Consider the following 47,459-nt stretch of genomic DNA (forward strand, 5'->3'; position numbering starts at 1 on the left):
ACGGGGGATGCGGCCATGCGCCGGCTCAATCGCGAGTGGCGCGGCGTCGACCACGCCACCGACGTCCTCTCCTTCCCGGCCGACGACGATGGCCCGCGCGTGCGGGGCCAGGTGCGTCATCTCGGTGACATCGTGATCGCCACCGGCGTGGCGCGCCGGCAGGCCGTTGCCGCGCGTCACGCGTATGGCACCGAGCTGAAGGTGCTGGCGCTGCATGGCCTGTTGCACCTGCTCGGGTACGACCACGAGACCGACACGGGGCAGATGCGGCGGGCGGAAGCCCGCCTGCGGCGCAAGGGCGGCCTGACGTCGGGACTGATCGAGCGGGAGACCCGCGCGTGATTCCGTTGGTCGTCTTCCTGCTGGCGTGCGTGGCCGTGTATCTCGGTACGATCCTGGCGGCGTTCAGCGCGCTCATGCGCTTCTCGTTGCGCATGATGGCCGAGAGCGCCGCGGGATCGCGCGACCTGCTCGGCACGTTCCTCGAGGACCCGCCGGCCCTGTTCTTTCCGGCCCGCGTGCTGCTCGGCGTCGTCACGGTGATCGTCGCGGTATTGCTGGCGCACGTCGAGGGGGTCGGGCGCTCCGAGCACGGCATCTGGCTGTTCCTGGTCTCGATGCTCGCGTTCGTCTTCGTCTGCTTCCTGCTGCTGCCGCAACTGCTGGTGCGCAGCAACCCGCAGCAGGTGCTGGCGCTCCTGCTGCCGTCGTTTGCCGTGATCGCCCGGGCCTTCGCGCCGTTCACGCACCTCATGGCCGGCGTCAACGGCAGCGACCGCCGCGCCGACGACGACCCGCAGACCGAGGAGGTCGTGGCCACGGCACAGGCCGAGGACGAGGCCGACGCGGAAGAAGACGAGGAAGAAGCGCGCGAGCTGTTCCGATCGCTGGTCGCCTTCCAGGATCGCCTCGTCCGCGAGGTCATGACGCCCCGCCCCGACATCGTCGCCATCCGGGCTGATGCGTCGCTCGGCGACCTGCGGGCCCGCCTCCGCGAGTCCGAGTACTCCCGCCTGCTCGTCTATCGCGAGAGCCTCGACGACGTCGTCGGGTTCGTGCACATGAAGGACGTCTTCCTGAAGGGCGCGACGCATCCCGACGAGGGGGCCTTCACGGCGCTGGTGCGGGCGGCGCACGTCGTCCCGGCGACCAAGCGCGCCCCGGAACTGCTCAAGGAACTGCAGCGCACGCGTACGCAGACCGCGCTCGTCGTCGACGAGTACGGCGGGACGGCGGGCCTGGTCACCGTCGAGGACCTCGTCGAGGAACTGGTCGGCGAGATTCGCGACGAGTACGACGTCGAGGCCGAGCCGATCGTCGAGGAACCGGACGACACCTGGGTGTTCAGCGCCAAGGTGGGCATCGACGAACTGACCGAGCGGCTGGGCGTCGAGATCGAGCGCGAAGGCTTCGAGACCATCGGGGGCTACCTCATGAGCCGCCTCGGTCGGGTGCCCGCCGTGGGCGAGCACATCATCGAGGACGGGCTCGACATCGAGGTGCTCGAGGCCGAGCGCCGCCGCGTGCTGAAGGTGCGCGTTCGCCGGCTGCCGGCGGAAGGGGAGGAGTAGGCATGCGGTCGGGCTTCGTCTCGCTGCTCGGACGTCCCAACGCGGGCAAGTCCACGCTGCTGAACCGGCTGGTCGGCGCGCACCTGGCCATCGTGTCGGACAAACCGCAGACCACCCGGACGCGGATTCTCGGGGCCAAGAGCCTGCCGGACGGGCAGATCCTGTTCCTCGACACGCCGGGCGTCCACCGGCCGATGCACCGCATGAACGTCCGCATGGTCGACGCCGCCATCGGGGCGGCCCGCGAGGCCGATGTCGTGGCGCTGGTGGTGGACGCGTCCGAGGACGTCGGCCGCGGCACCGACTTCATGCTGGGCCTGCTGCCGCAGCTGTCCAAGCCGGTCGTGCTGGTGCTGAACAAGATCGATCGGCTGAAGAAGCACAAGCTCCTGCCCCTCATCGAGTGGTTCAGCGCCCGGTATGCCTTCATCGACGTGGTGCCGGTGTCGGCTGCCACCGGTGACAACGTCGAGGCCCTCGAGCAGGTGCTGCTGTCGCATCTGCCGGAGGGGCCACCGCTGTATCCGGACGACTACCTGACGGACCAGTCGGCGCGGTCGCTGGCCGCCGAGATGGTGCGCGAGCAGGTCCTGGTGCACACCCGCGCCGAACTGCCGTTCACCACCGCGGTGGTCGTCGATCGCTACGAGGAACCGGAGGACGAGGAGGCGCCCCTCGCCATCTACTGCAGCATCCTGGTCGAGGAGCCGTCCCAGAAGCCGATCATCATCGGCCGGGCTGGCGAGATGATCAAGACGATCGGGACGGCGGCCCGCAAGCAGATCGAGGAGTTCTTCGAGCGGCGGGTCTACCTCGATCTGCACGTGAAAGTGCGCGAGGACTGGCGCGAGAACGAGCGGACGCTCGACGACCTGGGTCTGCCGAAGCATCGTCGTTGATGCTCGACGGCCGACGGCCGACCAGCGAAGTCGTCCTGACCAAGGCCGTCCGCATGGTACTTTGACCCGATCTGTGTGTCGCGTGACGTCGTGGTGACGTCGCGGGGCGCGCCCGACCCCCATGGCACAGCGCAAAATCGACGTCATCCTGGCCTCGGTGAAGCGGCTGATCCGCGTCGGGGCGACGGCCAATCTGCTCAACCTGCTGCAGAAGCAGCATCCCGCCGACCTGGCGGCGGTGCTCGGCGAACTGCACGAGCGCGAGCGCCAGACCGCGTTCGACGTGCTGCTGGATCGCAGTCCGCGGCACGCGATGGAGGCCCTCAGCGAGCTCGGGCCCGAGGTCGGGGCGCACCTGCTCGAGGGGCGGTCGGCCGAGGAAATCGCGCGCTACGTCCAGGAACTGGAGTCCGACGACGCGGCGGCCATCGTCGAGGCCCTGCCGGAGGAGCTGTCGCGCAGCGTCCTCGACCTGATGCGCGGCAAGCAGGACACCGAGGTCGAGGAGCTCCTCGAGTACCCGGAGTACACCGCCGGGCGCATCATGAACCCCAACGTCTTCGCCCTGTCCGAGGAGCTGACGGTGGGGGAGGCGATCACCGAGCTGCAGTCGGCGCGGGACGTCGAGATGGTGTTCTACCTGTACACCATCGACGAGCGGAACCACCTGGTGGGCGTCACCTCGCTGCGCCGTCTGCTCCTGGTGGCCCCGGAGACGCCGCTCAAGCGCATCGCCGGCGGCGACCTGCTCAGCGTGCGGGTGGACACCGATCAGGAGGAAGTGGCGCGCCAGGTGGCGTCGTACAACCTGCTGGCGATCCCGGTCGTGGACCTCGAGAACAAGCTGGTCGGCGTCATCACGGTCGACGACGTGATCGACGTCATCAAGGACGAGGCGACCGAGGACATCTATCGCCTGGCCGGCGTGTCGACCGACGACAGCGTGTTCTCGCCGGCCGGCAGTTCGCTGCGCAAGCGCCTGCCGTGGCTCTACGTCAATCTGGTGACGGCGTTCGGGTCGGCTGCGGTCGTGAAGATGTTCGAAGGGACGATCTCGCAGGTCACCGCGCTGGCGGTGTTCATGCCGATCGTGGCCGGTCTGGGCGGCAATGCCGGTACGCAGACGCTGACGGTGATCGTTCGTGGCATCGCCCTGGGCGAGCTGAACCCGGCCAACTCCCGGCGCGCGCTGTTCAAGGAGATCCTGGTGGGCCTGGGCAACGGCCTGGGGCTCGGCGTGGTCGCGGCGCTGGCGGCGTGGCTGGTGCAGGGCAACCCGTGGCTGGGCCTGATTCTGGGCCTGGCGATGATCATGAACATGTTCGTGGCGGCGACCGCGGGGACGCTGGTGCCCCTCGGCTTGCGGGCCCTGAAGGTCGACCCTGCCCTGGCCTCGTCGGCCTTCATCACCCCGCTCACCGACATGTTCGGCTTCTTCGCGTTCCTCGGTCTGGCGACGGTGCTGCTGAGGCATCTCGGCGGGGCGGGGTAGAATACGGGACTGTCCGCATGCCGCTGCACTCCAGCGAGGCGCTCGTGCTGCGGACGTACCGGCTCGGGGAGAGCGATCTGATCGTCGTGATGCTCACCCGCGACCGTGGCAAGAAACGCGGCGTGGCCAGGGGGGGCGCCCGGTCGCGCAAGCGGTTCGGCGGCGCGCTGGAACCGCTCACGCACGTGCGGATGGCGTACCAGGAACGCGAGCAGCGCGAGCTGGTGCGGCTGCAGGACGCCGACGTGCTCGGGTCGCCGCTGACCGCTGGCGGCGAGGCCTGCACCTACGCGAGCTACTTCGCGGAGTTGCTGGATGAATGGGCGCCGGACAACGACCCGCAGGAACGGCTGTACCGGCTGGGGGTCGCGGTGCTGGAGGCGATGCGGGTGGGGGTTGGGGCCGAGCGGCTGGCGCGGTACTTCGAGTACTGGCTGCTGCGGCTGCAGGGGGTGTACCCCTCGACGCACGCCTGCCCGCAGTGTGGGGCGTCGTTGCAGGGCGGGGCGGTGCTCGAGCCCCGGTCGCACTGGTTCCTGTGTCGACAGTGTGCGTCGCATGGGCAGGGCGTCTCGGTGCCCGCGGCGGCGCTGCAGTTCCTGGCCGAGGCCGCGCACGTGGCGCCGGCGGCCCTTGGTGGTGTGAACGTATCGAGCGAGGCGCTCGGGCAGTTGGCGGCGGCCCATCGGCTGCTGCTCGTCTGGCACCTCGATCGCGAGCCGCGGGCGGCTCGTGTGCTGCGAGAGATCAATCCGTGACCTTTCAGGACCTCATCTTCAAGCTCTCGCAGTACTGGGCCGCGCAGGGCTGCCTGCTGCAGCAACCCCTCGACCTCGAGGTCGGCGCCGGGACGATGAACCCGGAGACCTTCCTGCGGGTGCTCGGCCCCCAGCACTGGAACGTGGCCTACGTGCAGCCGTCGCGGCGGCCCGCCGACGGCCGCTTCGGCGAGAACCCGAACCGCCTGTACAAGCACCATCAGTTCCAGGTGATCCTCAAGCCGGCGCCCGACGAGGTGCAGTACCTGTACCTCCAGAGCCTCGAGGCCTGCGGCATCGACACGCGGGCCCACGACATCCGGTTCGAGGAAGACAACTGGGAGTCGCCGACGCTCGGGGCATGGGGCATCGGCTGGCAGGTGCTGTTCGACGGCCTGGAGATCACGCAGTTCACCTACTTCCAGCAGGCGGGCGGCATCGAGCTGTCGCCGATCGCGGCCGAACTGACCTACGGGCTGGAGCGACTGGCGATGGTGCTGCAGAAGGTCACCAACGTCTACGACCTCGAGTGGGCGCCGGGCGTCAAGTACGGTGACGTGCGTCACCGCGACGAGGTCGAGCAGTCCCGGTATGCGTTCGGCCAGGTGGGCATGGGCGGCGAGGCGTTTGCCGCCTTCAACCGCGACCTGTTCGACCGGCATTACGCGATGGCGCAGGGCCTGATTGGCGACGGCCTCGTGCTGCCGGCGCTCGAGCACTGCCTGAAGTGCTCGCACCTGTTCAACACCCTCGATGCCAGTGGCGGCATCGGGGTCACCGAGCGGACGGCGTACATCCTGCGCGTCCGCCAACTGGCCGTGGCCATCGCCCGGGCGTACGCCGGGGCGGATGTCGACGCCCCCGTGCCCAGCGCCTAGGCCGGCCAGGAGAGGATTCGACCAACGGATGGACCGCGAACTACTGCTCGAGATCGGCTGCGAGGAACTTCCTGCGTCGTGGTTGCCGGCGCTGACCGAGCAACTCGCTCAGCGCCTCGGGCAGCGGCTGAAGGATTTCCGCCTCAGCACCGACGGGCCCGTCGAGAGCAGCGCCACCCCGCGCCGGCTGACGGCCCATGTGACCCGCGTCGCCGAACGGCAGACGGACCTCGAGGAGCCCGTCAGTGGCCCGGCCGTCTCCGCCGCCTTCGGGCCTGATGGCACGCCGACGCCGGCCGCCGTCGGCTTCGCGCGCAAGTACGGCGCGATCGTCTCCGAGCTGACCCGCGTGACGACCCCGAAGGGCGAGTACCTCTCGGTGCTCAAGCGCGACCGCGGCCGCGCCGCCGTCGACGTGCTGCCAGACGTGCTCGGCGCCACCCTGCGGGATCTGACGTTCCCCAAGCAGATGCGCTGGGACGCGTGGCTCGACGACGGCAAGGGTGAGTTCACCTTCGGGCGGCCGATTCGCTGGATGCTGTTCCTGTTCGGCGGGCGCGTGGTGCCGTTCGTCATCCGGCGCAATCCCGGGGCGCAATCGAGCCTCGTGCAGGACGTCCGGACCGGCGCGCTGACCTACGGGCATCGCTTCCTCGCGATGAGCGGGCGTCCGGGGCGCTCCGTCAAGGTGCGCAGCGTCAGCGACTACAAGCAACGGCTCGGCGAGCACTTCGTGCTGCTCGAGCACTCCGAGCGGCACGACCGCCTGGTGCGCGAACTCGACGCCCATGCCCGGCGACTAGGGGGCCGCGTGTCGTCGCAGGGCGGCCTGCTTCACGAGGTGGCGGATCTGGTCGAGTACCCGTCGGTGGTGGCCGGGGTGTTCCCACCCGAGTTCCTCGCGCTGCCCGACGAGGTCCTCACCACCACGATGATTCATCACCAGCACTATTTCCCCGTGCTGGACGAACAGCAGAAGCTGCTGCCGGCCTTCCTCGCCGTCACCAACATCGAAGTCGAGCAGCCGCAGAAGATTGCGATCAATGCCGAGCGGGTGCTGACCGCCCGTCTGCGCGACGCCCGCTTCTTCTGGGACGCCGACCGTCGGGCCCCGCTCGAGGCCAAGCTGGCGCGGCTGGACACGCTGCTGTTCCACAAGGCCCTCGGCAGCTACGCCGCCAAGGCGCAGCGGCTCGATCGGCTGGCGCGCTGGATCGTCACCGAGGCGTTCGGTGGCACGCCGGCCCAGGCCGAGGACGCCGGCACCGCCGGCCGCCTCGCCAAGGCCGATCTGACCACCGACATGGTGCGCGAGTTCACCGAGTTGCAGGGCCAGATGGGTGGCATCTACGCCCGCGAGGACGGCCTCGGCGAGGGGGTCTGGAAATCGATCTATTACCAGTACCAGCCGCTGGGCGTCGAGGCGCAGCAGGTGCCGACGGCGGCGCAGCTGGGCGAGGTCGCCCTGACCTGGGCGGCCGTCTCGGTCGCCGATCGCGTCGATGCGTTGGTCGGGCTCTTCGCGGCTGGTGAGCAGCCGACGGGCACCCGCGACCCGTTCGCCCTGCGCCGTGCCGCGCAGGGCCTGGTCAAGGTGCTGGTCGATCTCCCCGAGGTCGGCGGTGTCACCCGCCACGTGGCCCTGGACGCCATCGTGGCCGAGGCGCAGCGGGCCTATGCCGAGCAGGGGCGCGTGCCGGACATCGACGCCAAGATGCCGGCGCTCGGGGCCTTCATCGTCGACCGCCTGCGGTTCCTGTTCGAGAAGCGGGGCTACCGCGCCGACGAGATCGCCGCCGTCCTGCCCGAGGGGCTGGGGCTGGCGGGGTTGTCGCCGCTGTCGGTGCGGCAGCGCCTCGAGGCCCTGCGTGCGGTGCGTCCGTCGGCCGACTTCGAGCCGCTGGCAGTGCTCTTCAAGCGCGCCACCAACATCGTCAAGGACGTGCCCGCCGCGGATCCCGGCAGCCGGGATCTCGTGGCCGTCCGGGCCGCCCTCGTCGAACCCGCCGAGCTGGCCCTGGCCGACGCGCTCGAAGCGCGCCGGACCAGCATTGCGGCGGCAGTGGGACACGCCGACTACACCCGTGCCCTGCTGGAGGTCGCCGCGTTGCGGCCGGCCGTGGACCGGTTCTTCACCGAAGTGTTCGTCATGGTCGACGATGCCGCCCTGCGCCAGGCCCGCCTGTCGCTGCTGGCTGCCCTGCGCGATACGGTGCGCGACATCGCCGATCTCTCTGCCATCGCGGGGCCACAGGCCTGAGTCCCGCCTTCACCCACGTTCATCCAGGAGTCATCCCGTTCATGGCCAAGAAAGCAGCACGCGCCGCCAAGCGTTCCGCGACGCCCGCGCGTCCCGCCGCCCGCAAGTCGACCCCCGCCCGCAAGGCCGCCCGCAAGGCCGTCCCGCGCAAGGCCGCAGCGCCCGCCCGCACGAGCGCGGCCCGCGCCACGTCGTCGGGCAAGGCGGACAAGTACGTCTACAGCTGGGGCGCCGGCAAGGCCGACGGCAACGGCTCGATGAAGCCGCTGCTCGGTGGCAAGGGCGCCAACCTCGCCGAGATGGCGCGCATCGGCCTGCCGGTGCCGGCCGGCTTCACGATCTCGACCGAGGTCTGCACGTACTACTACGCCAACAAGCGCACCTATCCGGCGGCGCTCGACGCGCAGATCCGCAACGGCATCGCGAAGATCGAGAAGGTGATGGGCGTCAAGTTCGGTGACGCGAAGAAGTTCCCGCTGCTGGTGGCCGTGCGATCGGGTGCACGCGACTCGATGCCGGGCATGATGGACACGATTCTCAACCTCGGTCTCAACGACGAGACGGTGATCGCGCTCGAGCGCGCCACCAACAACCCGCGCTTCGCGTGGGACTGCTATCGCCGCTTCATCCAGATGTACGGCGACGTGGTGCTCGGGGTGCAGAAGCGCGCCGGTGAGGATCACGAGCCGTTCGAGACCGTGCTCGAGCACTACAAGCACGAGACCTACGGCAACGGCGAGCTCGAGGACAACAAGCTCACGGCCGACGACCTGAAGAACATCATCGCCCGCTTCAAGGCGCTGGTGAAGGAGCGCACGGGCAAGGCGTTCCCGACCGATCCGTGGAAGCAGCTCGACGGCGCCGTGAGCGCCGTGTTCGGCTCGTGGATGAACGACCGCGCCATCGTGTACCGGCGCAAGTACAACATCCCGGCCGAGTGGGGCACCGCCGTCAACGTGCAGGCGATGGTGTTCGGCAACACCGGCGAGGAGTCGGGGTCGGGCGTGGCGTTCACGCGTGATCCGGCGACGGGCGAGAAGGTGTTCTACGGCGAGTTCCTGCTCAACGCGCAGGGCGAGGACGTGGTCGCCGGCGTGCGCACGCCGGAGGCGGTGGTCGAGCTCTCCAAGCAGATGCCGAAGGCGTACAAGGAGCTCGATCGCATCCGCAAGACGCTCGAGACGCACTTCAAGGACATGCAGGACTTCGAGTTCACCATCCAGGATGGCACCGTCTACATGCTCCAGACGCGCAACGGCAAGCGCACGGGCGTGGCCGCGGTGCGCATCGCCACCGAGATGGTGAAGGAAGGGCTCATCGACTGGAAGACGGCGGTCATGCGCGTCCCGGCCGACCAGCTCGATCAGGTGCTGGCGCCGATCTTCGACCGCGTCGCGGTGAAGAAGGCGGAGGTCATCGCGCGCGGCCTGCCCGCGGGTCCGGGTGCGGCCTCCGGTGAGGTGTACTTCAACGCCGATCGCGCCGTCGAAGCGGCCGCGAAGGGCAAGAAGGTGCTGCTCGTCCGCGTCGAGACGTCCCCCGAGGACCTGCGCGGCATGATCGCGGCCGAGGGCATCCTCACGGCCCGCGGCGGTGTGTCGTCGCACGCCGCCCTGGTGGCGCGCCAGATGGGCAAGGTCTGCGTGTGCGGCGCCGCGGCGCTGCAGGTGGACTACCACAAGCGCACGCTGACGGTGAACGGCGTGACGTACAAGGAAGGCGACTGGCTGTCGATCGACGGCACGGCGGGTGAGGTCTACGCCGGCCACATCGAGACGGGCGCGTCGGAAGTCATCCAGGGGCTGGTCGAGAACGACGCGGAGTCGAAGAAGGGGCGCACGTTCAAGAACTTCGTCCAGCTGATGAAGTGGTGTGGCGAGGCGACGCGCATGAGCGTGCGCACCAACGCCGACACGCCGGAGCAGGTCCGCAACGCCCTGGCGTTCGGCGCGGTGGGCATCGGCCTGACCCGCACCGAGCACATGTTCTTCGAAGGGGACCGCATCGACGCGATGCGCGAGATGATTCTCGCCGACACGCTCGCGGCCCGCGAGGAGGCCCTCGCCAAGCTGCTGCCGTACCAGCGCGAGGACTTCTTCGGCATCTTCAAGGAGCTGAAGGGCTACCCGGCCACCATCCGCTTCCTCGATCCGCCGCTGCACGAGTTCCTGCCCAACACCGACGACCAGCAGAAGGACCTGGCGCGGAAGCTCGGCATCTCGGTGGAGAAGATCAAGCAGCGCGTGCACGACCTGCACGAGTTCAACCCGATGCTCGGCTTCCGCGGCTGCCGTCTCGGCATCAGCTACCCCGAGATCACGGCGATGCAGGCCCGCGCCGTGTTCGAGGCGGCTGCCGACGCCAACAAGAAGGGCTACAAGGCCCACCCCGAGATCATGATCCCGCTGGTCGGCTTCAAGAAGGAGCTCGACCTGCAGGTGGAGATCGTCCACGAGGTCGCGCGCAAGGTGCAGGCCGAGCGCAAGACCACGATCAAGTACAGCGTCGGCACCATGATCGAGGTGCCGCGTGGCGCCGTGACCGCCGACGAGATCGCGCAGACCGCCGAGTTCTTCTCGTTCGGCACCAACGACCTCACGCAGACCACGCTCGGCATGTCGCGTGACGACTCGGGCTCGTTCCTCCCGCACTACGAGGAGACCGAGATCGTCAAGAAGAACCCCTTTGCCACCATCGACCAGTCGGGCGTCGGCGCCCTGATGCGGATCGCCGTGGAGAAGGGCCGTCAGGCGCGCCCGGGCATCAAGCTCGGCATCTGCGGCGAGCACGGCGGCGAGCCGGACTCGGTGAAGTTCTGCGACGCCCTCGGGCTCGACTACGTCAGCTGCTCGCCCTTCCGCGTCCCCGTGGCGCGGCTGGCGGCGGCCCAGGCGGCGCTGGCCGCAGCGAAGAAGTAGTGGGGGAGGGCCGGCTCTCCGAGCCGGCCGTCTGTCAGTCCCATGGGTAGGGTGGTGGTCTCCGACGCGTTCGGAGAACTCGCCCTACCCACTTTTTTGTTGCCTGCCCCCGGCAGTCCTGCTTTGCTGAGGGCGCGATGGAACTCGGCCCCCTGACTCAGTCCGGCACGTCGGACGTGCTGACCGTGTTCGTCCACGTGGACGGGCACACTCGTCTGGCCGAGGCGGTCGATCCGGCCTGGCTGGCCCCCGACTCCGGTGTCATCCTCTGGGCCGACCTCGGCAACGTCGACCCCGCCGAGACGCGCCGCATCCTGTCGGGCGTGTTCGGCTTCCACGAGCTGTCGGTCGAGGACGCCGTCGGGTCGTCGCACCATCCCAAGATCGAGCCGTACGACGGCTACCTGTACGTCATCCTGCACGGCATCGACTGGAACGCCACGCAGCAGGGCGGCTTCTCGACCCACGACATCGACTTCTTCGTCGGGCCCAACTACCTCGTGACGGTGCACAACGGCACGTCGCGCTCCATCGCGTCGATTCAGGGTATCTGTCCCCGCAACGGCTTCGTGCTCGGCGGCGGACCGATGGCGCTCGTGCACCGCATCGTCGACACGATGGTCGACAACTACCGGCCCGAGGTCAGCGAACTCGAGCAGCGGCTCGACGATGTCGAGGACGCCGTGTTCAGCGCCAGCAACGAGGAAGTCGTGCGGCAGATCCTCGCCATCAAGCGCGACGTCGGGTCACTGCGGCGCGTCGTCATGCCCCAGCGCGACGTCATCGCCCGACTGGCGCGTCGCGAGTTCGCCATCGTCGACGAGTCGCTGAGCTACAAGTTCCGCGACGTGCACGACCATCTCGTGCGCCTGGCCGACGAGGCCAACACCTTCCACGATCGGGTGACCGGCGTGCTCGACGCCCACCTGTCGTTCGTGTCCAACCGCATGAACGAAGTCATGAAGATGCTGACGCTGTTTGCGACGATCTTCATGCCGCTCACGGTGCTGACCAGCCTGTACGGGATGAACGTCAAGATCCCGATGATGCCTGGCGGCGACGGCGCCCAGTTCTGGGACATCGTGATCATGATGGGCGCGATGAGCGCCGTGATGATCTGGTACTTCAAGCGACGGGGCTGGCTCTGACGTGAAGATCCAGGTGCTGCCCGCGGCGCTGGCCAACCAGATCGCCGCCGGCGAGGTGGTCGAACGCCCCGCCTCGGTCGTCAAGGAACTGGTCGAGAACGCGCTCGACGCCGGGGCGCGTCGCGTGGCCGTGGCCATCGAGCAGGGCGGCCGGGCGCTGATCCGCGTCGAGGACGATGGCGAGGGCATGTCGCCGGAGGATGCGCGGCTGGCCGTGCACCGGCACGCGACGAGCAAGATTCGCGTCGCGGCGGACCTCGACGGCATCCGCACGCTGGGCTTCCGCGGCGAAGCCCTGCCCAGCATCGCGTCGGTGTCGCGTTTCTCGCTGCGCACCCGCGCCCGAGGCTCGCTCACCGGTGTCGAACTGCGGATCGATGGCGGCGAGATGGTCGGCATCCACGACATCGGCGCGCCCGAAGGCACCACGATCGAGGTGCGCGATCTGTTCTACAACCTGCCGGCCCGGCGCAAGTTCCTCAAGGCGGATTCGGCGGAGGCGGCCCAGGTCTCGCGGCTGATGACGCAGCTGGCGCTCGGGGCCCCCACCGTCGGCTTCCAGTTGTCGAGTGGCGGCCGCAAGCTGCTCGACTGCCCGCCCGCCGGCGAGGTCGCGGAGCGCTTCTACCAGATCTACCAGGCACGTCCGGACCTCGTGGAGGTGCGCCGCGAGGGCGGCGGCCTGCGTGTGCACGGCTACATCGCGCCGCTGGCCGAGCAGGGGCCGCGCCGGGGGCCGCAGAACATCTACGTCAACGGGCGCATCGTCCGCGACAAGACCATCGCCCACGCGATCCAGGCCGCGTACGCGGTGGCGACGGTCAAGGAACGCAGCCCGGAAGTGCACCTGTTCATCGAGATGCCGCCCGAACGCGTCGACGTCAACGTGCATCCGACGAAGGCCGAGGTCCGGTTCCTCGAGCAGGGCCTCGTCCACGAGGTGCTCCGTCGCGCCCTGGGCGATGCGCTGGGCGCGGGGCCCTCACCGGAACTGCGCCTGCAGGCCCCGGTGGCGCCCATCGCGTTGCCTGCCATGCCGATGCTGCCCGGCGTGCTGCGTCCCGACCCCTCACTGCATCAGGCCTCGTGGCGTCCGGTGGGCTCGTCGTCATCCCCCGAGCTGCCGGGACGGGCCGAGTTGGTCGGATCGTCAGCGGGTGAGGGGCCGCCGGGGTTGGGAGGGCCGCCTCGCGGAGGCGTCCTCAACGCCGACGAGGCGCTGGCCGCGTGGGAGGTCGCCGCGGCCCTCGGCGGCCAGGCGCGTCCGGTGACCGACGACGCGATCCTGCCGATGAAGCCGCTGGGCCAGTTCCGGCACACGTACATCCTCGCGGTGGATCAGGACGGCATCGCCATCATCGACCAGCACGTGGCGCACGAGCGCGTGCTGTACGAACGCATCTACGAGCGACTGACGTCGGGGCGCCTGCAGAGTCAGCGCATGCTGACGCCGCTGGTGTTCGAGCTGGACGCGTCGCAGGTCGCCGGCATCGAGGCTCACATGGCCGATCTCGAACGCCTCGGTTTCGAGGTCGCCCCCTTCGGCGGCAAGTCGGTGCGGGTGAGCGCCATGCCGTCGCTCATCGGCGTGCAGGACGTCGAGCCGACGTTGCGCGCCCTCGGCCAGGACCTCGAAGGCTTCGACCGCGCCGGCCGCGTCGACGATGTGCTCAAGCACATCGCCGCGACCATGGCCTGTCACGCCGCGGTCAAGGCCAACGATCCGCTGCCGCTCGAGAAGATGCAGTTCATCCTCGACGAACTGCACGCCACGGCGTACTCGACGGTGTGCCCGCACGGGCGTCCCGTCATGCTGCGCATCACGCGTCGCGAGATCGAGAAGAGCTTCCAGCGGATCTAGGGGGAACCGGGAACCGGGAACCGGAAGCCGGAAGCCGGGAACCGGAAACCGGGAGTCGGGCACCGGGCACCGGGCACGGAGCAGCCGGCTCCAGACGCCGGGCATGCTCGGGACGGGCGCGTCAGGTGTCGATCGTGCCGACCACCACCTGCCCGACTTCGCGCATGCCGGCGGCATGCAGCGTCGCGCGCGAGGCGACGTGGTCGATGCTGCAGCGCGCCGCCGGGATGTGGCCTGCGAGCCAGCAGGCCTCGATGAGCCCGGCGACCAGCCGGGTGCCGTAGCCCTTGCGCCGATGGGCCGGCGCGACCTCCATGTAGATGTCGGCAAAGGGCGGGTTGTAGTGGGTCAGCCACCCGCCTGTGCCGACGATGTCGCCGTCGATGTCGAGCACGTGGTCGCCGACAGGCTCGAAGGTATGGGGGAACGTCTGGTCGTCGCCGCGGAGCCGCAGCTGGGTGTCTCTCGACCGGCGCGGCTGCGACGTCGCCGGCGCCTCGAACAACACCGTGGTGGGACGCCGCATCGGTGCCAGGGCCTGCGCGACCGGGAAGAGGCACGGGTCGTTCGTCTGGCACTCGACGGCGGTGACACTGGAGGCCGCGACGAGGGCGGTGGCCAGAGGGATGACGTGGTCACGGCACGGCGGCGCGACGTACCACTCGAAGAGGGCGTCGCGGGCCGTGAGGGCGTCGAGGCCCTTTGCGGCCGCGTACCCGACGGGGCGATCGTCGAGGTGGAGCAGCCACGCATCGGCCCATCCACGTCGATGGCAGGCGTCGTAGCGGCACTGCGCGTGCAGTTCGTGCAGGAACAGCGCACGCCAGGGCAGCACGTCGGTGGGGGACGCGCGCAGGGCGGAGGGGCGCATGCGGGCATCATAGCCGGCCCGGTATGCTGGCCAGGTGACCCATCCCTTCTCCGATCACTTCGGGGGCGTCTCGCGGCAGTACGTCGAGAGTCGCCCGACCTATCCGCCCGAGCTGTTCGCGTGGGTGGCGGCGCAGGCCCCGGCGTCAGACCTGGCGTGGGACTGCGGCGCAGGCAACGGTCAGGCGTCGGTGGCGTTGGCCGCGCACTTCGCACGTGTGGTGGCCACCGACGCCAGCGCCGGGCAACTGGCGCACGCGGAGCCGCATCCGCGCGTGGAGTACCGGCAGGCCGCCGCCGAGGCGTCGGGGCTCGCGGCGGCCAGCGTCGCGCTGGTCACGGTCGCACAGGCGCTGCACTGGTTCCCGCTGCCGGCGTTCCATGCCGAGGTGGCGCGCGTGCTGCGGCCCGGTGGCGTGATCGCCGCGTGGACGTATGGGGCCTTCACGCTCGGCCTGAAGGAGGCGGAGGCCATCGTCCGCGAGTATCACTACGTGACGTGCGCCTCGTGGTGGCCGCCGGAACGGGTGCACGTCGAAAGCGGCTACCGCGACCTGACGTTTCCGTTCGCACGTCTCGCCACGCCCGACTTCCACATGCACAGCCAGTGGACCCTGCTCCAGGTCGTCGGGTTCCTGCGCAGCTGGTCGGCGACGGCGCGTCTCGCGGCCGCGGAGGGCGGCGACCCCGTGGCCCCGGTGGAACGCGCGCTGCGTGAGGTCTGGGGCGATCCGGACAGGCCGGTCGATGTCGACTGGCCGCTCACCGTGCTGGCCGGACGGGTGTAGCGGCGAGGCCCGCCCCGACTCCGCCGGACAAGTCCGGCGGCTACGACTGGCGACGACGACGGAACGCCCCGCCTCCCGACTCCCGCCTCATCGTTCGGCGTTCGGTGTTCGACGCTTCTTCTTGATCTCGCGCCAGCCTTCCAGCCGCCGCGCGATCTCCTTCTCGAAGCCGCGGTCGGTCGGGCGGTAGAACTGCCGCCCCTGCAGCGCCGGCGGCAGGCAGTCCATGCCGGTCACGGCGTCGGCCGCATCGTGGGCGTACTCGTAGCCCTTGCTGTAGTCGAGCTGCTTCATCAGCCGCGTCGGCGCATTGCGCAGGTGCAGCGGCACTGGTTCGGCTTCGTCGCGCCTGGCGGCGTCGGCCGCCTCGTTGTAGGCGACGTACACGGCGTTGCTCTTCGGCGCGGTGGCCAGGTACAGCGCCGCTTGCGACAGGGCCGTGTTGGCCTCGGGCAGGCCGAGCAGGTGTGCCGCCTGCTGCGCGGCGATGGCGAGGGGCAGGGCCTGCGGGTCGGCGTTGCCGATGTCCTCCGACGCGAAGCGGACGAGCCGGCGCGCCACGTACATCAGGTCCTCGCCCGATTCCAGCATGCGGGCGAGCCAGTAGACGGCGGCATCGGGATCGCTGTTGCGCAGCGACTTGTGCAGGGCCGAGATGAGGTTGAAGTGCTCCTCGCCGCCCTTGTCGTACCGCAGCGTGCGGCGAGCGACCAGCGGGGACAGGTGCTCGCGGGTCAACAGACGCGGGGCGGCGTCGGGTACCACGCTGACCGCCAGTTCGAGCAGGTTGAGGGCGCTGCGCGCGTCGCCGTTGGCATGGACGGCGATGGCGCGGAGCACCCCGTCCTCGACCTGCACGTCGCCCGCGCCGAGCCCGCGCTCGGCGTCGGTCAGGGCCCGCTCGAGGATGGTGGCGATGGCCTCGGGCGTGAGCGACGCCAGCACGAAGACCTTGGACCGCGACAGCAGCGCGGCATTGACCTCGAACGAGGGATTCTCCGTGGTGGCCCCGACGAGGACGATGTCGCCGGCTTCGACGTGGGGGAGGAAGGCGTCCTGCTGGGCCCGGTTGAACCGGTGGATTTCGTCGACGAACACCACTGTGCGAGCGCCGTCGCGCTGACGGGCCAGTGCGGCATCGGTCATCACCTGCTTGACGTCCTTGACGCCCGACAGCACGGCGCTGAACGACACGTAACGCGCCGCTGTCGCATTGGCGATGGCGCGTGCCAGGGTGGTCTTGCCCGTGCCCGGCGGTCCCCACAGGATCACCGACTGGAGGACGTCGCGATCGATGGCTTCGCGCAACGGCCGCCCGGGGGCGAGCAGCGCCTCCTGGCCGACGATCTCGTCGATGGTGCGCGGACGCATGCGGTCGGCCAGCGGCACGTGCCCGGTGGGGCGCGGGCCCGCGTCGTGGCGATCGCCGCTGCTCGGGAACAGGCTCGGTTCGCTCATGACCGGGGTTCCCCTGACGGCCGGCTCGGAGAGCCGGCCCTACCCACAGCGTCGCCCCTACCCACAGCGTCGCCCGTGGCCGCGGCGCGGCGTTGTCGCGCGATTTCGAACAGCACCAGGCTGGTCGCCACGCCGACGTTGAGCGACTCGACCGGCGGGTGCATCGGGATGCGCAGCCGGACGTCGGCCATCGCCAGCACGGCCTCGGGCAGACCGGCGCCCTCGGCGCCGGCGCAGACGGCGAGCGGCCCCCCGAGGTCGGCGGTGTGCAGGTCGACCTCGCCAGCGGCAGCCAGGGCGACGAGCCGCAGGCCGGCGTGGTGCAGCGCCTCGAGCGCCGTCATCGTCTCGGCCACGCGCGCGACGGGGAGACGGAGCGAACTGCCCATTGCGCCGCGCAGCGCCTTCCAGCCGAGCGGGTGGGCGGTGCCGCCGGTCGCGAGGAACCCCGTGGCCCCCGCGGCCTCGCTGCTCCTGATGAGCGTGCCGACATTGCCGGGGTCCTGGATGCCGATCGCGACCGTGACGAGCGCGGGGGCAGGGTGCAGCAACGCCGCCGGGTCACGCAGGGGCACGGACGCGAGCGCCACGATGCCCACCGGCGTGCGGGTCGGACTCGCGGCATCGAGCACGCCGAGGGTGACGCGCTGGATGAGATGCCCCCGTCGGCGGACGTCCTGCACGATGGCGGCGACGTCCGGACGCGCGTCGGCGCCTTCCGCGACGAGGACGACGGCGATGGCCACCCCGGCATGGAGGGCGTCGGCCACCAGATGCGGTCCTTCGAGGAGGACCTCATCGGCATGACCGTCGGCGGCGTCGCGGCAGCGCGCGACGAGAGGATGACGACGACTGGTGAGTGTGGGATCGGTCATGGCGGAGGCGGGCAGTCCGCCGTGCACCCCTATGGTAAGATTTCCGCGTCGTTGGCCCAACAGACGCGGACTCGCAAGTGCATGGTGCGCTTGCGATATCCCGCCGTGCCATCGCCGGGAACGACATACGTGCTAGAAGTCAAAGCGCAGCTGCTCAGGAAGTTCGAAGACGAGATCTCCGCCCTGGATCGCGAGCTCAAGACGGAGCTCCCCAAGGAGATCCAGCGTGCGCGTGAGCTCGGCGACCTGCGCGAGAATGCGGAGTACCAGGCCGCGAAGGAACGGCAGACCTTCCTCCAGGCCCGCATCGGCATGCTCAAGAAGCGCATGGCCGACATCTCGTTGATCAACCTCGACAAGATCCCGACGGGCAAGGTCGCGTTCGGGTCCACGGTGACCCTGCGCGAGGACGGCGAGACCGTCGTCTATCAGCTCGTCATGCCCGAGGACGCCGACGCGGCCAAGGGCATGATCTCGACGGCGTCTCCGATCGGCCGTGCGCTGCTCGGCAAGGAAGAGGGCGACGAGGTCACGGTGCCCACCCCCAATGGCCAGCGCTCCTTCGAGCTCATCAAACTCGTCACCATTCACGACTAGCGCCGCCCCGCACGGTGACGCTGCTCCAGGCACGCCGTATGCGCCCCGGCTGCGCACCGCGCTCGTCTTCACGGGCACGGGCAGCGCCGGGGCCTATCACGCCGGCGTGATGAAGGCGCTCGCCGAGGCGGGCGTCAAGGTCGATCTCGTGGCGGGGCGTGGCATGGGCGTGGCCAGTGCGATGCTCGCCGCGCTCGACGGCGGCACTCGGCTCTGGCAGCCCTCCGGGGCCTGGAGCGGACCGCGCGCGTCGCGTCTCTACGGCTGGCGCCTGCCGTGGCGAGTCGTCGGGTGGGCGCTGAGCCTGTCGTTCTTCGTGCTCGCCATCCCCGTGCTGGTGCAGGTGATCGCCGCGCTGCTGTATCCCCTGGCCTACATCGTCCAGCTGAGCGGCCTCGACCGTGACGGGCGTGTCGCCGGCCTCTTCGTCGAGACGATCGCGGCGACCTTCAACCACACGCTGTTCGCGCAGGTCATCCCGCGCGTCGCGGTGCTGTCGCTGCTCGGCGCCGCGCTGTTCCTGGCTGGCGAGTACGTCCTGCGCGTGCGCAGTCGTGGCCGCCGTCGCGTCGAAGGACGCCCGTGGTGGATCGCGCTCGGGTCCCCCCTGGATGCGCAGCCGGCTGTCAGGCACTTCGCGCAGGCCCTGTGGAGCGGTCCGGCCTCCGGAGGCGGGCGCAGCGCCGACCGACACGAGTTGAGTCGGCGATTCGTCGAGATGATCGGCGATGGGCTCGGCCAGCCCGGGTCGGCCGAGTTGCTGTTCGTCGTCCACGACCTCGACACCCGACGCGATCTCGTCTTCGCCGCCCTCCAGGACACCTGGCGTCGTCGCTTCTTCGCCGAGGACGCCGATGGCGTGCGGGCGAGCGAGGTCATCGACCTGCTGGGGCCGGGGCGCGATCTGGCCATGGACGGCCTCAGTGCCGCCCTCGCCGTGCCGCTGGCCGCCGAACCGCACCCGATCACGTTCCCGCTCGAGGGGGCCTGGCGTGGCGAGACCCATCTGGTGGCAGATCGGCCCGAGGCCCTCGTTCGCCTGCTCGAAGAGGTCTCGGCCGCGGGCGCCGAGCAGGTCATCCTCGTGAGCGCGGCATCGCCGCTGTCGGGCCCACACGGGCTGGCCTCGCGCCGGGCCGACCCGCGGGCCTGGCTCGGGCAGGCGATCGCCGGACACGAGAGTGCGAGCGTGCGCGACGCCTCCACGGCGTTCTTCGATCGCTTCACCAGCGTCTACCACGTACAGCCCGTGCACAATCCGCTCGGGCCGTTCGACCTGGCCGGTGTGCACGACGCCCGTTCCGATCGCCACGCCGTCCTCGGTGAACTGGTGCGCCGCGGCTACGACGATGCCTATGCGCAGTTCATCGTGCCGGTGGTCGGCGGCAGCGCCGACGGGCTCGAGCCCGCCGCGCCTTCCTCCTCGTCTGCGCCGGTGGTAGACGACCTTCCTCTCACGTAATCGCATGCCTACCACGCGTCCGGGTCTGGCGACCCGCCTGATTCACACGGCCGAGGGCGCGCAGCCGCACGCCGCGCCGCTCACGACGCCGATCTACGAGACGACGACCTTCCTGTTCGACTCGACGGCCGACCTGCAGGCGTACATCGACGGGTCGACGGGGAAGTATCTCTATTCGCGCTACGACAACCCGTCCACGCATGCACTCGAGGCCAAGCTCGCCGAGGCCGAGCAGGCCGAGGCCGCGATGGTCTTCGGGTCGGGCATGGGCGCGATCGCCAGCACGATGCTCGGATTGCTCTCCGCCGGTGACGAGGTGCTGTGCAGCGCCGCGATCTACGGCGGCACCTTCCACCTGCTGCAGTCGTTCCTGCCGCGCTTCGGCATCACCGCGCGTCTGCTCGAGCTCGACGCGCTCCGCGACCCCACCGCCGCGATCGGCCCGCGGACGAAGCTGGTGTGGTTCGAGTCGCCGATCAATCCCACGCTGCGGTGCCTCGACATCGCGCGGCTGGCCGGCGCGTGCCGTGCTGCGAGCGTGCGGTCGGTGATGGACAACACGTTCGCCACGCCGTACAACCAGCAGCCGCTGACGCTCGGCGTCGACCTGGTGATGCACAGCGTGACCAAGTACCTCAACGGGCACAGCGACGTCACGGCTGGCGCGGTGATGGGGGCTCGGACGCTCGTGGACGCGCTGCTTCCGGCGCGCAAGCTGATTGGCGCGATGCTGGATCCGGCGGCCGCCTCGCTGGTGGGGCGCGGTCTCAAGACGCTCGAGGTGCGGATGGAGCGCCACAACGCCAATGCCCTCGCGCTGGCGCGGGCGTTCGACGGCGATCGGCGCCTGACGCGGGTGCTCTACCCGGGCCTGCCATCGCATCCCGACCACGGTATCGCGGCGGCCCAGATGCGCGGGTTCGGCGGCATGGTCACCATCGAGCTGCCCGGGGGCCTCGAGGCGGCTGGCCGGTTCTTCGATCGCCTTCAGGTCTTCAAGCGCGCCACGAGTCTGGGCGGGGTGGAGAGCCTGGCGGGGCTGCCGGTGCTGACGTCGCAGTACGGCTGGACCGACGAGCAACTGGCGCGGGCCGATGTCACGCCAGGCATGGTGCGCCTGTCGGTCGGCATCGAGACGCTCGACGACCTCATCGCGGACGTGGATCAGGCACTGAAGTAATTCAGGCGCACGTCGCCGACATTCATAATTCAGAATGCAGTGCGGGGCGGACAACGCCAGGCTGCCGCACAGTAGTCGTCGACGTCGCCGCGTGCGGAGCGCGGCGCTGCCTGAAGTAATTCAGGCGCACGTCGCCGACATTCAAAGTCCAGAATGCAGAGCGGGGCGGGCAACGCCAGGCGGCCGCACAGCAGTCGTCGACGTCGCCGCGTGCGGAGCGCGGCGCTGCCTGAAGTAATTCAGGCGCACATCGCCGACATGCAGAATTCAGCCTCTTCCGGGATCAGCGTGGGTAGAGGTCGAGCCCACCGCAGTGAAAGTAGATGGCGGTGGTGAAGTGTTGGGCGTTGCGGAAGCCGCCGGCCTTGCGCTTGATGCTCAGGATCTTGCTGTTGAGCCCTTCAGCGACCCCGTTGGTAATGGGGTGCGTGACGTACCGCAGCACACCGTCCAGGTGACGGTGCAGCATGCGGGCGACCTGCTTGACCGGCTCCAGGCGTGAGCAGATGGCCCACCCATGCCACCGGGCAAAGAAACGACGGACGGTGTCCCCCTGGCGGTAGGTCCAGAGGTCGCGCAGCAGCTCTTTGATGGCCCAGGCGCGGCCGACGTTCAGGTGCTGGGTCTGCAACGCGGCGAAGGCGGCGGTGCGCTCGGCCGGGAGTCGCTCCTCGCTGTAGAGCCAGAGTATCCAAGTGGCGCCAGACGCGCTCCTCGGCATGGCCGTGGCCGGCGCACGGCTGCTGGCACTCCGGGCAGGCCCACGCGGCGTCTGCCGCGTGCTCGACCCAGAGAGCCACCCGCTCACCGGAGGTGTCCAGCGCTACCCGCGCGATGGGCCACGGCGCCTGCAACCCGAGGATCGTTTCGAAGAGCGTGGTGTCCTGCATCCAGCGGTTCAACGCCACCGTCTGGCTCGGCGCAAGGCCGGCGAGCAGGCCGCTCACCCGCCGAGTGGCCCGCGCAGCCGGCCCGAGCTGCCCACGTCATTCCCGGAAGGACCAGAATTCAGAATGCTGGGCGGGGCGGGCAACGCCAGACGTCCGCACAGCCGCTGTCGGAGTTGTCTCCCGCGCAGCGCGGCGCTGTTCGGACCTGCGCTTCATTCTGCATTCTGAAGGTCAGCGAAGCCCGCCTGCATTGCTCAACGCCCGCTGCGGAACGTGGCGTTGCTCGGACCTGCGCTTCATTCTGCATTCTGAAGGTCAGCGAAGCCCGCCTGCATTGCTCAACGCCCGCTGCGGAGCGTGGCGTCGCTCGGACCTGCGCTTCATTCTGCATTCTGAAGGTCAGCGAAGTGAGCCTGCATTGCTCAACGCCCGCTGCGGAGCGTGGCGTTGCTCGGACCTGCACTTCATTCTGCATTTTGAAGATCAGCGAAGCCCGCCTGAATTCTTGCTCAGGACGTCGTCGGCACCAGGGCGGTGGACGCCTTGTCGTCCTTGCGGGCGCTGGCCGTGTCGTGCATGAACTGCTCGGCCATCGCGGCGATCGCCGCATTGATTTGCTTGGGGGTCCGCGCCCCGTGGCGCTCGGCGAAGGCCTGCAGCGGCACCACGGCCTTGGCCATGGCCCGGTGGCCGCCGGCGCTGCCGATCTCGCCGAAGTACTTGCGGACGAACTCGCCGGCGTTGCGCGAGTAGCCGAGGTTGCGCACCGACAGCACGAGCGCATCCTTGACGATGCCGGTGACGAAGGTCCACTTGGTCTCTTCCAGCTGCAGGAAGAAGTCGGCGGTGTAGGTGATGAAGTCCTCGCGGGGCACCGGGCCCAGGCTGGCGAAGAACAGGTCGCCGCGCAGGTCGCTGTCGGCCAGCCCCTTGACCACGGTCTGCAGGCGCTCGAGGGTGATGTCGGCGCCTTCCATCTTGCGGATCAGCGCGGCGTCGGCCAGCGGATACAGGTACGTGAAGGCGTCGAGATCCTGCCGGTTGGTGTGGCGCGCGAAGAACAGCGTATCGGACTTGATCGCGTAGAGCATCGCGGTGGCGACCCGTTCGGACACGTTCATGTCCACGGCGCGCAGGTGCTCGGTGAGGATCGTGCTCGTCGAGCCGTAGTCGGCCCGGATGTCCTTGAAGACGGCGCTGTACCCGGGTTGCTCCGGATGGTGGTCCACCACGAGGTCGACGTGGGGCAGCTGACCGCTGAAGTAGTGCGGCTGCACGTCCACGGTGGCCACCCGATCGAAGCTCGCGAACTGCTCCGGCGTCACCTTCTCGACGTGGATGTCGAGCAGGTGGGCCATGCGCACGTTCTCGGGCCGGCTGACGCCCTGCACCGCGCCGATGATGGCGGTGGTCTTGGTCCGGCGCAGCAGGTTGCGCAGGGCCAGGCCGCTGGCCATCGCATCCGGGTCCGGCTCGTTGTGCAGCAGGATGAGGACGCGGTCGGCGTCGGCAAAATAGCGTTGGTACTGGAGGACGCGGGCGCGGGAGACGCTGCGTTCGAGTTCGGCGTGCAGTTGGGGGGCGAGCAGTTCGGCGAGGGTCAGCGTGAAGATGTCGGGGAACGCGGTCTTGGCCTCGTCGGCTCGCCGGGTACTCGGCCCGGTCGAGATGACGTAGGTCAAGGTGCCCCCGGCGTCGCGTACCGCCCCGATGAGCCGCTTCAGGCTCCGTTTCCCGGTGTCCTCGACGATGACGCAGGTGCTGGGGGTGAGGTCGACCTTGACGTACGAGTCACAGCGTGAGCAGTCGGTGACCGTGACCTTGAGGCCCTCGTCGGCCAGCCTCCGGGCGAGCGGGCGGCTTTCGACGAGGAACTCGACGTCGAAGGTCGGACTGAGCACCCCCTGCAGGGTGCGCATCACGAGTTCGTTCTGACAGACGGCCAGGCACTTCATGGGCGTGTGTGGGAGCCTGCGGGAGGCGACCCCCACGGGCCAAACCACGATTATACTCTTCCGACGATCGGCAATGGGGTCCCGGTTCTTGAAGGTGTATCCTGAGCGGGTTTCCAGCATGGCCGGATCCGGATGCGGCGGGGAGGCCCTCCCGCGCGCCGGCGGCCTCGTCACGGGGGGATGGCCATGACGCGTCTCGTCACGGCGGCCGCGCTCCTGATCACGGTCAGTGCGCAGCCAGCCACAGCCCAGCAGGTCTTTCGCTCCGGCGTCGAGACGGTGCGCCTCGGCGTCGCAGTCGTCGACAAGGCGGGGCAGAGCGTCCCCACCCTGGCACGCGAGGACTTCACGGTCCTCGAGGACGGCACCCCCCAGGCCCTGCAGCTCTTCACGGCCGGTGGGCAGGAGGAGGCCGAGCGCCCACCCCTGCACATCGGCCTGCTGTTCGACACCTCCGGCAGCATGTCGGTCGATCTGGCGATGGCACGCAGCGCCGCCGTCAAGTTCTGCAACCTCCTGCAGCGGGCCGAGGACATCACCCTGGTCGATTTCGACACCGAGGTGCGCGTGGCGCAGTTCGGGCAGGCCGATTTCCCGCGCTTCGTCGAACGGCTGCGCAACCGCAAGCCGGATGGCTGGACGGCCCTGTACGACGCGCTCGGTGTCTACCTCGACGGCACGTCGCACCAGGCCGGCGAGAAGGTCATGGTCGCCTACACCGACGGCGGCGACACCCGCAGCGTCATGTCGTTCTCGGATGCGCTGACGGCGCTCAAGGCCTCCGACGTGACCGTCTACATCGTCGGGTTCCTCGAGCAGCAGAGTGCGCGGGAGAAGCTGGAGCAGCGCATGCGCCTGACCCAGATCGCCGAAGCGACGGGCGGCCTCGCGTTCTTCCCGGCCAACAAGAAGGACATCGACCAGGCCTACGCCCAGGTGCAGGCCGACGTCGACAGCCGGTACCTCATCGGGTACATCTCCAGCAATCAGGCCAACGACGGCCGCTGGCGCAAGCTCGACGTCCGACTCAACCGGCCGGACCTGAAGGCCGCCAGGATTCGGGCGCGCAAGGGCTACTTCGCCCTGATGCGCCCCGAGCCGGTTGTCGCCCGCCCGGAGTAAGCGGCGGCGCGGCCGGCCGGGGATGGTACGATCGCGAGGATTCACGCTGCCTTCTCCCACATGCCATCCACGTACGATCGCTTCCAGCTGGTGTCGTCCTTCGAGCTCCGAGGCGACCAGCCACGGGCCATCGACGAACTGGTCAGTGGGCTCGACCGCGGCGACGTCTTCCAGACGCTGCTCGGGGTGACGGGGTCGGGCAAGACGTTCACCATGGCGCAGACGATCGCCCGGGTGAACCGCCCGGCGCTCGTGATGGTCCACAACAAGACGCTCGCCGCCCAGCTCTATCAGGAGTTCAAGCGCTTCTTCCCGCACAACGCCGTCGAGTACTTCGTCTCCTACTACGACTACTACCAGCCCGAGGCCTACATGCCGGCCACGGACTCGTACATCGAGAAGGAAGCGATCATCAACGAGGAGATCGACCGCATGCGGCTGTCGGCGACGCGGTCCCTCTTCGAACGGCGCGACGTCATCATCGTCTCCAGCGTGTCGTGCATCTACGGGCTCGGCTCGCCCGAGGCCTACTACGGCCTGATGTTGCCGCTCGAGCGCGGCCAGGCCATCGGGCGCGACGCCATCCTGCGCAAGCTGGTCGAGATTCAGTACGAGCGCAACGACACCGACTTCGCGCGCGGCACCTTCCGCGTGCGCGGTGACGTGGTCGAGGTCTATCCGTCGTACGAGGAACACGCCGTCCGCATCGAGCTGTTCGGCGACGAAATCGACGAGCTGTCCACCATCGATCCGCTGACCGGCGGCACGTTGCGCCGGCACGACAAGGTGGCCATCTATCCCAAGAGCCACTTCGTGACGTCGCGCGACCGCACGAAGACGGCCGTCGAGACGATCAAGGCCGAGCTGGTGGAGCGACGCACGCAGCTCGAACAGGAAGGCCGGCTGCTCGAAGCCCAGCGCCTGCACCAGCGGACGATGTTCGACCTGGCGATGATGCAGGAGATCGGCTACTGCCACGGCATCGAGAACTACGCCCGTCATCTCACGGGACGTCCGCCGGGCGACCCGCCGCCGACGCTGCTCGACTACCTGCCGGCCGATGCGCTGACGATCATCGACGAGAGCCACCAGACCATCCCGCAGATTCGCGGCATGTATGCCGGTGACCGCGCCCGCAAGGAAGTGCTGGTCGAGTACGGCTTCCGCCTGCCGTCGGCGATGGACAACCGGCCGCTGAACTTCGAGGAGTGGAAGGCGCGGGTCGGGCAGCAGGTGTTCGTCAGCGCGACGCCCGGGCCCTACGAGCTCACGGCTTGCGCCGGGGTGGTGGTCGAGCAGATCGTGCGGCCGACGGGACTGCTCGATCCCGAGATCGACATCCGGCCGGTGCGCGGACAGGTCGACGACCTGCTCGGCGAGATCCGCCTGCGCGTCGCCCAGGGCGAGCGCGTCCTCGTGACCACGCTCACCAAGCGGATGGCCGAGGATCTGACGCAGTACTACCACGAGCTCGGCGTCCGCGTCCGCTACCTGCACAGCGACATCGACACGCTGGAGCGCATCGAGATTCTCCGCGACCTCCGCCGCGGCACCTTCGACGTGCTGGTCGGCATCAACCTGCTGCGCGAGGGCCTGGACCTGCCGGAAGTGTCGCTGGTCGCCGTGCTCGACGCCGACAAGGAGGGCTTCCTGCGCTCGGCCGGGTCCCTCATCCAGACGGTCGGCCGCGCGGCGCGGCATCTCAACGGGCGGGCGCTCTTCTACGCCGACAAGATGACCGACTCGATGCGCCGCTGCATCGACGAGACCAATCGGCGCCGCGTCGTCCAGGTCGCCTACAACGAGGCACACGGCATCACGCCGACCAGCGTGCGGCGCGCCATCGACGATGGCATGGGCGGCGTGGAAGAGCACGATTACCTGACCGTGCCGGTGGAGCGCGACCCGCGCCTGGCGTTCCGCTCGGAAGGCGAGCTGCACGCCCACATCACCTCGCTCGAGGCCGACATGCGTGCGGCCGCGGCGAATCTGGAGTTCGAGAAGGCGGCGACACTCCGCGACCGCATCAAGACTCTTCGCCAGCCTGGTCTGGCGCTGGCCGGCGTGGAGGCGCCGGGGGCCTGAGCGCCGCGGGCGCCGGCACCTGAACCCATGCAACTCTTCATCACCGGCTGGGCCAAGAAGGCCTTCTTCGAGGTTCAGGAGTACGTCAAGCTGTGCGTCGCGCTGGCACGCGCCGCGACCAGCCGACCCTTCTACTACCGCGACGTCGTCGAACAGCTCGACGCGGTGGGCGTCGGGTCGCTGACCGTGGTGCTGCTGACCGGCGGCTTCACCGGCGCCGTGCTCGCCCTGCAGTCGGGCATGACGCTCGACCAGTTCGGCGCCCGCTCGGTGGTCGGCCGCCTCATCAGCGCCTCGATGATCAAGGAACTGGGGCCGGTGCTGACGGCCCTCATGGTCACGGGCCGCGTCGGCTCGGGCATCGCCGCGGAGCTCGGCTCCATGGCCGTGACCGACCAGCTCAACGCCCTGCGCGCCCTGGGCACCGACCCGGTCCGCAAGCTGGCGCTGCCGCGCGTCATCGCCGGGGTCGTGATGGTGCCGATCCTGACGGTCATCTCGGACTTCGTCGGCATCGTCGGCGCCTGGATCACGACGGTCACGCAGCTGCGGGTGGCCTCGAGCGTCTACTGGAACTCGGTGGTGATGGGGCTCTACATCCAGGACATCTGGATGGGCCTGATCAAGCCGGTGTTCCTCGGCTTCGCGCTGGTCAGCATCGCCTGCTTCGTCGGCATGCGGACGACCGGCGGCACCCAGGGCGTCGGCAGGAGTACCACCCAGGCCGTGGTCGCCGGCTCGGTGGCCGTCCTCGTCCTCGACTTCATCATCACCAAGCTGTTGATTTCCCTGCTGTACTGATCATGGGCACGCCAACACCTCTCGAGAGTCGCCTGTCGCGGGTCAAGACGCCCGGCGAGCCCATCATCGTCTTCGAGCGCGTCTTCCTGGCGTTCGGCGACAACGTCATCCTCAAGGACATCAGCTTCGAGCTGCGCGCCGGGTTCACCAAGATCTTCCTGGGCGCGAGCGGTGCCGGCAAGAGCACCATCCTCAAGCTCATCCTGGGGCTGCTCAAGCCGCAGACCGGCAAGATCTGGGTCAACGGCGTCCGCGTCGACACGTTGAGCGAGTCCGACATGATGAAGGTGCGCGACGATGTCGGCATGGTGTTCCAGGAGGGCGCGCTCTTCGACTCGCTGTCGGTCCGCGAGAACGTCGGCTACAAGCTGTACGAAGAGAGCGACATGGACCTGAACGACGTCCATCGGCGCGTCGAGGAAGTGCTCGGCTGGGTCGAGCTCGAGGAGCACATCGACAAGATGCCCTCGCAGCTGTCGGGCGGGCAGCGGCGTCGCGTCGCCATCGCCCGGGCGATGACGTTCCAGCCCCGCATCCTGCTCTACGACGAGCCGACGACCGGGCTGGACCCGATCACGTCGATCACCATCGACGACGAGATCGTCAAACTGCGCGACATCGAGGGCGTCAGCTCCCTGGTGGTCACGCACCAACTGCGCGATGCCTTCTGGGTCGCCGAGCGGATGGCCGTGCGCGGCCCCGACGGCAAGGTCCAGATTGTCCCTGCGTCTCCCGAGAAGCTGGCCCAGACCGAGTTCGTCATGCTGCGTGACGGCCTGATCGCCTTCGAAGGCACGGCCTCCGAACTGCGCGCCAACAACGACCCGTACCTGCAGCTCTTCCTGAGTTGATTCGATGCCACGTACCCGCACTCTCGCCTGGTCCCAACTGAAGATCGGCATTCTCGCCGTGGCCGCCTTCGTGCTGGCCACGATGCTGATCTTCGCGGTCGGCGGCGACGCCGGGCTGTTCTCCGGCCGCTATCACCTGAAAACCCGCTTCCCGAACGCCGGCGGCCTGCAGTCGGGGTCGGTGGTGCGCCTCGCCGGCGTCAACGTCGGCGCGGTCGACGACGTGTACCTCGACGGGGCGGTCGTCGAGGTGGTGATGCGCATCAACCCCGACGTGGCCAATCGCATCACGGAGCGCTCCGTGGCCCAGGTCGGCTCGGTGAGCCTGCTCGGCGAAGGCGCCGTGGACATCACCGCGTCCACCGCGGGCACCCCGCTCGAGGACTGGTCCTACATTCGCGCGATCAAGACGCCGGGGCAGATTGCCGACGTGGCCGAGAACGCCACCGCGACGCTCGGGCAGGCGGCAGCGCTGATCGAGGACCTGCGCGCGGGCAAGGGCACCGTGGGCAAGCTCTTCACCCAGGACGAGCTGTACGACCAGCTGAGCGCGATGGTGAAGTCGACCGAGGACGTCATCCTGTCGATCCAGCAGGCCAAGGGGCCGGCCGGGACGCTGCTCAACAACCAGGCGGCTGCGAAGAACCTCGAGCGGGCGCTGGCGAACCTCGACACGGTGACGTCGAACATCGCGGCTGGCAAGGGCTCGCTCGGCACGCTGCTCAACGACGACGCGCTGGCCAAATCGCTGACGACGACGACCGACAACCTGCGGGCGGTCACGACGGGGCTCAGGAACGGCGACGGCACGGCCGGCAAGCTGCTGACCGACAACGGGCTCTATAATCGGCTCGACTCCGTCGTGCAGCGCATGGACACGCTCGTGACCACCCTGAACTCCGGGCAGGGCACCGCGGGGCAGTTGCTGCAGGACAAGCAGCTGTACGACAACATGAACGGCGCCGTGGCAGAGCTGCGGGGCCTGCTGGCCGAGATCAAGAAGGACCCCAAGAAGTACCTGAACGTCAAGGTCAGCATCTTCTGACGGCCCTCACGCCCATGAACGATTCCTCCAATCTCTGGCTCGCCATCATCGCCATCTCGACGCTCGTCATGGCCCTCACCCAGGTCGGGGCCATCGTCGCCGGGGCCATCGCTGCCCGGAAGATCCAGGCCCGGGTCTCCCGCGTCGAGCAGCAGGTCCAGCAGCAGGTGCAGCCGCTGGTCGACCGGCTCACGGTCATCGGCGCCGACGCCGCCCGGCTGTCCGCCCTCGCCGTCCAGCAGGCCGAGAAGGCCGACGTCGCGTTCACGTCGGCCGCTCAGCGGGTGGATCAGACGCTCGCAGTGGTGCAGAATGCGGTCGTCGCTCCAGCTCGAGAGGGCATGGCGCTGGCCTCGGCTCTCAGGGCCGCGGTCGGGTCGATCAGGAAGGGCAGCACCAGTCGTCGTCGCCCGGCCACCGGCGGCGACGAGGACGACGCGCTCTTCATCGGCTGACGGGCAGTCTCTCTGGCGCGCATGCGCGCCCTCCCTCGGAGGACTTCGGTTGATGAATCAGTGGGGCAGTCGGATGGCGGCAGCGGTCGTGGTCGCGGCACTCGCTCAGGCGAGCGGCGCGTCGGCGCAGCCGGCGGCAGGGACGGCAGCACCGGTGAAGGAACTCGCGACGTTGTTGGGCGCGAAGGCCAATGGCCCCGGACCGCGCTTCATCGCGGCCGAGGACCCGACCAACAACACGCGCTTCGTGGCGGCGATGCTGCTGCCCGAACTGCAGCTGCTGGTCGTGTCGGCGGCGTACTCGGCTCCCGTGCTGTTGCGTGAGCGCGTGCTCACGAAGAAGTACCAGGAGGCGTATCAGGATCTGCAGGCCGCCTCGATTCCCGACGGCAAGGTCGTCATCGAAGACCTGCTCGCCAACGGGCTCGCCGTGAAGCCGGCGAAGAACCAGGGCCCCGACGTCGTGACGATGGGTGGCCGCACGACCACGTTCGACGGACTGTGGCGCAAGGCGAAGCTGAAGGAAGAGGAGTACACCGGCGCGTTCACCGCGGCCGAGCAGGAGTACACGCGCCTGCTCGGGTTGCTCGTCGCGCAGGCGAAGGCCAACTAGGCCGACTCGAGCGCGTCGCGGCGGACGTCGTCCGCAGGATCAAGGGCCGGGCACTTCGCGTGCACCGGCCCTTGCTGCGTTCCGGGGAATCACCGGCTCGCCCGTCACACGTCGGCGTGGAGGCGCCAGAACTGCGCGTAGACCGCGCGAGCGGCCGGCACCCGGTCCTCGAGGCCCAGGGCTTCGAGATGGCAGTAGAAGTCTTCTTCGCGCAGACGCAGGTACTGGCGGGCCATGGCCTGGCCGAACACGCGCTGCGCCTGGACGAACGTCTCCTCGACCAGCGTGATCAGGTCGTCGGCGTCGGTGGCGGGACGGCGATCGTGGAGAATGGTGCCCACTCCCGGGCAATCGGCGGACGCCGCCCCGGCTGCAATCGCGCCCCACCGTCTCATGGTTCGATACACCCTCGCCATCTTCGATTTCGACGGGACACTGGCCGACAGCTGGCAGTTGATGGGCGAGGCCATCGTCGCCGCGGCCGACCGCTTCGGCTACCGTCGCCTGACGGCCGAAGAAGCCGCCGCGCTGCGTGGGCAGGACAACCGCGCCGTGATGGCGGCGATGGGCGTCACGCTGTGGCAACTGCCTCGCATCGCGACGCACATGCGCCAGGTGGCCCTGGCCCAGGCCGATCGCATCACCCTGTTTGCCGGGGTCGAGCCCCTGTTGCGAGACCTCGATGCGGCCGGCATCCGCGTGGCGGTCGTGAGTTCCAACGGAGAGGACGTCATCCGACAGGTGCTCGGACCCGACCTGTGCGGGTTGGTCAGTGACTTCGCGTGTGGCGCGGCCCTCTTCGGCAAGGCCGCCAAGTTCAGGCGCGTCGTCCGCCGGGCGGGGGTGCCACCCGAGCGGGCGGTCGGCATCGGGGACGAGGGGCGTGACATCGAGGCCGCCACCGCGGCCGGGATCGCGTCGGTGGCCGTGACGTGGGGCTACGCCACGCGCGAGGCGCTCGAGCGGCAATCGCCGACCCACGTCGTCACGACGCTCGACGACCTGGCCGCGCTCCTGGCGGGCCCGTCGCAGGCGACTCGACGTGGCTAGGGTGCCGACCGCCACGCCGAGTCGACGACCTGGCCCCTACGGCGTCTTCGTGCGCACCGTCGGATACGTGATGCCGAGCTGCTCCAGGTACGTCTTGTACTTCGTCGGGTCGTAATAGAACTTCTGCAGTGCCGGCCGGTACTTGTCCTGAATCCCCTGGTTCAGGTGCGTCGCCGGCGTGTCCTGCGGCCGAATCAGTGGCATGTACGTGCGCGCCTTCGTCTGCACGTTGGTGAAGTAGTCCTTCGCGGCGGTCACCACGGCCGGCTGCAGCAGCAGGTCGATCACCGTGAGGGCCTGCACCTGCGCGCCGGCGTTGACGCCCTTGTGGGCGATGGGCGTGGCCATCGGGATCGCGTTGGCCCAGTTGTGGCCGGGACCGGCCTGGAAGTTGGCCGGGTAGCTCAGCGAGACCGTCGGGACGGTCCACGAGATGTCGCCGATGTCGTCCGACCCGCCGCCACGCTTGTCGTCGTCGGGGATCGCCTCCTGGCCGGAGAGCGGGGGAATCGTCGTCGCCAGACCCACCACCGGCACGCCCAGCTCCGTCTGCGTCGCCTTCGCGAGGGTCACGTCCGCCTCGCTCCAGGTCGGCAGGCCCACCGCCTGGATGTTGGCGTACATCGTCTCGGCGAGCGCCTTGTTCATGTGGCTCGGCCACGCCGACCCGAGCACCCGCGACGTCACCGTGGTGTCGGTCATCAGCGCCGCACCGTCGGCCATCTTGTCGCCGATGCTCCACATGCGCTTGATGCCGTCGTAGTCCGTCTCGCGGAAGTAGTACCAGACGCTGGCGTTGCGCGGGACCACGTTGGGCTGGTCGCCGCCGTTGGTGATCACATAGTGCGACCGCTGCTGCAGGCGCAGGTGCTCGCGGCGGGCGTTCCAGCCGGCGTTCATCAACTCCACGGCGTCGAGCGCCGACTTGCCCCGCCACGGCGCGCCGGCGCTGTGCGCCGATTCCCCCGTGAACGTGTACTCGACCGAGATGAGGCCGCTCATCCGGCTGTCGCCCCAACCGGTGGCGAGATTGGTCCCGACGTGGTTGTAGAGCACGACGTCGACGTCCGTGAACAACCCGGCGCGCACGTAGTACGCCTTGGTCCCCAACTGCTCCTCGGCGATGCCCGGCCAGATCACCAGCGTGCCGGTCAGCTTCTCGCGCGTCATCGCCCGCTTCGCGGCGATGGCCGCGACGATGTTGAGGGGGGTGCCGGAGTTGTGGCCCTCGCCGTGTCCGGGGGCGCCGTCGACGATCGGGTCGCGATAGGCGACGCCAGGCTTCTGTGAGGCCTGCGGGATGCAGTCGACATCCGAGCCGAGGGCGATGACCGGGCTGCCGGATCCCCACCGGGCCACCCAGGCCGTCGGGATGCCGCCGACGCCCCGCTCGATGGTGAAGCCTTCCTTCTCGAGGATGCCGGTCAGGTACTTCGCGGTTTCCACTTCCTGGAAGCCCAACTCGGCGAAGCTGAACACCATGTCGTTCATCTGCTGGCCGAGGTCGAACATCGCGGGCGACCTGACCTCGGCCGCCACGGCAGCCTTGATGCGCGCCATGCGGGCATCGGCGGCCGGCGGGACGGCGGCCGCGCCGGCGCGCCCTGCCGGGGACGCCGACTGCGCCCGGAGCGCCACGCCTCCGGCAGCAACGACCACGAGACCCGCGAGACAGACCGAACGAAGCTGACGCATGCGACGAACCTCCGGAAGAGGGAAGAGACCTGGACGACGGGCCGAGCTGGCGACCGACTGCCATACGGTACCCGGTACAATGTGCGGATGTCTTCTACGGGTCCGGCCGTGTCAGAGGCGCTGCGGCGCGAAGTGGAGCGCCGGCGCACGTTCGCGATCATCTCCCACCCTGACGCGGGCAAGACCACCCTCACCGAGAAGACCCTGCTCTACGCCGGGGCCATCGAGCTGGCCGGCGCGGTCAAGGGCCGGGCCTCGCAGCGCGCCGTGGTCTCCGACTGGATGGACATCGAGCGCGAGCGCGGCATCTCCATCACGTCGGCGGCGCTGGAGTTCGAGCTGCACGGCTGCCGCGTCACGCTGCTGGACACCCCGGGGCACAAGGACTTCAGCGAGGACACGTACCGCACGCTGCTGGCGGCCGACAGCGTCGTGATGGTGATCGATGCCGCCAAGGGCATCGAGACGCAGACGCGCAAGCTGTTCGAGGTGGCCAGTCGGCGCAAGCTGCCGATGCTCACGTTCGTGAACAAGCTGGACCTGCCGGGCCGCGATCCGCTCGACCTTCTCGACGAGATCGAGCGCGTGCTGGGGGTCTCGGCCGCGCCGATGAACTGGCCGATCGGCACCGGCGATCGCTTCAAGGGCGTCTACGACCTGCGCCGGCAGCAGGTGCTGTTCTACGAGCGCATCGCCCGGAGCGCCCGGCGGGCGCCCGTCACGGTGACCGGTGCCGACGACCCGCACCTGGTCGACCTGATCGGGGAGCAGGCGCGCGACGAACTGCTCGAGGGGGTGCACCTGCTCGAGGCTGCCGGCACACACTTCGATCTGGACGCCTACCGTGCGGCGCGCCAGACGCCCGTGTTCTTCGGCAGCGCACTGACCAACTTCGGCCTGGAGTCCTTCCTCGAGGCCCTCGTGCAGTACGCGCCCTGCCCGCAGGCACGGCCGGCCGAGGACGGCACGCCGATCGACCCGCTGCGCCCGGACTTCAGCGGCTTCGTCTTCAAGATTCAGGCGAACATGAACCCGAAGCACCGCGACCGGGTAGCGTTCGTCCGCGTGTGTTCCGGCGTGCTCACCAAGGACATGCAGGTGGTCAACACGCGGCTGCAGGCCCCGGTGCGGCTGTCGCGACCGAGCCGGTTCTTCGGCCGGGACCGCGAGACCATCGAAGAGGCGTTCCCGGGGGATGTCGTCGGCCTCGTGAACCCGGGTCGCTTCGGCATCGGCGACACGCTCTACGCCGGCGTGCCGGTGGTGTACCCGCCGATCCCGCATTTCCCGGCCGAGCACTTCGGCGCGCTGAAGCTGCAGGACGTCCGCTTCAAGCAGTTCGACGATGGTGTGCGGCAGCTGGAGGAAGAGGGCCTGATGCAGGTGGTCTTCCCGGTGCATGGGGCACGCTACCCGATCCTCGGCGTCGTGGGCGCGCTGCAGTTCGACATCATCGAGGCCCGGATGCGCGAGGAGTACGGCGTCGCGTGCCGCACCGAGAAGCTGTCCTATGTCGCGGCGCGCTGGGTGCAGGCCGACGCCAACACCCGCCTGACGTTGCCCAACAACGTGATGTCCACCACGGACCGCGCCGGGCGACGGGTGCTGCTGTTTCCGTCCGAGTGGGACTTGCAGTTCTGTGAGCGGGAGAACCCGAAGGTGCAGTTCCTCGCGATGGCCTGACGCAGATCTGTAAACCGATCCCGGTTCGGGATCCGTTTCGCCGTCGAGGCGTCCAAGGGGGCAATGCGACTCACGCCCCTGCTCCTTGCCGCCACCCTCGTGGTGAGCGCCACGCCAGCTGCCGCTGGTCCGATCAGCGCGCTGTACGTCTTCGGCGACAGCCTGTCCGACAACGGCAATCTGTCGTTGATTGGCGCCACGCTGGGCATCTCGGTGCCCAACGCCCCCTACGCCCCCGGCCGCGCGACCAACGGACTCACGGCGGCCGAAGTGCTGGCCGCGCAACTGGGTCTTCCCCTGACGCCGGCGTTGACGCCGGTCGTGGGCGGAAACAACTACGCGGTCATCGGCGCAGCCACCGGACCCGTGCCCCGATCGAACGATCCGGCCGTGCCCGATGGTCCCGACAACATCGTCTCGACCTACGGCATCACGATGCCGGTGGCGACGGGTATGTTCAACGCGCAGTTGCCGCTGTTCCTGTCCACGCTCACGGGGCCGATCGACCCGGACGCGCTGTTCTTCATCTGGGGCGGCGCCAACGACCTGTTCATGGCCCCCTCGATCGATACCGCCGATGACGCGACCGAGAACGTCCAGGACATGATCTGGGCCCTGTACGCGGCTGGGGCTCGGCGATTCTTCGTGCCCAATCTTCCGGATCTGAGCCTGGTGCCTGGTGGCGATCCGGCGCTGGGACCGCTGACGAGCTACTTCAACGCTCAGCTGGCCCAGCGGCTCTCTGGACCGGGCATGCTGCCAGGCATCGAACTGCTGACCTTCGACACGGCGGAGTACTTCAACAAGGTCGTGGCCGACCCGTCCAACTACGGCTTCACGAACGTGGACGACGAGTGCTACCAGGGCTTTCCGCTCGCGGTCGCGGGGCCGACGTTCCAGTGCGCCACGCCGGCGTCCTACCTGTTCTGGGACGAGGTGCACCCGACCGCGAGCGCACACGCCCTGCTCGGGGAGAACTTCTACGAGGTCGTCGCCCCCCTGAACGCCGTGCCGGAGCCCATGACCCTGACGCTGGCTGGTCTCGGCGTCGCCGCGGTCGTCGCGCGCCGTCGTCGCGTCGCCTGAGTTCGTTGGTCGGATAGGATGCGCAGGCATGCTGCCTCGCCTCCTCGCGTCGCTCTGCGTTGCGCTGCCGCTTCACGTGGCAGCGCAACCGCTCACGCCTCCCACGCCCGTCCCTCCTGCGGCGCGTTCGGCGCCCGCCTACGAAAGCCGCCTCGAGATCGTCGACGTCGCGACCGGCACCCGGCGAGTCGTCCATCGGGGCCCGATCCGCTTCGAGGCCCCGAACTGGTCGCGTGACGGCCGACACCTCCTGATCAACCAGCAGGGCGCGCTGTACCGGGTGCCCGTCGAGGGAGGTGCGCTCGAGAAGCTGGACCTCGGGGCCGTCGAGGGCTGCAACAACGACCACGGGTACTCGCCGGACGGCCGTCTGCTCGCCATCAGTTGCCGCCCGTCGTCGTCCGTGTACGTCGTGGCCGCGACCGGCGGCACACCGCGCCTCCTGACGCCGCAGACGCCGTCCTACTGGCATGGCTGGTCCCCGGACGGGCGGACGCTGGCCTACGTCGGCAACCGCAACGGGGACTTCGACATCTACACGATGCCCGTCGACGGCGGCCCGGAGACCCGGCTGACCACGGCGCCCGGCCTGGACGACGGCCCGGACTATTCGCCGGACGGGCAGTGGATCTACTTCAACTCGGTCCGCACCGGGGCGATGCGCATCTGGCGGATGCGGCCCGACGGCTCGAACCAGCAGCAGGTGACCGTCGACCCGCAGTACGGCGACTGGTTCCCCCATCCCTCACCGGACGGCAGGTGGCTGGTCTTCGTGTCCTTCGACGCGACCATCGAGGGCCATCCGGCGCACAAGGACGTCGTGCTGCGCCTGCTGCCGCTCGGCGTCCCGCAGGCGACGCCGCGCGTGCTGTTTCCCGTCTTCGGCGGGCAGGGCACCCTCAACGTCCCCTCCTGGTCGCCCGACAGCACGAGGTTCGCCTTCGTGTCGTACGCGCCCGTCCCCTAGGCGAGGCGGCGGCCGACCTGTGTCATGGCTTTGACACGGCGCGGTGCGCCCTGCGACGATCCCGGGATGGCTGTGGCGCCGGCGTCCTCGCAGATTTCGTACGACAAGTCCCTCATCAAGGTCGTGCTGCTCGAATCGGTGCACCAGAGCGCCGTGGAGGCGCTGCGGGCCGACGGCTACACCAGCATCCAGCAGCACCCGCGCGCGCTCGATGGCCAGGATCTCAAGGACGCCATCGCCGACGCGCATGTGCTCGGAATCCGGTCGCGCACGCAACTGACCGCGGAGATCCTCGCCGCCGCGCCCAAGCTCATCGCCATCGGGGCCTTCTGCATCGGCACCAACCAGATCGACCTGCGCGCCGCGGAGACCCTCGGGGTGCCGGTGTTCAACGCGCCGTTCTCCAACACGCGCAGCGTGGCCGAACTGGTGATCGCCGAGATCGTGATGCTGCTGCGCGGCGTGCCGCGGCGCAACGCTCGTGCGCATCGCGGCGAGTGGGACAAGTCACCGGCCGGGTCGTACGAGGTGCGGGGCAAGACGCTGGGGATCGTCGGCTACGGCCACATCGGCACCCAGGTCGGCGTGCTGGCCGAATCGCTGGGCATGCGCGTCGTCTACTACGACATCGTCACCAAACTCGCGCTGGGCAACGCGCAGCCCGTGCGGTCGCTCGACGGCCTGCTCGGGGCTGCTGACGTCGTGACCCTGCACGTGCCGGAAACCGCCCAGACGCAGGGACTGATCGGCGCGGACCAACTGCGGATGATGAAGCCCGGCGGGCACCTGATCAATGCCTCACGCGGCACGGTGGTCGACATCGAGGCCCTCGCCGACGCCTTGCGCAGCGGTCATCTCGGCGGCGCGGCGCTCGACGTGTTCCCGCACGAACCCGAGTCCAACACCGACGAGTTCCGGTCGCCGTTGCGCGGGCTCGACAACGTGCTGCTGACGCCGCACATCGGCGGCAGCACGGCAGAGGCGCAGGAAGCGATCGGCCTGGAGGTCGCCGAGAAGCTGCTGACCTACAGCAACAACGGCACCACGCTGTCGGCGGTGAACTTCCCGGAAGTGACCTTGCCCGGCCATCCGGGCAAGCACCGGCTGCTGCACATCCACCACAATCGGCCCGGCATGCTGTCGCGCATCAACGACGTGTTCTCCGGGCATCGCGTCAACGTGGCGGCGCAGTACCTGCAGACGAGCCAGAGCATCGGCTACGTCGTGATCGACGTCGATACCGACCCCGATGCCGACACGCCCGCCCTGCGCCGCGAACTCGCGGCGCTGGACGGGACGATCAAGGCGCGGCTGCTGTACTGACGGCAGGTCAGCGACGGTCCGGGCCGGCAAAGCGCGAATGACCGCGGTGGCAGGTGCCGCAGGTCGTCAGCACTTGCCCGTAGATCTCGGTGCGATCGCGGGTCCGGTGCGCCTGCGCCGCATGCCCGGCCAGCACGGCCAGTTCCGTCTCGCCGTGCGCCATCGTCTTGCGTATCTTCCCGGGGACGTGCTCGGCCTCGAGCTTCGGACTGGCGAAGATGCGGACCCCTTCGACCCACTGCGTCTCCGACGGGGCGACGAGGCCTTCGAGGAGGTCGTCGGCGCCCTTCTGGTGGAGGAGCATGTGGCCGACCAGCCCGCCGATCACGATGTCCTTGCCCGGCGGGACGGTCGCCCGCACGCTGTTGGCCTTGTGGCACTGCCCGCAGGTGCCGAGCATGGTGGCCGTCGCCTGGGCCGCGTCGGCCAGCGTGGCGGCGTTGGCGGCGTCGCGTGCCGCTTGGGTCAGGGCGCCATGGAAGGCTTCGGCGCCTGGCGGCATCGGCACGTTCGGGCCGTCGGTGGCCAGGGCAGCGGCCTGCTTCTTCGCCTCGGCCAGGTCGCCGCGGGCGACGGCGTCGTGCATCGAGAGCACCTGATTGAAGTGGGCGCGCATGTACGCGGCGCGGACGGGGTTGCGGCGGTCGGTGGTCTGTGCGTCCAGCCGCAGGACCGTCAGGCCTCCGAGCAGGGTTGCCCCGAGCGCCGTCATCGTGATCAGTCGCTGGCGGGTCGTGAATCGGCGCATGTCGATCGCCTCCGGCTCGACGTCTGCAGGCCATGTGCCGGGTTCCCGGCGCCGTCCGGCGCTGGCGGCATCTCACGAGATCTCTGGAGAAAACTGGCCATGGCTGGCCCGTGCGCGACGGCGGCTGCCGGCAGGGCGGTGGCAAATTCCCCACCGCGCCGGCAAATGTCCGCTACGGGCTGCGGCGTGGCGGCGGCCAGTCCCGGGGCCGTGGGCGCGTCCTGACGCCGGACGTCAGCCGCGCGGCACGGCGCGGTAGATGAAGTGCCGGGCGCCTCGCCGCCCATGGCTGCGCACCCGCTCGAGCGTGACGGCATAGCCCAGGGAGTCGAGTCGTCGGGCGAAGCGGCGATCCTCCCAGGCCGACCAGACGGCCAGCACGCCGCCGGGCCGCAGCGCCTGGCGAATCGAATACAGGCCGGCACGCCCGTAGAGGGCGTCATTGCCCTCGGCGGCGAACTCGGCCGGCCCGTTGTCGACGTCGAGCAGCACGGCATCGAATCCCGGCGTGACCGTGCGGAGCACGTGCAGGGCGTCACCAATCTCGACGCGGACCCGCGTGTCGGCCAGCGGCTCCTTCGCGAGATGACCCAGGTACTGCTGGTTCCAGGCAAGGACCTCCGGCACCAGCTCGGCAACGACCACGGTGGCATCGGCCGGCAGCACGTCGAGCGCGGCGCGCACGGTGAACCCCATGCCGAGCCCCCCGATCAGGACGCGTGCCTCGCGCCTGGTCTTGAGGTGCCGGCACCCGATCGTCGCCAGCGCCTCCTCCGAGCCGGTGATGGTACTCGGCATCAGGCTGCGACCGTCGGCCAGCAGCAGGAACTCGTGGCCACGCCGACGCAGCGTGATGCGCGTGCCGTCGGGCGTGGTGGCGTCTCCGATCGTCTCCCAGGGATTCATCGAGGCGTTCGAGTGTACCCCCCGGGCGAGGACGGAGGACCGAGGAACGAGGAGGGAGGTAGGACGGAGGAGAAAAGGGTAGAGGAGGACGGAGGAGGACCGAGGCGCTCCGGCCGACCTTCATCCTTCGTCCTTGCCCACCTCGAACCTACCTCCGTCCTCCCTCCTCGATCCTCCGTCCTTGTCGTGTGCCGGCCCTGGCGCCCAGTTTTCGCGCGACAGGGGCGGCGCAGAATGCGTACCCTCTGCGCATGCTCGACGCAATCGCCGCTGCCAACGGCTGGCTCAACGGCTATGTCTGGGGATGGCCGACCATCGTGCTCCTGCTCGGCACCGGGGTCGTGCTCACGGTGGTCACCGGAGGCGTGCAGATCCGCTACCTCGGCGTCGCGATGCGCGAGGTGCTCGGTCGGCTCTTCGAGAAGAGCACCGGCGCCGGCACCGTGTCGCCGTTCCAGGCGGTCGCGACCGCCCTGGCCTCGACGGTGGGCGTCGGCAACATCGCCGGGGTGGCCACCGCCATCTCCATCGGAGGGCCAGGGGCCCTGTTCTGGCTGTGGATCTCGGGCCTGCTCGGCATGGCGACCAAGTTCGCCGAGATCGTCATCGCCATGCACTACCGGGAGCCGGATGACACGGGGACGATGCGAGGTGGGGCGATGTACACGCTCAAGACCGGCTTCGGCATGCCCTGGCTCGGCTCCGTCTTCGCGTTGCTCGTGTCGCTGGCCGCCTTCGGCATCGGCAACATGGTCCAGGCCAATTCTGTGGCCGACAGCCTGCGCGCCACCTTCGGCGTCGCGCCGGGCCTGACCGGCGTCGTCCTGGCGGTGCTCTCGGCGGCGGTCATCCTGGGCGGCATCAAGCGCATCGGCGAGGTGACCGAGATTCTCGTGCCGGCGATGGCGGTGTTCTATCTTGGCGGCGGGCTCGTCATCCTCGTGAGGTTCGCCGCCCACGTGCCCGACGCGGTCGCCCTCGTGTTCGAAGGCGCGTTCACCGGCACGGCGGCGACTGGCGGCTTTGCCGGCTCCACCCTGATGATGGCGTTGCGCTACGGTGTGGCCCGCGGTCTCTTCTCCAACGAGGCGGGCCTCGGCAGCGCGCCGATGGTGCATGCCGCGGCGCAGACGGACCACCCGGTTCGGCAGGGACTCTACGGCATCTTCGAGGTCTTCGTCGACACCATCCTCGTGTGCAGCACCACTGGTCTGGTCATCCTCGTGACCGACTCCTGGCAGGGCGGCACCACCGGCGCGGCGCTGGCGGGGCAGGCCTTCTCGATCGGACTCCCGGGCACGTGGGGCAACATCGTCGTCACCACGAGCCTCGTCCTGTTCGCGTTCTCGACCCTCATCGGTTGGAGCTACTACGGCGAGACCGGCATCGTCTATCTGCTGGGGACCCGCGCGGCGGTGCCGTATCGTCTGCTGTGGCTCGTCTTCATCTATCTGGGGGCGATCGGCTCGCTGCACCTCGTGTGGGACATCGCGGACACGCTCAACGGCTTGATGGCGCTGCCCAACATCTTCACCGTGCTGCTCTCGCTCGGGCTGTTGCGCCGCCTGACGACGGAATTCTTCACGAACAGAGCCGCCGCGCGCGGATGACGGGGCTTTGAGGCAACGGGCCTCGCGACATAGGATCGCGGTGCCCGTGCCCGCCTCGTTCGAAGCCCGCCTCCCTCTCCGTCGTTCGTTGTCGACCTCGCGCCTCGCGGCACACGCCCGCTGCCCGGCCGTTGCGCTCGCCGCGCTGGTCGTGGCGCTGTGCCCGCCGGCGCTGGCGCAGACGCCCGCTCCGCCCCCCGTGCAGACGGCCTCGCCGCTGCTGATGCCGCGCCCGACCGGCACTGCCTCAGCGGCCACCGTGGCGCCGACGATCGACGGCGACGTGCTCGGCGATGCGGCCTGGGCCGGGGCGACGCCCATGAGCGGGTTCTGGCAGGAGCAGCCGTTCGAAGGCCAGCCGTCCACGGAGCGCACCGAGGTGCGCTTCGTCGTCACCGCCGATACGCTCTACGTCGGGGTGGTGTGCTACGACAGCGATCCGTCGGGCATCATCGTCTCGGACGCCCGGCGTGACGCTCCCCTGGAAGAGACCGACTCGTTCCGCCTGATCCTCGACACCTACCGCGACCGACAGAACGGGTTCGTGTTCGGGACCAATCCCGCCGGCATCGAGTACGACGGGCAGGTCACCAACGAGGGGCAGGGCGGCGGTGGCCTGAGCAACGCGCAGATGCAGATGGGCGGGTCGGGCAGTGGCTTCAACCTGAACTGGGATGGGGCCTGGCAGGTCCGCGCGAAGATCTCCGACGTCGGCTGGTCGGCCGAGTTCGCCATTCCGTTCAAGACGCTGCGCTATCCGTCGGGGCGCGAGCAGGTGTGGGGCGTCAACTTCCAGCGCAACATCCGGCGCCGCAACGAGCGATCGTACTGGGCGCCGATTCCGCGGCAGTTCACCATCACGCGGCTGTCGCTGGCCGGGGCGGTGGAGCGCATCCAGGTGCCGACCTTCCGGAACCTGAAAATCATGCCGTACGTGCTCGGCAACGTGCTGACCAGCGGCGAGGTGCCGGCGAAGACGAACTGGCTGGGCGATGCGGGGATGGACGTCAAGTACAACCTGACGCCCAGCCTCACGCTCGACGCGACCGTCAACACCGACTTCGCGCAGGTCGAGGTCGACGACCAGCAGATCAACCTCGATCGCTTCAATCTGTTCTTCCCCGAGAAGCGGCCGTTCTTCCTCGAGAACGCCGGCTTCTTCGCCGTCGGCAATCCCGGCGAGGTGGACCTGTTCTTCAGTCGGCAGATCGGCATCGGGCCCGGCGGCCAGCCGATCCCGATCCTCGGTGGCGGCCGTGTCTCGGGCAAGGTGGGGCACTGGAACGTCGGTCTGCTCAACATGCAGACCGACAGCGTCGATCCGACGGCGACCCGGGCGGGTGTGCCGAGCAACAACTTCGCCGTCATCCGCCTCAATCGCGAGCTGCCCAACCGATCGCAACTCGGCGTCATGTTCACCAACCGGGCCGGCTTCGGCGACTATGCGCGGCCCAACGACTCCGGGCGCACATATGCCGTGGATGGGCGCCTCGGCATCGGCCTGCAGACCTTCATCTCCGGCTTCGTCGCCGCGACCGAAAGCGACGGCACGCCGACCGACACGGCCTTCAACCTGCGGTCGCGCACCAACACGCGCCGTGCCGATTTCGACATCGGCTACCAGCAGGTCGGCGACCACTTCAATCCCGAGGTCGGCTTTCTGACGCGCCGCGGCTACCGCAAGCCGGACATGCGGATCATGACCCGCTTCAGGCCGAAGCGCTTTCTCGGGCTCCAGGAACTGCGCCCGCACGCCTCCTACCGCAGCTTCTGGGGCTTCGACGGCTTCCAGGAGACGATGTACACGCACATCGACAATCACTGGCAGTTCCGCAACGCCTACGAGGTCCACACGGGCATGAACCTCACCACCGAGGGCGTGCGCGTGCCGTTCGAGATCTACCCGGGCATCTTCGTGCCGCCCGGGACCTACAACCACGCCGAGGGGCAGTTCGTCTTCCAGACCAATCTCGGGGCCCCGGCCAGCTACTACCTGCAGACCTACATCGGCGGCATCTTCGGCGGCAGCCGCGTCACGACCAACCACACCGTGCGCCTGCGCGTCGGCGAGACGTTCACGACCGAGACGTCGTACAGCCTCAACGACGTGGACCTGCCCTGGGGCCGTTTCCGCACCAACCTCATTCGATCGCGGATCAACTACTCGTTCACGCCGCGTACCTTCGTCCAGTCGCTGCTGCAGTACAACGATCGCGCCGACCTGTGGTCCATGAACGTCCGCTTCGGCTGGCTGCAGGCGGCCAACACCGGCCTCTTCATCGTCTACAACGACACCCGGTATCTCTACGACCTGATCGAGCGCCCCGAGCGCAAGGACCGCAGCCTGATCCTCAAGTACAGCCGGATGTTCGATCTGCTCAAGTAGCGGTCGGCCGCGGGTGCCCCGCCTACTTCGTCTCCCAGCTGACGTTGCCCTCGTCGTCGGTCACCGTGACGCCGATCGGGATGGGCGTCCCATCGGGGGCCGTCGCCTCGCAGTCGAAGGCGGCCCCGGCCGTGGCGGCCTTCCACTTGCCCCCGCAGGTCACCGTGGCGTCGACCTGCGCCTGCGTCTTGAGCCCGGTGACGATGGAGGCCTCGACCTTCGCGAGATCGAGCAGCCCGTCGGTCCTGGCGACCTTCCACGTGATGTTGCCGGTGTCGTCGGTCTGCGTCACGGCGATCGTCAACGCGCCGCCGCCCTCGACGTCGGCCGTGCAGTCGAAGGTGTCGTTGGCCTTGATCGGCCGCGGATCGCTCGGGCACGTGACGCGGGCCAGCTTCAGGCCGACCTGGTCGGCCACGCCCTGGATGATCGAGGGGCCGACCGCATCGACGTTCAGATGCTGGGTACAGCCGGCCAGGCCGACGAGCGCGGCGAAGATGACCGGCTGGGAGCGACGGGAGACGGGAATGACGACAGAGCGCATGACTGACCTTTCGGACGGGAGGGGCGGTGACGTGAATGGGCCCTCGACAGCAGTGGTTCGCCACGCCGGGAACGTGACCGCGCCGGCGCCGCGAATCCTTTTGCCCGCCCGTGTCTCTCTACAGGCAGTGACCGCGATGGCCGCGGGCGCGACACGCCGAGGAGCCACACCATGAGCCGCATCCTGCCCGTCAACGTCCACCCGATCGAACGCGTGCTGCGCATCGCCGCCGGTGCCGCCCTGATCGGCGCCGCCTACACCGGGGCCATCGGCGCCTGGGGCTACATCGGCGTGGTCCCGATCCTGACCGGCCTGCTGCGCACGTGCCCGGCCTACACTCTGCTCGGCGTCTCCACGTGCCCGATTCGCACCTCGACCCCGGCGCACTGACCGACGCGGCCCTGCTCGCCAGGGCCGGCGCCGGCGACCGTCGGGCGTTCGACCTCTTCGTCGAGCGCCATCAGGCCAGCGTGTTCCGGTTCGCGCGCACCCAGGTCTCGCGCCCAGATGATGGCGAGGACCTGCTGCAGCAGACGTTCCTGTCGGCATGGCAGGCCGCTGGCACCTTTCGCGGGGAGGGCCCTGCCCGGGGCTGGCTGTTCACCATCACGCGCCATGCGGCGACGCGCCTGCGGCAGCGACAGGCCCGCGAGGCGCTCGACGACACGCCCGTCGAGGACCTGGGCGTGCAGGCCGGCTGGGGCCAGTCGAACCCGGAGGGCCTCGCCATCCGGCACGAGAGGCACACGGCCATCGCCAGTGCGCTGGCCGCGCTGCCCGCCGAGGACCGCGAGATTCTCACCCTGCGCGATCTCGAGGGCACGTCGGGAGAGGAGGCCGCGGCCCTGCTGGGCGTCGGCCTCGCGGCCATGAAGAGTCGCCTGCATCGCGCGCGGCTGCGGCTCGCGGCGGAGTTGCGGAAGGGAGGACACGATGTTGCCAGGTGATCGCCGCCTCGGCGGCCTGTGGTGTTCGGAGGTCCTGGAGCAGCTCAGCGACTACCTGGAGGGCGCGCTGCCGCCAGACACGGTGGCCCTGGTGCAGGCCCATGTGAGCGAGTGCGACCGCTGTGCCCGGTTCGGTGCCGAGTTCGCGGCGATGGTGGCCGCGCTTCGCGAGCACCAGCAGGCGGCGCCCCTGACGCCGGACGTGGCCACACGGCTCCGCCGGCGGCTGTCGGCACCCGCGTGAGCGTCGTCGCTGGCACGGCTGAGGCGTCCGGCGGGCGAGGCATCCCCCGACTCTCCCGTCGATGCGGGATGGGTTAGGATCGCCCCAATCATGGCAGAGGCTCAGGTGGCTACCGTCTTCGCGGTCGACGATGACGAGAGCTTCCTCACGGCGATCGGACGCGTCCTCAGGATGGGCGGCTATGCGGTGGAGACGGTGCCCAGTGCCACGGCCTTCCTCGAGCGTCCCCCGAGCGAGGTCCTGGGCTGCGTGCTCGTCGATCTCCTGATGCCAGACATGACGGGCCTGGAGTTTCACGCCCGCCTCCGCGCCGCGGGCTGGTCCCAGCCGGCGCTGTTCCTGAGCGGTCAGGGCACGATTCCCGCCACGACGCAGGCGCTCAAGGGTGGGGCCCTCGATTTCCTCACCAAACCGGTGCGGTCCGAGGACCTGCTGCGCGCGGTGGGCGAGGCCGTCGACCGGCATCGGATGATCCTCGAGACCAACGGCGAACTGGCGGCCCTCAACGCGCGGTACCAGTCCCTCACACCGAGGGAACGCGAAGTCTGTCTCGGTGTCGCGCGCGGGCAGCTCAACAAGCAGATCGCCTACGACCTCAACCTCACGCTGGCCACCATCAAGTTCCACCGGGCACGCGGGTTGATCAAGCTCGGCGTGAATTCGGTGCCCGAGTTGGTGCTCCTGCTCGATCGCATCGGCGTCCTCGACACCCCGATCGGGCCCGTCTCGCAGCGCTGACCCGCCTCAGGCCGTGACGCCCGTGGCGGGCGCCGCCGCCCGCTCGGCGCGTGACGTGGCCGTCGACCCCGGCAGCCACACCAGGAAGCGCGCGCCGCCGTCGGGCATGTTCTCGGCGCGAATCCGTCCGCCGGCCGCCTCGAGAATCGACCGACTGATGGCCAGCCCGACCCCCAGGCCGTCCGGCTTGGTGGTGAAGAAGGCGTCGAACAGGCGCGGCAGGGCATGCGCCGGAATACCCGGTCCGTGGTCGCGCACCTGGATGAGGACGCCGCCATCGGACGCGCGCGTCGACAGCGACACGGCGCGCCGCACGCGGATGGCGGCCATCGCATCCACGGCATTCACCACCAGGTTGAGCAGCACCTGTTTCAGCTGGATGGCATCGATGGTGACCGGCGGCAGCGCGGCGCCCAGTTCGACGTCGAGCGAGCCTCCGCGCAGCTGCGCATCGTGCGCCACCAGACGCGTGATCTCGGTCGCCACCGCATTGACGTCGATCGGCGTGGCATCGATGTCGTGCCGTCGCAGCATCGAACGCATGTTCCGGATGATCCCGCCTGCGCGTTCATCGTCGGCGATGACGTCGGCGATGATGGCGCGCAGTTCCTCGACCGGCGGATCGTGTCCTTCGAGCAGGTGCTGAGCGACTTCGGCGTTGCTCAGGATGGCGGCCAGCGGCTGATTCAGCTCGTGGGCC

Annotated in this window: 43 protein-coding genes; 32 read left to right on the forward strand and 11 right to left on the reverse strand. The window is 69.2% G+C overall.

The genetic code is table 11. The features are described from left to right. From ybeY to mutL, 10 genes are all read left to right on the forward strand, one after another. The coding region (gene ybeY, locus Q0C41_RS08645) for an rRNA maturation RNase YbeY (protein WP_291982865.1) at positions 1 to 342 on the forward strand (342 nt) is incomplete at its 5' end. Further along, positions 339 to 1,571: a hemolysin family protein gene (locus Q0C41_RS08650; RefSeq protein ID WP_291982866.1), complete on the forward strand. Its 1,233-nt coding sequence runs from the start codon at positions 339 to 341 to the stop codon at positions 1,569 to 1,571. The genes ybeY and Q0C41_RS08650, both read left to right, overlap by 4 nt. A 2-nt stretch (positions 1,572 to 1,573) precedes the next feature. Then, positions 1,574 to 2,470: a GTPase Era gene (era, locus tag Q0C41_RS08655; RefSeq protein ID WP_291982869.1), complete on the forward strand. Its 897-nt coding sequence runs from the start codon at positions 1,574 to 1,576 to the stop codon at positions 2,468 to 2,470. 121 nt (positions 2,471 to 2,591) lie between these two features. Beyond that, positions 2,592 to 3,962 (forward strand): magnesium transporter, encoded by a 1,371-nt coding sequence (gene mgtE, locus Q0C41_RS08660; protein ID WP_291982871.1) that lies wholly within the window; start codon positions 2,592 to 2,594, stop codon positions 3,960 to 3,962. Positions 3,963 to 3,979: 17 nt separating this feature from the next. Then, positions 3,980 to 4,720 (forward strand): DNA repair protein RecO, encoded by a 741-nt coding sequence (recO, locus tag Q0C41_RS08665; RefSeq protein WP_291982873.1) that lies wholly within the window; start codon positions 3,980 to 3,982, stop codon positions 4,718 to 4,720. Further along, positions 4,717 to 5,598 carry a glycine--tRNA ligase subunit alpha gene (locus Q0C41_RS08670; RefSeq protein ID WP_291982875.1) on the forward strand — a complete coding sequence of 294 codons (882 nt, stop codon included), beginning with the start codon at positions 4,717 to 4,719 and terminating at the stop codon, positions 5,596 to 5,598. Before recO ends, Q0C41_RS08670 begins: the two co-directional genes overlap by 4 nt. Positions 5,599 to 5,626: 28 nt before the next feature. Continuing rightward, the gene (gene glyS, locus Q0C41_RS08675) at positions 5,627 to 7,858 is read left to right on the forward strand and encodes a glycine--tRNA ligase subunit beta (protein WP_291982877.1); all 2,232 of its coding nucleotides are present in this window, start codon (positions 5,627 to 5,629) and stop codon (positions 7,856 to 7,858) included. A gap of 41 nt (positions 7,859 to 7,899) precedes the next feature. After that, a complete protein-coding gene (ppdK, locus tag Q0C41_RS08680; protein WP_291982879.1) occupies positions 7,900 to 10,776 on the forward strand; it encodes a pyruvate, phosphate dikinase in 2,877 nt (958 codons plus the stop codon). Between the two features lie 137 nt (positions 10,777 to 10,913). Next, positions 10,914 to 11,924, forward strand: a complete 1,011-nt coding sequence (locus Q0C41_RS08685; RefSeq protein ID WP_291982880.1) for a magnesium transporter CorA family protein — start codon at positions 10,914 to 10,916, stop codon at positions 11,922 to 11,924. 1 nt (position 11,925) lies between these two features. After that, positions 11,926 to 13,785: a DNA mismatch repair endonuclease MutL gene (gene mutL, locus Q0C41_RS08690; protein WP_291982881.1), complete on the forward strand. Its 1,860-nt coding sequence runs from the start codon at positions 11,926 to 11,928 to the stop codon at positions 13,783 to 13,785. Positions 13,786 to 13,906: 121 nt separating this feature from the next. Here the strand turns inward: mutL and Q0C41_RS08695 are convergent, their stop codons facing one another. Next, the gene (locus tag Q0C41_RS08695; protein WP_291982883.1) at positions 13,907 to 14,656 is read right to left on the reverse strand and encodes a GNAT family N-acetyltransferase; all 750 of its coding nucleotides are present in this window, start codon (positions 14,654 to 14,656) and stop codon (positions 13,907 to 13,909) included. A 34-nt stretch (positions 14,657 to 14,690) separates the two neighbouring features. Here Q0C41_RS08695 and Q0C41_RS08700 point away from each other — a divergent pair, with 34 nt between their 5' ends. After that, positions 14,691 to 15,443 (forward strand): class I SAM-dependent methyltransferase, encoded by a 753-nt coding sequence (locus tag Q0C41_RS08700; protein WP_291982885.1) that lies wholly within the window; start codon positions 14,691 to 14,693, stop codon positions 15,441 to 15,443. 87 nt (positions 15,444 to 15,530) lie between these two features. Here Q0C41_RS08700 and Q0C41_RS08705 read toward each other — a convergent pair whose 3' ends face one another. Together Q0C41_RS08705 and Q0C41_RS08710 are read right to left on the reverse strand one after the other, a co-directional pair. Next, positions 15,531 to 16,814, reverse strand: coding sequence for a replication-associated recombination protein A (locus tag Q0C41_RS08705; protein WP_367079185.1), 1,284 nt, complete (start codon positions 16,812 to 16,814; stop codon positions 15,531 to 15,533). A gap of 83 nt (positions 16,815 to 16,897) precedes the next feature. Further along, a complete protein-coding gene (locus Q0C41_RS08710; RefSeq protein WP_291982888.1) occupies positions 16,898 to 17,671 on the reverse strand; it encodes an RNA methyltransferase in 774 nt (257 codons plus the stop codon). On the opposite strand from Q0C41_RS08710, the gene greA reads away from it, so the two are divergent. From greA to Q0C41_RS08725, 3 genes are all read left to right on the forward strand, one after another. Beyond that, the gene (gene greA / locus Q0C41_RS08715; protein WP_291982891.1) at positions 17,654 to 18,373 is read left to right on the forward strand and encodes a transcription elongation factor GreA; all 720 of its coding nucleotides are present in this window, start codon (positions 17,654 to 17,656) and stop codon (positions 18,371 to 18,373) included. The genes Q0C41_RS08710 and greA overlap by 18 nt on opposite strands. A 106-nt stretch (positions 18,374 to 18,479) precedes the next feature. Beyond that, entirely contained in the window at positions 18,480 to 19,835 is a 1,356-nt protein-coding gene (locus Q0C41_RS08720) for a hypothetical protein (protein ID WP_291982893.1), read from the forward strand. A 4-nt stretch (positions 19,836 to 19,839) separates the two neighbouring features. Continuing rightward, on the forward strand, positions 19,840 to 21,015 hold the full coding sequence (locus Q0C41_RS08725) for an aminotransferase class I/II-fold pyridoxal phosphate-dependent enzyme (RefSeq protein ID WP_291982894.1): 1,176 nt from the start codon (positions 19,840 to 19,842) through the stop codon (positions 21,013 to 21,015). Between the two features lie 283 nt (positions 21,016 to 21,298). Here Q0C41_RS08725 and Q0C41_RS08730 read toward each other — a convergent pair whose 3' ends face one another. Then, positions 21,299 to 21,736, reverse strand: a complete 438-nt coding sequence (locus Q0C41_RS08730) for a transposase (protein WP_291982896.1) — start codon at positions 21,734 to 21,736, stop codon at positions 21,299 to 21,301. 678 nt (positions 21,737 to 22,414) lie between these two features. Further along, positions 22,415 to 23,860 carry a DHH family phosphoesterase gene (locus tag Q0C41_RS08735; RefSeq protein WP_291982898.1) on the reverse strand — a complete coding sequence of 482 codons (1,446 nt, stop codon included), beginning with the start codon at positions 23,858 to 23,860 and terminating at the stop codon, positions 22,415 to 22,417. 186 nt (positions 23,861 to 24,046) lie between these two features. Between Q0C41_RS08735 and Q0C41_RS08740 the strand changes: the two genes are divergently transcribed. The 7 genes from Q0C41_RS08740 to Q0C41_RS08770 are packed head-to-tail and all read left to right on the forward strand — an operon-like array spanning position 24,047 to position 30,832. Continuing rightward, positions 24,047 to 24,982 (forward strand): VWA domain-containing protein, encoded by a 936-nt coding sequence (locus Q0C41_RS08740; protein ID WP_291982900.1) that lies wholly within the window; start codon positions 24,047 to 24,049, stop codon positions 24,980 to 24,982. Between the two features lie 60 nt (positions 24,983 to 25,042). Next, positions 25,043 to 27,067 (forward strand): excinuclease ABC subunit UvrB, encoded by a 2,025-nt coding sequence (uvrB, locus tag Q0C41_RS08745; RefSeq protein WP_291982902.1) that lies wholly within the window; start codon positions 25,043 to 25,045, stop codon positions 27,065 to 27,067. A gap of 27 nt (positions 27,068 to 27,094) precedes the next feature. Further along, positions 27,095 to 27,868 carry an ABC transporter permease gene (locus Q0C41_RS08750; RefSeq protein WP_291982904.1) on the forward strand — a complete coding sequence of 258 codons (774 nt, stop codon included), beginning with the start codon at positions 27,095 to 27,097 and terminating at the stop codon, positions 27,866 to 27,868. A gap of 2 nt (positions 27,869 to 27,870) precedes the next feature. Next, positions 27,871 to 28,719, forward strand: a complete 849-nt coding sequence (locus Q0C41_RS08755) for an ATP-binding cassette domain-containing protein (protein WP_291982906.1) — start codon at positions 27,871 to 27,873, stop codon at positions 28,717 to 28,719. A 4-nt stretch (positions 28,720 to 28,723) separates the two neighbouring features. Continuing rightward, complete coding sequence (locus Q0C41_RS08760; protein ID WP_291982908.1) at positions 28,724 to 29,764, forward strand: MlaD family protein; 1,041 nt, start codon at positions 28,724 to 28,726, stop codon at positions 29,762 to 29,764. 14 nt (positions 29,765 to 29,778) lie between these two features. Then, entirely contained in the window at positions 29,779 to 30,219 is a 441-nt protein-coding gene (locus Q0C41_RS08765; protein WP_291982910.1) for a hypothetical protein, read from the forward strand. 52 nt (positions 30,220 to 30,271) lie between these two features. Beyond that, positions 30,272 to 30,832, forward strand: a complete 561-nt coding sequence (locus Q0C41_RS08770; RefSeq protein WP_291982911.1) for a hypothetical protein — start codon at positions 30,272 to 30,274, stop codon at positions 30,830 to 30,832. A 104-nt stretch (positions 30,833 to 30,936) separates the two neighbouring features. Here Q0C41_RS08770 and Q0C41_RS08775 read toward each other — a convergent pair whose 3' ends face one another. After that, the gene (locus Q0C41_RS08775) at positions 30,937 to 31,227 is read right to left on the reverse strand and encodes a hypothetical protein (protein WP_291982913.1); all 291 of its coding nucleotides are present in this window, start codon (positions 31,225 to 31,227) and stop codon (positions 30,937 to 30,939) included. On the opposite strand from Q0C41_RS08775, the gene Q0C41_RS08780 reads away from it, so the two are divergent. Then, positions 31,226 to 31,882 (forward strand): HAD hydrolase-like protein, encoded by a 657-nt coding sequence (locus Q0C41_RS08780; protein ID WP_291982915.1) that lies wholly within the window; start codon positions 31,226 to 31,228, stop codon positions 31,880 to 31,882. The two genes, Q0C41_RS08775 and Q0C41_RS08780, sit on opposite strands and share 2 nt — an antisense overlap. A 36-nt stretch (positions 31,883 to 31,918) precedes the next feature. On the opposite strand, the gene Q0C41_RS08785 is transcribed toward Q0C41_RS08780, so the two are convergent. Then, complete coding sequence (locus tag Q0C41_RS08785) at positions 31,919 to 33,577, reverse strand: amidohydrolase (RefSeq protein ID WP_291982917.1); 1,659 nt, start codon at positions 33,575 to 33,577, stop codon at positions 31,919 to 31,921. 87 nt (positions 33,578 to 33,664) lie between these two features. On the opposite strand from Q0C41_RS08785, the gene Q0C41_RS08790 reads away from it, so the two are divergent. From Q0C41_RS08790 to serA, 4 genes are all read left to right on the forward strand, one after another. Next, positions 33,665 to 35,260: a peptide chain release factor 3 gene (locus Q0C41_RS08790; protein WP_291982919.1), complete on the forward strand. Its 1,596-nt coding sequence runs from the start codon at positions 33,665 to 33,667 to the stop codon at positions 35,258 to 35,260. 63 nt (positions 35,261 to 35,323) lie between these two features. Then, on the forward strand, positions 35,324 to 36,346 hold the full coding sequence (locus Q0C41_RS08795) for an SGNH/GDSL hydrolase family protein (RefSeq protein WP_291982921.1): 1,023 nt from the start codon (positions 35,324 to 35,326) through the stop codon (positions 36,344 to 36,346). A 28-nt stretch (positions 36,347 to 36,374) separates the two neighbouring features. Next, positions 36,375 to 37,313 (forward strand): hypothetical protein, encoded by a 939-nt coding sequence (locus Q0C41_RS08800; protein ID WP_291982923.1) that lies wholly within the window; start codon positions 36,375 to 36,377, stop codon positions 37,311 to 37,313. A gap of 66 nt (positions 37,314 to 37,379) precedes the next feature. Further along, the gene (serA, locus tag Q0C41_RS08805) at positions 37,380 to 38,636 is read left to right on the forward strand and encodes a phosphoglycerate dehydrogenase (protein ID WP_291982924.1); all 1,257 of its coding nucleotides are present in this window, start codon (positions 37,380 to 37,382) and stop codon (positions 38,634 to 38,636) included. Between the two features lie 7 nt (positions 38,637 to 38,643). Here serA and Q0C41_RS08810 read toward each other — a convergent pair whose 3' ends face one another. Together Q0C41_RS08810 and Q0C41_RS08815 are read right to left on the reverse strand one after the other, a co-directional pair. After that, positions 38,644 to 39,384, reverse strand: coding sequence for a hypothetical protein (locus Q0C41_RS08810; protein WP_291982926.1), 741 nt, complete (start codon positions 39,382 to 39,384; stop codon positions 38,644 to 38,646). A gap of 234 nt (positions 39,385 to 39,618) precedes the next feature. Further along, positions 39,619 to 40,290: a hypothetical protein gene (locus Q0C41_RS08815; protein ID WP_291982927.1), complete on the reverse strand. Its 672-nt coding sequence runs from the start codon at positions 40,288 to 40,290 to the stop codon at positions 39,619 to 39,621. Positions 40,291 to 40,541: 251 nt separating this feature from the next. Between Q0C41_RS08815 and Q0C41_RS08820 the strand changes: the two genes are divergently transcribed. Further along, positions 40,542 to 41,900 (forward strand): sodium:alanine symporter family protein, encoded by a 1,359-nt coding sequence (locus Q0C41_RS08820; protein WP_291982929.1) that lies wholly within the window; start codon positions 40,542 to 40,544, stop codon positions 41,898 to 41,900. A 46-nt stretch (positions 41,901 to 41,946) separates the two neighbouring features. Beyond that, positions 41,947 to 44,286: a DUF5916 domain-containing protein gene (locus Q0C41_RS08825; RefSeq protein WP_291982931.1), complete on the forward strand. Its 2,340-nt coding sequence runs from the start codon at positions 41,947 to 41,949 to the stop codon at positions 44,284 to 44,286. Positions 44,287 to 44,308: 22 nt separating this feature from the next. On the opposite strand, the gene Q0C41_RS08830 is transcribed toward Q0C41_RS08825, so the two are convergent. Then, positions 44,309 to 44,830, reverse strand: coding sequence for a DUF4333 domain-containing protein (locus Q0C41_RS08830; RefSeq protein ID WP_291982933.1), 522 nt, complete (start codon positions 44,828 to 44,830; stop codon positions 44,309 to 44,311). A 183-nt stretch (positions 44,831 to 45,013) separates the two neighbouring features. On the opposite strand from Q0C41_RS08830, the gene Q0C41_RS08835 reads away from it, so the two are divergent. The 4 genes from Q0C41_RS08835 to Q0C41_RS08850 all read left to right on the forward strand — a co-directional run bounded on the left by Q0C41_RS08835 (position 45,014) and on the right by Q0C41_RS08850 (position 46,759). Next, complete coding sequence (locus Q0C41_RS08835; protein WP_367079186.1) at positions 45,014 to 45,220, forward strand: DUF2892 domain-containing protein; 207 nt, start codon at positions 45,014 to 45,016, stop codon at positions 45,218 to 45,220. After that, complete coding sequence (locus tag Q0C41_RS08840; RefSeq protein ID WP_291982937.1) at positions 45,187 to 45,777, forward strand: sigma-70 family RNA polymerase sigma factor; 591 nt, start codon at positions 45,187 to 45,189, stop codon at positions 45,775 to 45,777. Before Q0C41_RS08835 ends, Q0C41_RS08840 begins: the two co-directional genes overlap by 34 nt. Next, positions 45,764 to 46,021, forward strand: a complete 258-nt coding sequence (locus Q0C41_RS08845) for an anti-sigma factor (RefSeq protein WP_291982939.1) — start codon at positions 45,764 to 45,766, stop codon at positions 46,019 to 46,021. Before Q0C41_RS08840 ends, Q0C41_RS08845 begins: the two co-directional genes overlap by 14 nt. Positions 46,022 to 46,111: 90 nt before the next feature. After that, positions 46,112 to 46,759 carry a response regulator gene (locus Q0C41_RS08850; RefSeq protein WP_291982941.1) on the forward strand — a complete coding sequence of 216 codons (648 nt, stop codon included), beginning with the start codon at positions 46,112 to 46,114 and terminating at the stop codon, positions 46,757 to 46,759. 6 nt (positions 46,760 to 46,765) lie between these two features. Here the strand turns inward: Q0C41_RS08850 and Q0C41_RS08855 are convergent. Continuing rightward, on the reverse strand, positions 46,766 to 47,459 hold a 694-nt coding region (locus Q0C41_RS08855; RefSeq protein WP_291982943.1), incomplete at its 5' end, for an ATP-binding protein.

This window comes from Luteitalea sp. (assembly GCF_022842525.1).
In the GTDB taxonomy this organism is placed as follows: domain Bacteria; phylum Acidobacteriota; class Vicinamibacteria; order Vicinamibacterales; family Vicinamibacteraceae; genus Luteitalea.

Bases quoted from the DNA above. Each gene is read 5' to 3' on its own strand.
- era (WP_291982869.1), top strand. From the start codon at position 1,574: ATGCGGTCGGGCTTCGTCTCGCTGCTCGGACGTCCCAACGCGGGCAAG.
- mgtE (WP_291982871.1), top strand. From the start codon at position 2,592: ATGGCACAGCGCAAAATCGACGTCATCCTGGCCTCGGTGAAGCGGCTG.
- recO (WP_291982873.1), top strand. From the start codon at position 3,980: ATGCCGCTGCACTCCAGCGAGGCGCTCGTGCTGCGGACGTACCGGCTC.
- glyS (WP_291982877.1), top strand. From the start codon at position 5,627: ATGGACCGCGAACTACTGCTCGAGATCGGCTGCGAGGAACTTCCTGCG.
- ppdK (WP_291982879.1), top strand. From the start codon at position 7,900: ATGGCCAAGAAAGCAGCACGCGCCGCCAAGCGTTCCGCGACGCCCGCG.
- Q0C41_RS08685 (WP_291982880.1), top strand. From the start codon at position 10,914: ATGGAACTCGGCCCCCTGACTCAGTCCGGCACGTCGGACGTGCTGACC.
- Q0C41_RS08695 (WP_291982883.1), bottom strand. From the start codon at position 14,656: ATGCGCCCCTCCGCCCTGCGCGCGTCCCCCACCGACGTGCTGCCCTGG.
- Q0C41_RS08705 (WP_367079185.1), bottom strand. From the start codon at position 16,814: ATGCGTCCGCGCACCATCGACGAGATCGTCGGCCAGGAGGCGCTGCTC.
- greA (WP_291982891.1), top strand. From the start codon at position 17,654: ATGGAGGGCGTCGGCCACCAGATGCGGTCCTTCGAGGAGGACCTCATC.
- Q0C41_RS08725 (WP_291982894.1), top strand. From the start codon at position 19,840: ATGCCTACCACGCGTCCGGGTCTGGCGACCCGCCTGATTCACACGGCC.
- Q0C41_RS08730 (WP_291982896.1), bottom strand. From the start codon at position 21,736: ATGCCGAGGAGCGCGTCTGGCGCCACTTGGATACTCTGGCTCTACAGC.
- Q0C41_RS08735 (WP_291982898.1), bottom strand. From the start codon at position 23,860: ATGAAGTGCCTGGCCGTCTGTCAGAACGAACTCGTGATGCGCACCCTG.
- Q0C41_RS08740 (WP_291982900.1), top strand. From the start codon at position 24,047: ATGACGCGTCTCGTCACGGCGGCCGCGCTCCTGATCACGGTCAGTGCG.
- uvrB (WP_291982902.1), top strand. From the start codon at position 25,043: ATGCCATCCACGTACGATCGCTTCCAGCTGGTGTCGTCCTTCGAGCTC.
- Q0C41_RS08750 (WP_291982904.1), top strand. From the start codon at position 27,095: ATGCAACTCTTCATCACCGGCTGGGCCAAGAAGGCCTTCTTCGAGGTT.
- Q0C41_RS08755 (WP_291982906.1), top strand. From the start codon at position 27,871: ATGGGCACGCCAACACCTCTCGAGAGTCGCCTGTCGCGGGTCAAGACG.
- Q0C41_RS08760 (WP_291982908.1), top strand. From the start codon at position 28,724: ATGCCACGTACCCGCACTCTCGCCTGGTCCCAACTGAAGATCGGCATT.
- Q0C41_RS08765 (WP_291982910.1), top strand. From the start codon at position 29,779: ATGAACGATTCCTCCAATCTCTGGCTCGCCATCATCGCCATCTCGACG.
- Q0C41_RS08770 (WP_291982911.1), top strand. From the start codon at position 30,272: ATGAATCAGTGGGGCAGTCGGATGGCGGCAGCGGTCGTGGTCGCGGCA.
- Q0C41_RS08780 (WP_291982915.1), top strand. From the start codon at position 31,226: ATGGTTCGATACACCCTCGCCATCTTCGATTTCGACGGGACACTGGCC.
- Q0C41_RS08775 (WP_291982913.1), bottom strand. From the start codon at position 31,227: ATGAGACGGTGGGGCGCGATTGCAGCCGGGGCGGCGTCCGCCGATTGC.
- Q0C41_RS08785 (WP_291982917.1), bottom strand. From the start codon at position 33,577: ATGCGTCAGCTTCGTTCGGTCTGTCTCGCGGGTCTCGTGGTCGTTGCT.
- Q0C41_RS08790 (WP_291982919.1), top strand. From the start codon at position 33,665: ATGTCTTCTACGGGTCCGGCCGTGTCAGAGGCGCTGCGGCGCGAAGTG.
- Q0C41_RS08795 (WP_291982921.1), top strand. From the start codon at position 35,324: ATGCGACTCACGCCCCTGCTCCTTGCCGCCACCCTCGTGGTGAGCGCC.
- Q0C41_RS08800 (WP_291982923.1), top strand. From the start codon at position 36,375: ATGCTGCCTCGCCTCCTCGCGTCGCTCTGCGTTGCGCTGCCGCTTCAC.
- serA (WP_291982924.1), top strand. From the start codon at position 37,380: ATGGCTGTGGCGCCGGCGTCCTCGCAGATTTCGTACGACAAGTCCCTC.
- Q0C41_RS08810 (WP_291982926.1), bottom strand. From the start codon at position 39,384: ATGCGCCGATTCACGACCCGCCAGCGACTGATCACGATGACGGCGCTC.
- Q0C41_RS08815 (WP_291982927.1), bottom strand. From the start codon at position 40,290: ATGAATCCCTGGGAGACGATCGGAGACGCCACCACGCCCGACGGCACG.
- Q0C41_RS08820 (WP_291982929.1), top strand. From the start codon at position 40,542: ATGCTCGACGCAATCGCCGCTGCCAACGGCTGGCTCAACGGCTATGTC.
- Q0C41_RS08830 (WP_291982933.1), bottom strand. From the start codon at position 44,830: ATGCGCTCTGTCGTCATTCCCGTCTCCCGTCGCTCCCAGCCGGTCATC.
- Q0C41_RS08845 (WP_291982939.1), top strand. From the start codon at position 45,764: ATGTTGCCAGGTGATCGCCGCCTCGGCGGCCTGTGGTGTTCGGAGGTC.
- Q0C41_RS08850 (WP_291982941.1), top strand. From the start codon at position 46,112: ATGGCAGAGGCTCAGGTGGCTACCGTCTTCGCGGTCGACGATGACGAG.